General features: G+C 73.6%; 48 protein-coding genes. 20 read left to right on the top strand and 28 right to left on the bottom strand.

Translation table 11 applies throughout. The features are described 5' to 3' along the window. The coding region (locus VM242_06085; GenBank protein ID HVM04722.1) for a hypothetical protein at positions 1-286 on the top strand (286 nt) is incomplete at its 5' end. 57 nt (positions 287-343) lie between these two features. Here the strand turns inward: VM242_06085 and VM242_06080 are convergent. The 4 genes from VM242_06080 to VM242_06065 all read right to left on the bottom strand — a co-directional run bounded on the left by VM242_06080 (position 344) and on the right by VM242_06065 (position 6,128). Continuing rightward, a complete protein-coding gene (locus VM242_06080) occupies positions 344-1,144 on the bottom strand; it encodes an alpha/beta hydrolase (GenBank protein HVM04721.1) in 801 nt (266 codons plus the stop codon). A 52-nt stretch (positions 1,145-1,196) separates the two neighbouring features. Beyond that, positions 1,197-2,447, bottom strand: coding sequence for a threonine ammonia-lyase IlvA (ilvA, locus tag VM242_06075; protein HVM04720.1), 1,251 nt, complete (start codon positions 2,445-2,447; stop codon positions 1,197-1,199). A gap of 211 nt (positions 2,448-2,658) precedes the next feature. Beyond that, complete coding sequence (gene pruA / locus VM242_06070) at positions 2,659-5,646, bottom strand: L-glutamate gamma-semialdehyde dehydrogenase (protein ID HVM04719.1); 2,988 nt, start codon at positions 5,644-5,646, stop codon at positions 2,659-2,661. A gap of 44 nt (positions 5,647-5,690) precedes the next feature. Then, a complete protein-coding gene (locus VM242_06065) occupies positions 5,691-6,128 on the bottom strand; it encodes a DUF3151 family protein (GenBank protein ID HVM04718.1) in 438 nt (145 codons plus the stop codon). Positions 6,129-6,153: 25 nt separating this feature from the next. Here VM242_06065 and VM242_06060 point away from each other — a divergent pair, with 25 nt between their 5' ends. Next, complete coding sequence (locus tag VM242_06060; GenBank protein HVM04717.1) at positions 6,154-6,576, top strand: HIT family protein; 423 nt, start codon at positions 6,154-6,156, stop codon at positions 6,574-6,576. Positions 6,577-6,588: 12 nt separating this feature from the next. After that, a complete protein-coding gene (locus VM242_06055) occupies positions 6,589-7,227 on the top strand; it encodes a hypothetical protein (GenBank protein ID HVM04716.1) in 639 nt (212 codons plus the stop codon). Between the two features lie 194 nt (positions 7,228-7,421). On the opposite strand, the gene tyrS is transcribed toward VM242_06055, so the two are convergent. Continuing rightward, entirely contained in the window at positions 7,422-8,693 is a 1,272-nt protein-coding gene (gene tyrS, locus VM242_06050) for a tyrosine--tRNA ligase (GenBank protein ID HVM04715.1), read from the bottom strand. A 67-nt stretch (positions 8,694-8,760) separates the two neighbouring features. Between tyrS and VM242_06045 the strand changes: the two genes are divergently transcribed. Further along, on the top strand, positions 8,761-9,675 hold the full coding sequence (locus VM242_06045) for a hypothetical protein (protein HVM04714.1): 915 nt from the start codon (positions 8,761-8,763) through the stop codon (positions 9,673-9,675). Positions 9,676-9,722: 47 nt separating this feature from the next. Here VM242_06045 and VM242_06040 read toward each other — a convergent pair whose 3' ends face one another. Beyond that, a complete protein-coding gene (locus tag VM242_06040; protein HVM04713.1) occupies positions 9,723-10,151 on the bottom strand; it encodes a GNAT family N-acetyltransferase in 429 nt (142 codons plus the stop codon). Between the two features lie 23 nt (positions 10,152-10,174). Here VM242_06040 and VM242_06035 point away from each other — a divergent pair, with 23 nt between their 5' ends. Next, the gene (locus VM242_06035; GenBank protein HVM04712.1) at positions 10,175-11,605 is read left to right on the top strand and encodes an FAD-dependent oxidoreductase; all 1,431 of its coding nucleotides are present in this window, start codon (positions 10,175-10,177) and stop codon (positions 11,603-11,605) included. A gap of 21 nt (positions 11,606-11,626) precedes the next feature. Beyond that, on the top strand, positions 11,627-13,192 hold the full coding sequence (locus VM242_06030; protein ID HVM04711.1) for an AMP-binding protein: 1,566 nt from the start codon (positions 11,627-11,629) through the stop codon (positions 13,190-13,192). Between the two features lie 622 nt (positions 13,193-13,814). On the opposite strand, the gene VM242_06025 is transcribed toward VM242_06030, so the two are convergent. From VM242_06025 to VM242_05995, 7 genes are all read right to left on the bottom strand, one after another. Next, a complete protein-coding gene (locus VM242_06025; GenBank protein HVM04710.1) occupies positions 13,815-14,153 on the bottom strand; it encodes a P-II family nitrogen regulator in 339 nt (112 codons plus the stop codon). Then, positions 14,153-15,565, bottom strand: coding sequence for an ammonium transporter (locus tag VM242_06020; protein HVM04709.1), 1,413 nt, complete (start codon positions 15,563-15,565; stop codon positions 14,153-14,155). The genes VM242_06025 and VM242_06020 overlap by 1 nt, the downstream gene beginning before the upstream one ends. A gap of 250 nt (positions 15,566-15,815) precedes the next feature. Next, positions 15,816-16,601 carry a transglutaminase-like domain-containing protein gene (locus VM242_06015; protein ID HVM04708.1) on the bottom strand — a complete coding sequence of 262 codons (786 nt, stop codon included), beginning with the start codon at positions 16,599-16,601 and terminating at the stop codon, positions 15,816-15,818. Beyond that, complete coding sequence (locus tag VM242_06010) at positions 16,598-16,816, bottom strand: DUF2905 domain-containing protein (protein ID HVM04707.1); 219 nt, start codon at positions 16,814-16,816, stop codon at positions 16,598-16,600. The genes VM242_06015 and VM242_06010 overlap by 4 nt, the downstream gene beginning before the upstream one ends. Positions 16,817-16,847: 31 nt before the next feature. Further along, entirely contained in the window at positions 16,848-17,852 is a 1,005-nt protein-coding gene (locus tag VM242_06005) for a PHP domain-containing protein (GenBank protein ID HVM04706.1), read from the bottom strand. A 50-nt stretch (positions 17,853-17,902) separates the two neighbouring features. Next, positions 17,903-19,372, bottom strand: coding sequence for a serine/threonine-protein kinase (locus VM242_06000; GenBank protein ID HVM04705.1), 1,470 nt, complete (start codon positions 19,370-19,372; stop codon positions 17,903-17,905). A gap of 80 nt (positions 19,373-19,452) precedes the next feature. Then, the gene (locus tag VM242_05995; GenBank protein ID HVM04704.1) at positions 19,453-19,863 is read right to left on the bottom strand and encodes a PPOX class F420-dependent oxidoreductase; all 411 of its coding nucleotides are present in this window, start codon (positions 19,861-19,863) and stop codon (positions 19,453-19,455) included. A gap of 102 nt (positions 19,864-19,965) precedes the next feature. Here VM242_05995 and VM242_05990 point away from each other — a divergent pair, with 102 nt between their 5' ends. Next, on the top strand, positions 19,966-20,133 hold the full coding sequence (locus VM242_05990; protein HVM04703.1) for a hypothetical protein: 168 nt from the start codon (positions 19,966-19,968) through the stop codon (positions 20,131-20,133). Positions 20,134-20,140: 7 nt separating this feature from the next. On the opposite strand, the gene VM242_05985 is transcribed toward VM242_05990, so the two are convergent. From VM242_05985 to VM242_05975, 3 genes are read right to left on the bottom strand one after another with little or no spacing between them, the layout of a single operon-like run. Further along, positions 20,141-20,506: a hypothetical protein gene (locus VM242_05985; GenBank protein ID HVM04702.1), complete on the bottom strand. Its 366-nt coding sequence runs from the start codon at positions 20,504-20,506 to the stop codon at positions 20,141-20,143. A gap of 20 nt (positions 20,507-20,526) precedes the next feature. Next, positions 20,527-21,690, bottom strand: coding sequence for a glutamate--cysteine ligase (locus VM242_05980; GenBank protein HVM04701.1), 1,164 nt, complete (start codon positions 21,688-21,690; stop codon positions 20,527-20,529). Between the two features lie 56 nt (positions 21,691-21,746). After that, positions 21,747-23,108, bottom strand: coding sequence for a CAP domain-containing protein (locus VM242_05975; protein HVM04700.1), 1,362 nt, complete (start codon positions 23,106-23,108; stop codon positions 21,747-21,749). Between the two features lie 426 nt (positions 23,109-23,534). Between VM242_05975 and VM242_05970 the strand changes: the two genes are divergently transcribed. Further along, positions 23,535-24,020, top strand: a complete 486-nt coding sequence (locus tag VM242_05970; GenBank protein HVM04699.1) for a hypothetical protein — start codon at positions 23,535-23,537, stop codon at positions 24,018-24,020. 10 nt (positions 24,021-24,030) lie between these two features. Here the strand turns inward: VM242_05970 and VM242_05965 are convergent, their stop codons facing one another. Next, positions 24,031-25,794 carry a pilus assembly protein TadG-related protein gene (locus VM242_05965; protein HVM04698.1) on the bottom strand — a complete coding sequence of 588 codons (1,764 nt, stop codon included), beginning with the start codon at positions 25,792-25,794 and terminating at the stop codon, positions 24,031-24,033. A 13-nt stretch (positions 25,795-25,807) separates the two neighbouring features. Then, positions 25,808-26,200 (bottom strand): TadE/TadG family type IV pilus assembly protein, encoded by a 393-nt coding sequence (locus VM242_05960; protein ID HVM04697.1) that lies wholly within the window; start codon positions 26,198-26,200, stop codon positions 25,808-25,810. Positions 26,201-26,519: 319 nt separating this feature from the next. On the opposite strand from VM242_05960, the gene VM242_05955 reads away from it, so the two are divergent. The 7 genes from VM242_05955 to VM242_05925 all read left to right on the top strand — a co-directional run bounded on the left by VM242_05955 (position 26,520) and on the right by VM242_05925 (position 33,373). Beyond that, entirely contained in the window at positions 26,520-27,071 is a 552-nt protein-coding gene (locus VM242_05955) for an RcpC/CpaB family pilus assembly protein (GenBank protein HVM04696.1), read from the top strand. Beyond that, positions 27,068-28,363, top strand: a complete 1,296-nt coding sequence (locus tag VM242_05950) for an AAA family ATPase (protein HVM04695.1) — start codon at positions 27,068-27,070, stop codon at positions 28,361-28,363. The genes VM242_05955 and VM242_05950 overlap by 4 nt, the downstream gene beginning before the upstream one ends. A gap of 8 nt (positions 28,364-28,371) precedes the next feature. Beyond that, positions 28,372-29,853 (top strand): CpaF family protein, encoded by a 1,482-nt coding sequence (locus VM242_05945; protein ID HVM04694.1) that lies wholly within the window; start codon positions 28,372-28,374, stop codon positions 29,851-29,853. After that, the gene (locus VM242_05940; GenBank protein ID HVM04693.1) at positions 29,850-30,809 is read left to right on the top strand and encodes a type II secretion system F family protein; all 960 of its coding nucleotides are present in this window, start codon (positions 29,850-29,852) and stop codon (positions 30,807-30,809) included. The genes VM242_05945 and VM242_05940 overlap by 4 nt, the downstream gene beginning before the upstream one ends. A 1-nt stretch (position 30,810) precedes the next feature. Beyond that, positions 30,811-31,740 carry a type II secretion system F family protein gene (locus VM242_05935; GenBank protein ID HVM04692.1) on the top strand — a complete coding sequence of 310 codons (930 nt, stop codon included), beginning with the start codon at positions 30,811-30,813 and terminating at the stop codon, positions 31,738-31,740. A gap of 140 nt (positions 31,741-31,880) precedes the next feature. Continuing rightward, the gene (locus tag VM242_05930; protein ID HVM04691.1) at positions 31,881-32,468 is read left to right on the top strand and encodes a sigma-70 family RNA polymerase sigma factor; all 588 of its coding nucleotides are present in this window, start codon (positions 31,881-31,883) and stop codon (positions 32,466-32,468) included. Beyond that, positions 32,465-33,373, top strand: coding sequence for a hypothetical protein (locus VM242_05925; protein HVM04690.1), 909 nt, complete (start codon positions 32,465-32,467; stop codon positions 33,371-33,373). Before VM242_05930 ends, VM242_05925 begins: the two co-directional genes overlap by 4 nt. Positions 33,374-33,611: 238 nt before the next feature. On the opposite strand, the gene VM242_05920 is transcribed toward VM242_05925, so the two are convergent. Then, entirely contained in the window at positions 33,612-35,093 is a 1,482-nt protein-coding gene (locus tag VM242_05920; GenBank protein HVM04689.1) for a hypothetical protein, read from the bottom strand. A gap of 137 nt (positions 35,094-35,230) precedes the next feature. Here VM242_05920 and VM242_05915 point away from each other — a divergent pair, with 137 nt between their 5' ends. From VM242_05915 to VM242_05905, 3 genes are read left to right on the top strand one after another with little or no spacing between them, the layout of a single operon-like run. Next, on the top strand, positions 35,231-35,989 hold the full coding sequence (locus VM242_05915; protein ID HVM04688.1) for an ArsA-related P-loop ATPase: 759 nt from the start codon (positions 35,231-35,233) through the stop codon (positions 35,987-35,989). Beyond that, positions 35,986-36,297, top strand: coding sequence for an AAA family ATPase (locus tag VM242_05910; protein HVM04687.1), 312 nt, complete (start codon positions 35,986-35,988; stop codon positions 36,295-36,297). Before VM242_05915 ends, VM242_05910 begins: the two co-directional genes overlap by 4 nt. Before the next feature lie 60 nt (positions 36,298-36,357). Continuing rightward, a complete protein-coding gene (locus VM242_05905) occupies positions 36,358-36,723 on the top strand; it encodes a hypothetical protein (protein ID HVM04686.1) in 366 nt (121 codons plus the stop codon). Between the two features lie 210 nt (positions 36,724-36,933). On the opposite strand, the gene VM242_05900 is transcribed toward VM242_05905, so the two are convergent. Next, positions 36,934-37,899 (bottom strand): phosphoribulokinase, encoded by a 966-nt coding sequence (locus VM242_05900; GenBank protein ID HVM04685.1) that lies wholly within the window; start codon positions 37,897-37,899, stop codon positions 36,934-36,936. 56 nt (positions 37,900-37,955) lie between these two features. Further along, positions 37,956-38,663: a ribulose-phosphate 3-epimerase gene (rpe, locus tag VM242_05895; protein HVM04684.1), complete on the bottom strand. Its 708-nt coding sequence runs from the start codon at positions 38,661-38,663 to the stop codon at positions 37,956-37,958. Positions 38,664-38,797: 134 nt separating this feature from the next. On the opposite strand from rpe, the gene VM242_05890 reads away from it, so the two are divergent. Together VM242_05890 and VM242_05885 are read left to right on the top strand one after the other, a co-directional pair. Then, positions 38,798-39,442, top strand: coding sequence for a response regulator transcription factor (locus VM242_05890; protein ID HVM04683.1), 645 nt, complete (start codon positions 38,798-38,800; stop codon positions 39,440-39,442). Continuing rightward, positions 39,439-40,668 (top strand): GAF domain-containing protein, encoded by a 1,230-nt coding sequence (locus VM242_05885; protein ID HVM04682.1) that lies wholly within the window; start codon positions 39,439-39,441, stop codon positions 40,666-40,668. Before VM242_05890 ends, VM242_05885 begins: the two co-directional genes overlap by 4 nt. A gap of 64 nt (positions 40,669-40,732) precedes the next feature. On the opposite strand, the gene VM242_05880 is transcribed toward VM242_05885, so the two are convergent. From VM242_05880 to VM242_05850, 7 genes are all read right to left on the bottom strand, one after another. Continuing rightward, complete coding sequence (locus tag VM242_05880; protein HVM04681.1) at positions 40,733-41,713, bottom strand: class I fructose-bisphosphate aldolase; 981 nt, start codon at positions 41,711-41,713, stop codon at positions 40,733-40,735. A gap of 83 nt (positions 41,714-41,796) precedes the next feature. Then, on the bottom strand, positions 41,797-42,726 hold the full coding sequence (locus VM242_05875) for a LysR family transcriptional regulator (GenBank protein ID HVM04680.1): 930 nt from the start codon (positions 42,724-42,726) through the stop codon (positions 41,797-41,799). A gap of 149 nt (positions 42,727-42,875) precedes the next feature. Then, a complete protein-coding gene (locus VM242_05870) occupies positions 42,876-43,652 on the bottom strand; it encodes an HAD-IA family hydrolase (protein ID HVM04679.1) in 777 nt (258 codons plus the stop codon). 16 nt (positions 43,653-43,668) lie between these two features. Beyond that, positions 43,669-44,127 carry a hypothetical protein gene (locus VM242_05865; GenBank protein ID HVM04678.1) on the bottom strand — a complete coding sequence of 153 codons (459 nt, stop codon included), beginning with the start codon at positions 44,125-44,127 and terminating at the stop codon, positions 43,669-43,671. A gap of 10 nt (positions 44,128-44,137) precedes the next feature. Continuing rightward, positions 44,138-44,392 (bottom strand): hypothetical protein, encoded by a 255-nt coding sequence (locus VM242_05860; GenBank protein HVM04677.1) that lies wholly within the window; start codon positions 44,390-44,392, stop codon positions 44,138-44,140. A gap of 1 nt (position 44,393) precedes the next feature. Further along, positions 44,394-44,681 carry a hypothetical protein gene (locus tag VM242_05855; GenBank protein ID HVM04676.1) on the bottom strand — a complete coding sequence of 96 codons (288 nt, stop codon included), beginning with the start codon at positions 44,679-44,681 and terminating at the stop codon, positions 44,394-44,396. Further along, positions 44,678-44,944 (bottom strand): hypothetical protein, encoded by a 267-nt coding sequence (locus tag VM242_05850; protein ID HVM04675.1) that lies wholly within the window; start codon positions 44,942-44,944, stop codon positions 44,678-44,680. The genes VM242_05855 and VM242_05850 overlap by 4 nt, the downstream gene beginning before the upstream one ends. Positions 44,945-45,307 lie beyond the last annotated feature (363 nt).

Below are 45,307 nucleotides of genomic sequence, written 5' to 3'. Positions count from 1 at the left end.
CGTGGCGCTCCCCGCCGCCGCGGCCGCGGCCGTACCCGCCGCCGTGCCGGCGGCGCCGATCGAGCCGGCGACGCCGGCCGCCCCGGTGGCCGCTCCCGTCGAGCTTCTCGCTGTCGCCGCCGCCGAGCAGCCCGTGCTCGCCGCCCGCCCGGCATCCTCCGTGCGCCAGGCCGGCGCCCCCGTCACGCAGTTCCAGGTGGCACTCATCGGCACGGCGATGTTCCTCGCCGGCGCCCTGGCCCTGGGCCGCCGCCCGGTCCGCCGCCCGGCCCTGGCCTACCGCTGATCGCCCGGCCCGGTGCCGCAGCCGCCAGGGCACGGCCGCCCGGGCGCCCGGCCCGGATCAGCGGGTGAGGCCCTCCGCCCCCAACCACTCGGCGACGGCGCCCACGAAGGCGTCGCGCTCCTCGATCCACGGCAGGTGGCCGCTCTCCTCCAGCACCACCGAAGTCGCCCGGGGGGCGTTGCGGGCGATGCGGGCGGACTGGAACGGTCCGTTGAAGACGTCCGACCGCCCGGCCAGGACCAGGACGGGCACGGCCAGCGACTCCAGCCGGTCGACGGCGCTCCACCACGCCAGGGGCATGTAGGCGTCACGGGAGACGGCGGCCGAGAAGCTCGCCCGGGCGAAGATGCTGCCCGCCTCCGGCCGGCCGAGACGGTGGAAGAAGAACGGCTCGACGCCGCGCATCGTCGACTCCAGCTCCTCGTCCGAACCCGGCGGCACCCGCTGGAGCACCTCCACCTCGGGGGGTGTGGGTGGAGCCTCGAAGGCGTCGGCCAGGCTCTCGCTCGCCCCCAGCTCGCCGGGCGTGGCGCCCACCAGGATCAGCCCGGCTACCCGGTCCGGGTGCCGCAGCGCCGCCTCGACGGCGACGCTGGCCCCGGCGTGGTGGCCGAGGAGGAGCACCGGTCGGGGCCCGACGGCGGCCGCCAGCCCGGCGGCGTCGTCCGCCGCCCGCTCGACGGTGAACTCGCCCCGGTGGTCGTAGTAGACGAGGCGGAGGTGCGGGGCGAGGCAGTCGAGCCCGGGCCGCAGGTACTGGTGCCCCACCCCGATCCACCCGGGGAGGACCAGGCAGGTCGGCCCCGTGCCCGTCTCCTCGTACTCGAGGGTGGCTCCGTTGACGGCGGCGTTGGGCATGTCGCTCCGATGTACGGACGTGGCGGCGCCCTCGGACGGGCGTCCCCCGTTCCTACAGCAGGAACGAGAACAGCGGCGACCCGGGCGGGATGCGCTCGATGTGGAGCGGGCTGGCGTCCATGCGCCCGAGCAGTCCGGGCAGGTCCGCCGCCCGCTCCAGCTCGATGCCGACCAGGGCCGGCCCCGTCTCCCGGTTGTTCTTCTTCACGTACTCGAACACCACGATGTCCTCGCCCTGGACCAGTACCTCGTCCAGGAAGTGGCGGAGGGCACCGGGCTCCTGGGGGAAGGTCACCAGGAAGTAGTGGCGCAGCCCCTCGTACAGGAGCGATCGCTCGATGACCTCGGCATAGCGGCTCAGGTCGTTGTTGCCGCCCGACACCACGCATACCACCGGGCCCTCGGGCGCACGGGAGAGGAACGAGCGGGCGGCGGCGCTGGCCAGGGCGCCGGCCGGCTCGGCGATGATCCCCTCCGTCTGGTACAGGTCGATCATCTCGGTGCACACCGCGCCCTCGGGCACGGCCACGACCTCGTCGACGAGGTCCCGCACCACCGGGTAGGTGGTCGAGCCCACCAGGCCCACGGCCGCCCCGTCCACGAACGTGTCGACCTCGTCGAGGGTGACGGGGCCGCCCGCGTCGAGGGCGGCCCGCATGCTGGCCGCGCCGGCCGGCTCGGCGCCCACGATGTGGACGTTCGGCACGTGCCCGCGGATCCACGTGGCGATGCCGGCGATCAGCCCGCCGCCGCCGACGGGGACGACCACCGTGTCGAGCTCGCCGTCGGACTGCTCGGCGACCTCCACGCCCACGGTGCCCTGGCCGGCGATGGTGCGGGGATCGTCGAACGGGTGGACGTACACGGCGCCGCTCCGCTCGCTGTCCCGGTGGGCGGCGGCGCTGGCCTCGTCGTAGGAGTGGCCGACGACGACGGGCTGGACCCACCGGCCACCGATGGTCTGGATGCGCTGGCGCTTCTGGCGGGGCGTGTTGGTCGGCAGGAAGACGCGGCCCTTGATCCCGAGCTGGGCGCAGGCGTACGCCAGGCCCTGTCCGTGGTTGCCGGCGCTGGCGCACACCACCCCGCGCCCGCGCTCCTCGGGCCCGAGCGAGGCGATGAGGTTGTAGGCGCCGCGGGCCTTGTAGGACCGGCACACCTGCATGTCCTCCCGCTTCAACAGCACGGGCTGCCCCACCACCGCGCCCAGCCGGTCGCTCGCCTGCAACGGCGTGCGCCGGACCACCCCGGCCAGCCGCTTGGCCGCATGGGCGATCGCATCGGGAGTGAGGAGCTCCGCCATTTGAGCAGGATGCTAGGCCGTAAGGGCAAACACACCCTGAGCAGTTGAGAGGCCGGCCCCAGGCCGGCGGCCACGCCAGCCGCCGCAGGCGGCCCCCGATGGATGCCGGCCAAGGAGGGGTCAGGGCGGAGGCCCGGCGGCACAGGCCGGGCCGGAGCACCATCAAACTCGCCGAGCAACCTCCGGTTGCGACGGCGACCTGCGACGGCGACTACGAGGGTGCGAACCCCTGGCGCATGGTGTTCTCGGTGACGACGCGGGGGTCGAGGAACTGGAGGAGGTAGTCGGGGCCGCCCGCCTTCGAGCCCACGCCCGACATCCCGTACCCGCCGAAGGGCTGGCGACCGACGACGGCACCGGTGATGCCCCGGTTCACGTAGACGTTCCCCGCCCGCAGCTCGGCGGCGGCCCGGCGCACGTGTGCGGGCGAGCGGGAGAACACCCCGGCCGTGAGGGCGAAGTCGGTGTCGTCGGCGATCTCCAGGGCGTGGTCGAAGGTGCTGGCCCGGAAGACCGTGAGCACGGGGCCGAAGATCTCGTCGCGGGCCAGGGGCGAGGTGGTGGCGACGTCGGCCACGATGGTGGGGCCCACGAAGTACCCCTCGGAGGGGACGTCCTGGCGTGCCAGCAGCACCGTCCCCTCCCGCGGCGCCCGCTCCACGCATCCCCGGATGCGCTTCCACGCCTCGGCGTCGATGACCGGGCCGACTTTGACCGCCATCTCCCGGGGATGGCCCACGGGCAGCTCGCGCACGTGGCGCACCAAGCGGTCCACCGTCTCGTCGTACACCGCGTCGACGACGACCAGCCGGGACGCGGCGGAGCACTTCTGCCCGGCGTACCCGAAGGCCGACGCGGCCACGGCGGGAACGGCCTGGTCGAGGTCGGCGTCGGCGTCCACCACCAGGGCGTTCTTGCCGCCCAGCTCGGCCACCACCCGCTTGATGTGGCGCTGGCCGGGACGGAAGGCGGCCGCCGCCGCGTTGATGCGCAGGCCGACGTCCTTGGAACCGGTGAAGGTGACGAAGGCCACGCCCGGGTGCTCGACCAGGTGGGCGCCCACCTCCTCGCCCACGCCGGGAACGAAGCCGAGAACCCCCGGCGGCAGGCCCCCCGCCTCCAGCGCCTCCACCAGCCGGTAGGCGACGGCCGGCGTCTGCTCGGCCGGCTTGAAGACGACCGCGTTGCCGGCCACCAGCGCCGCCGTCACCATCCCGGTGGGGATGGCGAGGGGGAAGTTCCACGGGGCGATGACGACCCCCACTCCCTTGCCCTGGTAGCGCAGCACGTTCGACTCGCCCGGCGGCGACTCCACCACGCCGCCCTCGTCGAGGCGCAGCATCTCCCGCCCGTAGTACTCGCAGAAGTCGATGGCCTCGCACACGTCGCCGTCGGCGTCGCCCCAGGGCTTGCCCGCCTCGAACACCTGGAGGGCGGACAACTCGTCGCGGCGGGCGCGCATCCACTCGGCCGCCCGGAACAGCACGGACGCCCGCTCGTCCGCCGGCGTGCGCCGCCACCGCTCCCACGCCTTCTCGGCGGCGGCGACCGCCGCGTCGGCCTCGGCCGCCCCGCACGACGCCGACACGGCGACCACCGTCTCGGGGTCCCCCGGGTCGACGGACTGGATCGTGCGCTCCGTCGTCACCCGCCTGCCCTCGATGACGGCCGGGACCTCTGCGCCGAAGCCGGACGGCGCCGCCACCACGGCCGCAGCCATGCGGGCCCGGACGTCGGGGCGGCGCCACTCGGCCGGTGGCTCGTGGGCGTAGGGCCCCGGCTCGGCGGGGTCGGTGGCCGGGCGGCGGGCCGGGTCCTCGCGGTCGGGCAGGCGGTCGACGGCGGGGGCGGCGATGAGCTCGTCCAGCCCGCGCCCCTCGGCGAAGCGGTGGCGCACGAAGCTCTCGTTCGACGTGTTCTCCAGCAGGCGCCGCACCAGGTACGCCATGCCGGGGACCAGCTCCCCGACGGGGGCGTAGATGCGCAGGCGCAGGCCGAGCCGGCGGATGGCGGCCTGGATGGGCTCCGCCATGCCGTAGAGCATCTGGATCTCGTAGCCGGTGTCGGGGATGCCGTTGGCCTGGGCGTACCTCACCGCGTAGGCGAGGGACCGCAGGTTGTGCGACGCGAACGCCGCCCGCACCGTCGCGTGGTGGTCGTGCAGCAGGCGCACGCAGCGCTCGAAGTTGGCGTCGGTCTCCGCCTTGCGGGAGTACACCGGCGACGGCCAGCCCTCGGCCCGGGCCGTGATCGTCTCGGAGTCCCAGTAGGCGCCCTTCACCAGCCGGATGCCGACCGGGTGGGCCCGGCGGGCGCCGCCCGGCGCCGGCGAGGACGCCCAGGCGATGAGGTCGGCCAGGTCGTCGCGGGAGTCCTTGAGGTAGGCCTGGAGGACGACGCCGGCCTGCAGTTCGGCCAGCTCGGGCTCGTCCAGCAGGCCGCGGAACAGCTCGAGCGTCAGGTCCTTGACGTCGTAGTGCTCCATGTCGAACCACACGAACGCCCCGTGCTCGGCGGCCAGCCGCAGGAGGGGGAGCAGCCGGGCCCGGGCCTGGGCGAGGCCCTCGGCCCGGGTGAGGGGCGAGTAGAGCGACGCCAGGGCGGTGGGCTTGATGCTCAGGTTGGCCCGGGGCAGCGGGCCCAGGTCGTCGCGCTCGAGGTGGTCGTCCGGCGCCCACGACGCCGTTCCCCTCACCAGCGCCCGCAACAGCTCCTCCACCCGCGCCGCGTACCGGTCGGCGTCGGCCTCGGTGACGGTCTTCTCGCCGAGCAGGTCGACGGTGAACGCGCTCCCCTGCCGCCACAGGCGGTGGAGGACCGACACCGCCTCCGCCGGGGTCGGCCCGGCGATGAACTGCTGGGCCATGCGCTCGATGTTCCGGCGGGCGACGCCGGCGGAGATCCTGTCGCCCATGGGCATGCGCTCGGCCAGGTCGATCCCGAGCTCCATCACCCTGGGGGCGTCAGCGCCCTCGAAGTACTCGTCGATGTGGCGGAGCACGTCGGCGTCGTCGCCGGTGGCGGGGAACACGTCCACGAAGCGGAACAGCTGGGTCTTGAAGCTCGGGTGCGCCATGGCCCACCCGAGCATGCGCTCGCTCCACCACGACAGGTTGTAGACCCGCGCCTTCTCCCCCGCGCCCAGGTCGGCGATGCGACGGGCGAGGGCGGCGACCTCGGCGTCGGGGGGAGAGCCCACGGCATCGAGCGTACGGCCCGCCTGCGCCTACCGGGGCAGGACCGTCAGCCGGCCGACGGCCTCCACTCGGGGTCCAGCTGGCGGAGGAACTGGCGGCAGCGGTCCTCCTCGTCGGCCTCCCCGATGGCGCCGGCGGCCTGGCGCAGCCCGTCCAGCGACCGCAGGAACCCGTGGTTCGACTCGTGGCCCCAGCGCACGTAGCCCGAGCCGCGCCACCCGGCCTGGCGCAGGGCGTCCAGGCCCCGGTGGTAGCCGACGCGGAAGCAGGCGTAGGCCTCCACGTCGTCCCGGGCCAGCTCGCCCAGATGCGCCCAGGCGGCGAGGTACCGGGGGAAGGTGGCGGCGACGGCGCTCACCGCGTCCCGCCGCCGGTCGGGCGGCTCGGCCAGGGCCGCCTCCAGCCGCCGGGCCGCCTCGGCGGGCGCGGGCGGCAGGACGGTCTCGGGCAGGCCGGAGCCGAGGTTGACGGGCGACTGGGACATGGGGGAATCGTAGGCTCGCCCGTCCATGGGCGACGCCTGCACGTTCTGCCGCGTACGCGACGGCGACGTCCCCGCCGCCGTCGTGCTCGACGAGCCGGCCATCCTCGCCTTCCTCGACCACCGCCCCCTGTTCCCGGGGCACGTCCTGGTCCTGCCCCGGGAGCACCGCCCGACCCTCGTCGACGTGCCCGCCGGGGAGCTCGGGGCCCTCTTCGCCGCCGTCCAGCGGCTGGCCAGCGCCGTCCCGACCGCGATGGGCGCCCAGGGGACGTTCGTGGCCTTGAACAACGTCGTGAGCCAGAGCGTGCCCCACCTGCACGTCCACGTCGTGCCCCGGACGAAGGGCGACGGGCTCCGGGGCTTCTTCTGGCCGCGGCACCGCTACGCGAGCGACGGCGAGATGGCGGAGACCGCACGGCGGATCCGTACGGCGCTGGCGGCGGGATGACACGATAGGGGCGTGAACCTCTCCGGTCCCCGACGCACCCTCCTCTTCGTCGCCGTGATCGCCGTCGTGGCCCTCGGCGTCGCCGCCGTCGCCTTCGGCCTGGGCAACATCGGCGACGAGGACGACGGCGACCAGGCGGCCGTCACCACGACCACGACGTTCCCCTTCACCACCACCACGGCGCCGCCCGTCACCGGCGACACGACCACCACCACGGCGGCGGCCGCCACCACCACCACGAGGCCGGCGACCACCACCACCACGCGGGCGGCCACGACCACCAGCTCGACGTCGACCACGCTGTCGGCGTCGCCGTCGGCCTGCGGGACGGGCCAGGCGTCGGTGGCGTTCACGGCCAAGGACCTCGTCACCACCGCCATCAACTCGTCGTTCACGCCCGAGGCCACCGTCGACAACAAGGTGACCCAGGCCATCGAGGTCGAGGAGATCATCCTCGACGTCGTCTACCCGGGCAACGACGTCCGCACGGTGAGGTTCACCACCACCGGCACGGTGATCGCGCCGGGCACGAGTGCCAGCTTCACGGCCGACCGGCTCACGACCCCGCGGAAGTACGAGTCGGTGCGCTTCACCCGGTTCACCTACTTCACCCAGGGCCAGCAGGCCAACTGCCGGGTCACCACGCCGTAGTCTTCGACCTCATTCGTTCGCTTCGCTCGCTCCATTCGGTCGAGTTGGATCGTGCTCCGGCGGGCGAGCGGAGCTCGCCCGCCTCCGCACTGTCCTTTCTCGGTGGCCCGCAGCCGCAGAGGCCGCCTCCGGCGGCGAGTGCGGCCACCGGCCTTGCCACGCCATGGCGCCGTGGCGGTCGCGGCACGGCGCCGTCAGCCGACCCGGAGCAGGTGGTGGTCCCGCCGCCCGCGGCGGAGGACGACGTAGCGGTCGTGCAGGAGGTCGGCGCTGGTGAGCCGGTGGTCGAGCCCGCTGGCGCGCCGGTTGTTGACGTAGGCGCCGCCCTGCTCCACCGCCTTGCGGGCGGCCGACCGTGACGGGGTGAGCCCGCACTCCGCCAGCGCCTCGACGAGGGAGAGGCCCTCGCCCTCCAGCGCCGAGCGGGGCAAAACGGTCGACGGCGCCTCGGCGAACACGGCGAGCAGGCTGGCCTCGTCCAGCTCGGCGATCTCCTCGCCGAACAGGGCCCGCCCGGCCCGCTCGGCCGCGGCCGCCTCCGCCCCGCCGTGGACGAGGGTCACCACCTCGCGCGCCAGCGCCCGCTGGCCCTCCCGGCGCTCGGGGTGCCCGGCCGTCACCGCGTCCAGCTCCTCGACCCGCTCGCGGGGCAGCAGCGTGAGGGCTCGGAGGTAGGGGCCGACCCGGTCGTCGGGCGTGTTCAGCAGGTACTGGAACAGCTGGTACGGGCTGGTGCGGCCGGCGTCCAGCCAGACCGTGCCCGTCTCCGTCTTGCCCAGCTTGCGCCCCTGCTCGTCCACCAGCAGGGGCGTGGTCAGGCCGTAGGCCTGGCCGCCCCGCACCCGCCGGATGAGCTCGACGCCCGACACGATGTTCCCCCACTGGTCGCTCCCTCCGAGCTGGAGGCGGCAGCCGTGCCGGTCGAACAGGCGGAGGAAGTCGTAGGCCTGGAGGAGCATGTAGCTGAACTCGGTGTAGGAGATGCCCTGCTCGCGGCCCTCCAGGCGGGCCTTCACCGACTCCCGGGCGATCATGGCGTTGACGGTGAAGTGCTTGCCCACGTCGCGGAGGAACTCGAGCAGGCCGACGTCCCACAGCCACTCGCCGTTGTCGACCAGGAGGGCGCCGGCGTCGAAGTCGAGAAAGCGCTCCAGCTGGGCCCGGATGGCGGCGACGTTGGCCTCCAGCGCCTCGGCCTCCAGGAGGCTGCGCTCCTCGGTCTTGCCGCTGGGGTCGCCCACCATCCCGGTCCCCCCGCCGGCCAGGGCGATGGGGCGGTGCCCGGCCCGCTGGAGGCGCACCAGGTTGAGGACGCCGACCAGGTTCCCGAGCTGGAGGCTCGGCGCCGACGGGTCGAAGCCGGCGTAGGCGGTGAGCGGCTCGCCGTCCAGCCGCGCCGGCAGGGCCGGATCGGTCATCTGGTGGATCAGGCCACGGAACGCGAGGTCCTCGGACAGCGTCGGCATCGCCGCGCAGCCTGCCACGCCCCCGGCCCGCCCGACCGGCGCGTTTCCGCAGCCGTACCATGCGGCCGTGGCCCTCCTGGAGCGCTGCGTGGCGGTGGCGGGACCGCTGGACCTCCGCCGCACGCTGGCCCCGCTCCGCCACGGCGGGTTCGACCCCACGATGCGCATCGGGCCCGACGGCGTGTGGCGGGTCACCCGCATGGCCACGGGACCGGCGAGCGTCCACCTCACGCCCGGGCGCCACGGCGTGCGGGCCCGGGCCTGGGGCCCGGGCGGGGCGGAGGCGCTCGACGCCGTACCCGACCTGGTCGGCGCCGACGACGACCGGTCCGGCTTCGAGCCGCACCACCACCCCGTCGTGGCCGCCCTCGACCGCCGTCTCCCCGGCATCCGCATCCCGCGCTCGGGCTCGGTGCTGGAGGCGCTGGTGCCGATCGTGCTGGAGCAGAAGGTCACCGGCATCGAGGCCGAGCGCTCCTTGCGGGCGCTCGTCCGCAGCCTGGGCGAGCGGGCACCCGGGCCGGCGGGCGACGGCGGCCTCCTGGTGCCGCCGGCGCCGCAGCGGCTGGCGGCGACGCCGTCGTACGCCTTCCACCCCTTCGGGGTCGAGCGCAGGCGGGCCGACACCATCCGCCGGGCGGCCGCCGTCGCCCCCGCCCTCGAGCACCTCATCGCGCTCCCTCCGGCCGCCGCCCGCCGGCGCCTGTGCGCGCTCCCCGGGGTGGGGCCGTGGACGGCCGCCGAGGTGGCGCTGGTCGCCCTCGGGGACCGCGACGCCGTCCCGGTGGGCGACTACCACCTCCCCCACCAGGTCGCCTGGGCACTGGCGGGCGAGGCCCGGGGCGACGACGCCCGGATGCTCGAGCTGCTCGAGCCGTTCGCCGGCCACCGCGGCCGCGTCGTCCGCCTGGTCGTGGCCGCCGGCGTCACCGCGCCGCGTTTCGGCCCCCGTGCCGAGGTCCGATCGATCGCCGGGATCTGAGCCGATCCGACCCGCCGCCGGCGCGCCGCAGCGGCCCTCGCCGGTGCCTACAGGTCGAGCACGACCACGTGGTGCGGCAGGCCGATGGCCTCGAAGCCCTCACCCACCACCTCCCACCCGTGGCGGGCGTAGAACCCGAGGGCGACGTCACGGCCGTTGGCCCAGAGCACCTCGTAGCCGTCCCGGCGGGCCCGGTCGACCACCGCCTCCAGCAGCCGGGCGCCGACGCCGCGGCCCTGCCACAGCGGGTCGACGGCCATGCCCCGCAGCCGGGTCGCACGGGCGCCGGGCCGGTGCGGCGTGGCCTCCGGGAAGGTCGTGGCGATGGCGACGACCGCAGCGTCGGCGTCCTCGAGGGCCAGGTGGACGGTCCCGGGGCAGTCGTCGTCCGGGTACTCGACCGACGCGCCCGGGAGGTGCCCGCGCAGCACCCGCCGGCGCAGGTCGTGGGTCGCCCCTGCCTCCACCTGTCGCACGCGCACGGCCTACGTTGGCAGACGTGGCGGAGGTCGTCGTCGTCGGGGCGGGCGTCGCCGGCCTGGGCAGCGCCCTCGCCCTGGCCCGCGCCGGCCACCGGGTGACGGTCGTCGAGCGCGACGCCGTCCCTCCGGCCGACTCGCCCGACGCCGCCTTCGAGCACTGGCGCCGGCGGGGCGCGCCGCAGACCCGCCACTCGCACGCCTTCCTGGCCCGCCTGCGCAACGTTCTCCGCGACCGCTTCCCCGACGTCCTGGCCGACCTGCTGGACGCCGGCGTCACCGAGATCGACTTCACCCGCCACCCGCCGCCCGCCCTGCACCCCCTGGAGCGGGAGCCGGGCGACGAGGACCTGGTCGGCCTGGCCTGCCGGCGCACGACCTTCGAGTGGGTCCTGCGCCGGTCGGCCCTCGCCGCCGACGGGGTCACCTTCGTGCCCGGCGAGGTCACCGGGCTGGTGGCGGGCGACGTCGCCGGCGGCATTCCCCACGTCGCCGGCGTGGCCCTGGCCGGCGGGGCCGTGCTGCCGGCCGACCTCGTGGTGGACGCCGGCGGGCGCCGGTCGGCGCTCCCCCGATGGCTGACCGACATCGGCGCCGACCCCGTCCCCGAGTCCGAGGAGGACACGGGGATCGTCTACTCGTCCCGGTTCTATCGCGTGGAGGGTGGCTACGACGCCGCCGCCCACGGCCTCGTCGTGGGGGACCTCGGCTACCTCAAGTACGCCGTCTTCCCGGGCGACAACGGCACGTTGTCGATCACCTACGGCGTCCATGCCGACGACGCCGACGTGCGCCGGCTGCTCCGGCCCGGGCCGTTCACCGCCCTCGCCGCCGAGCTCCCCGCCACCCGTCCGTGGGTGGAGCCGGGCCGGTGCGAGCCCCTCACCGGCGTCGAGGTCATGGGTGGCCTGGTGAACCGCAGGCGGCGCTTCACGGTGGACGGGCGCCCGCTCGCCACCGGCGTCCACGCCGTCGGCGACGCGTCCATCTGCACCAACCCCCTCTACGGACGGGGCTGCGCCCTGGCGCTGGTGCACGCCGTCGCCCTGGCCGACACGCTGGCCGGCAGCGGCGATCCGGTGGAGGCGGCCGTCGCCTTCGCCGAGGCCACCCGGTCGACCATCGGGCCGTGGTACGGCGCGTCGGTGGCCCAGGACCGCCATGACCGGCGGGCCCGCAGCGACGACGGGGACGACGACGAGAGCGGCGGTGTCGGCGTCGGGTCGCTGATGCGCCACGGGCTGCTGCCCGCCGCCGGCACCGACCCGCTGGTGTGGCGGGCCTTCATCCGGACCTTCAACCTCCTCGACCCGCCCGACGCCCTCATGCGCGACCCCGAGGTGGTGATGCGGGTGATGGCCGCGTGGCAGTCGCGGGGCGACCGGCCGCCGCCGCCCCGCCTCGGTCCCGACCGGGCCGAGCTGCTCCAGCGCCTTGCCGGGGCGGCGTAGGCGCGGCCTACCCTTCCGCCCATGCACCCCGGAGCGCACGCCGCCACCGACCCCGCCAAGCCGGCGGTGATCATGGCCCGGTCGGGTGCCGTGGTCACCTACGGCGAGCTCGACGCCGGGGCCAACCGGCTGGGCAACCTCCTGCACGCCCGCGGGCTCGGGCCCGGCGGCTCCATGGCGCTGTGGATGGAGAACAACGCCACCTATCTGGAGGTGGCGTGGGCGCCCCAGCGGTCGGGCCTGTACTACACGCCCATGAGCTCCCGGCTGACGGCCGGCGAGGTCGCCTACATCCTCGACGACTGCGGCGCCCGGGCCCTGGTCACCTCGTACGAGTGCCGCCGGGTCGCCGCCGAGGTCGTCGACCGCCTCCCCGGGCTGCACACCCGCCTCATGGTGGGCGGCGTCGTCGACGGCTTCGAGCCCTACGAGGAGGTGGTGGGCGCCCAGTCGGCCGACCCGCCGGCCGAGCCCCTAGAGGGGCGCAGCATGCTCTACTCGTCGGGGACGACCGGTCGCCCCAAGGGCGTGAAGAAGGAGCTGGGGCGGGTTCCCCTCGGCACCAAGGGCTTCGACTCGGTGCTCGGCCTCGGCACCATGCTCTACGGCTACGACCCCGACATGGTGTTCCTGTCGCCGGCGCCGCTGTACCACGCCGCCCCGCTGTGGTTCACCATGGCCGTCCATCGAATCGGCGGTACGGCGGTGGTCATGGAGCACTTCGACCCCGTCGAGTTCCTCGCCCTGGTCGAGCGCCACCGGGTGACCCACACCCTCGTCGTGCCCACCATGCTCGTCCGGCTGGTGAAGCTGGCCGACGAGGACCGGGCCCGCTTCGACGTGTCCAGCCTGCGCTGCTGCGTCCACGGCGCCGCCCCCTGCCCGGTGGCGGTGAAGGAGGCGGTGATCGACTGGTGGGGGCCGATCGTCCACGAGTACTACGCCGGAACCGAGGCCAACGGGTTCGTCGCCTGCAACTCCGAGGAGTGGCTGGCCCACCGGGGGACGGTCGGGCGCTCGTTGGGCGGCCCCACCCTGCACATCCTCGGCCCCGACGGCGAGGAGCTTCCGCCCGGCCAGGTGGGCCGCGTGTACTTCGCCGGTGGTCCCGACTTCGAGTACCACAACGACCCCGCCAAGACGGCCGCCGCCCACGACGCCCGGGGCCGCACGACCCTGGGCGACATCGGCTACGTCGACGAGGACGGCTACCTGTACCTCACCGACCGGGCCGCCTACACCATCATCAGCGGCGGCGTGAACGTGTACCCCCAGGAGGCCGAGGACGTCCTGGTCACCCATCCCCGGGTGCTGGACGCCGCCGTGTTCGGCATCCCCGACGACGACCTGGGCGAGCAGGTGAAGGCGGTGGTCCAGCCGGCCGACCCGGGCGACGCCGGCCCCGAGCTGGAGGCCGAGCTCATCGCCTGGTGCCGCCGGCACCTGGCGGCCTACAAGTGCCCCCGGTCGGTCGACTTCGAAGCCGAGCTGCCCCGCCACCCGACGGGCAAGCTCTACAAGCGCCTGCTGCGCGACCGGTACTGGGCGGCCGCCGGCAGGGAGGCGCCGAGCGCCGCCGTCGGCTGAACCGGCTGCGGCGGGCGGGACATCTCGCTGGCTGCGGAGGACCGCAGCAGAGCACACCGGGACGACCGATAGGCGTGATTTGGCGCGCCAATGGAGCGCCGGAATAGCAGAGTCGACGACTTCGGGGGAGAAACTCGATCACAAAATGCGAGGTCCGCGCTTGAAAAGCCGGTTCGCACCTTTCATTCTCCTTTACAAGGCTACGTTGGGAGGTTCGATGGATCGACTGGTACGCAAGGTCGCTGCAGCTCTCATCGCCGGGGTCTTGACCGCTGGGTTTGCCACACCGGCCATGGCCGAAAAGCCCGGTACCAACGATCGCCCATGTCACGGCAACTCGAAGCATGCGGGCCCGCAGGGCGGTGGCGCCTGCCCGCATCCCTGAGCACGACGTAGTCGGCGGCACCGACCGACACCTGGCGTGTGAAGTCCGGCGAAATGCCCCGGGTGCCGCGAGAGAGGCCACGGGAAATCCATTGGTCCGGCGCTGACCCGTCGCCGACCAGGCTTTCCGGAACAGACCACCGTAGGTGGCCCGCTCATTTGGTCAGACGGCCCGCCTTGCGGCGTGCCGGGCGAGATGCCGCAGGGAGGCCGCCCGGCGCCAGATGGGATGGATGGGCTAGATCGCCTCCTCGCCCATCTCCCCGGTACGGACCCGCATGAGGCGCTCGACGTCGACGATCCACACCTTGCCGTCGCCGATCTTGCCGGTGTGGGCCGTCTTGCGGATGACGTCCATCACCCGCTCGGCGTCGTCGATGGAGCACACGACCTCGACCTTGAGCTTGGGGATGAGGTCCACGGTGTACTCGGCGCCGCGGTAGGTCTCGGTGTGGCCGCCCTGGCGGCCGAAACCCTTCACCTCGGTGACGGTGAGGCCCTGCACGCCGGTGCTCTTCAGGCCGTCCTTCACCGACTCGAGCATGTGGGGCTTGATGATGGCGGTGACGAGCTTGATCACGGGGTCGCTCCCGCCGTCGGCACGGACGCCGCCGCCCGGTCGCCGACCAGGGGCGTCGGCCTGAGCACTGGGGTGATGTCGGGACCGTAACCGGGGACGCCGTGCTCGGGCACGTCGAGCCCGGCCAGCTCCTCTTCCTCCGAGACCCGCAGCCCGACGGTGGCCTTGATGACGGCGAAGAGGATGCCGGCGGTGACCGCCACGAAGGCGCCCACGGCGACGACGCCGATGACCTGGCTGACCAGCTGGTCGGTGCCACCGCCGTAGAGCAGGCCCTGCTTCCAGAAGTCGGAGTCCTCGGTGGCGAACAGGCCCACGGCGATGGTGCCGAAGGCGCCGCACACGCCGTGCACCGAGATGGCGCCGACCGGGTCGTCGACGCGGACCCGGTCGAAGAAGAACACGGCGGCGACGACGAGGACGCCGGCCACCGCACCGATGACGATGGCACCCACGTTGCTGACCGCGGCGCACCCGGCGGTGACGCCCACCAGCCCGGCCAGCATGCCGTTGGCCGTCATGGCCACGTCGGGCTTCCCGGTCTTGGCCCAGATGGTGAGCATGGCCATGATGGCGCCCGACACGGCGGCCAGGGTGGTGGTGACGGCGATGCCGCCGATGGCGCCGTCGGCCGCCAGCTCCGAGCCGGGGTTGAAGCCGTACCAGCCGACGAGCAGCACGAACGTGCCGAGGACGGCGAAGGGGATGCTGTGGCCGGGGATGGCCCGGGGCTTGCCGTCGGGACCGTACTTGCCGATGCGGGGCCCGAGGAAGATGGCCCCCATGAGGGCGGCGACGCCGCCGGTCTGGTGGACCATGGTGGACCCGGCGAAGTCGTGGAACGGCGTGGACAGCTGGGCCAGCCACCCGCCGCCCCAGTTCCAGTGCACGACCACCGGGTAGATCAGGGCGGAAAGGACGATCGAGTAGATGAAGTAGCTCTTGAACCTGGTCCGCTCCGCCATGGCGCCGGACACGATGGTGGCGGCCGTCGCCGCGAAGGCCACCTGGAAGAGGAACGTCACCGGCACCGTCAGCGTGCCGTACTGGAACGCCCCGTCGCCGAGGAACCAGCCCCCGGCGCCGAAGAAGTCGTTGCCGTCGGCGCCGAAGGCGATGGCGTAGCCGACGGCGAAGAAGGCGACGGCGCCGGCGCTGAAGTCCATCAGGTTCTTCATCATGATGTTGGCCACGCTCTTGGCCCTGGTGAGGCCCGCCTCCACCAGGGCGAAGCCGGCCTGCATCAGGATCACCAGCACGGCGGCCACCAGGACGAAGACGTTGTCCAGGTTCGTCTGCACGTCCTCGGCCGAGATGGTCGCCTCCTGGGCCCAGGCCGCCTCGCTGCTGAGCAGGAGGAGGCCGGTCGTGAGCGCCCCGCCGAGGGCCCACCTTCTCGTTCGCTTCACCGCTGCCGTCCTTTCGTCGTGCTCCGCTTCGCCGCCGGCGAGATGCCACGGGGCCACGGGGAGACGGTCGGGAGCACGGGCGCAGGGAGGCCGAGGCCCACGGGTGGCATCGGGCCCCTCGCGCCGTGTGACACCGCCGACCAGCCCTCGGGGCTCACTGCCGGCGACCGTACGACGGCTGTGTGTCGACGCCGTCTCTGTCCCGTGAACACGCTGTTTCGAGTTCCCCGGCCCGGGGAGACGACGTGGACTAGTTCAGCAGTGCGCGGAGGGAGACGGCGCGGGCGCGGGCCTGGCCGGTGCCGTCGCCCGAGATCTGGTCGGCCAGCTCGTCGAGCGTCTCGGCCGCCTCGACGAAGCGCCCGATGGACGCGAGGGCGCGGGCGACGTCGGCCCGGTCGGCGGCCGTCTCGGGGGGGACGGCCGCCCGGAGGCGGTACACCCAACCCGACGACGGCGCGTCGCCGGCGGACAGGTAGAGGTGCCGCAGGTTGGTGAGCATCCGCACGAGGATGGCCCGCGGGCCGGCGGTGGCGAGCATCTGGGGCCCGAAGGCCGGCCCCGGGCCGTGGACGTTGCGGAACAGCCGCTGGCAGTCGTCGGGGTCGAGGGTGCGCCCGCCGCCGAACGGGTCGAGGATCTCGCCGCCGTCCTCGTGGCGCACCAGGAAGTGACCGGGCATGCCCACCCCGACCAGGGTGAGGCCGAGCCGCCGGCCGACTTCGATGGTGAGCACCGACAGCGAGATCGGGATGCCCACCTTGCGGTCCATGACGTCGTTGAGGAACGAGTTGCGCGGGTCGCCGTAGCGGCGGGCCTCGCCGCGGAAGCCGAGTTCGTCGAAGAGATGGCGGCGCAGCGCCTCGACCGTCGGCTCGGCGCAGCCGGTGGCGAGGCCGTCGAGGCGGCCCACCTGGGCTCCCACGTCGAGGTCCGGGTAGGCGTGGGCGGCGATGAGCAGCGCCGCCTCGTCGAGGGGGATGTCCGCCTCGGGGCGGCGCACGACCTCGGCGAAGCGCTCGGTGGCGTCGATCATCGGCGGAACAGCAGGTTGAGGACCACCGTGGCGACGACCGAGACCAGGATGCTCGTGGCCAGCGGAACGTAGACACGCACGTTGCCCTTGCCGAACGACACGTCACCGGGGAGGCGACGGAGGCCGAGGGCGGAGGCGGCGACCAGCAGCCCGCCGGCGACGCCGGCGACGAGCGCCACGATCAGGAGCGCGCGTCCGATCCGAGAAGCGTCCATCGTCGGGATCGTACCCACCGCGACCCGGTGGTCATTCGTGCGACGCCGTCCACGCCACCAGCGCGTCCGCTCCCGCGGTGTTGACGACGCGTGTCGCGTCGACGCCGCACTCGGCGGCCCGGGCGCAGCCGTAGGGCTGCCAGTGGAGCTGGCCGGGCGCGTGGGCGTCGGTGTCCACCGCGAAACGGCACCCGGCCTCCACCGCCTGGCGCAGCAGGCGCCGGGGCGGGTCGAGCCGCTCCGGTCGGCTGTTGATCTCCACGGCCTTGTCGTGCTCCACGGCGGCGGCGAACACGGCGGCGGCGTCGAACGTCGACTCGGGGCGGCCGCGTCCGACGACGATCCGGCCCGTGCAGTGGCCGAGGACGTCGAGGTGGGGGTTCGCCAGCGCCCGCACCATCCGCGCCGTCATCAGGGGCGCCTCCATCCGCAGCTTGGAGTGGACGCTCCCCACCACCACGTCGAGGCGGGCCAGCAGCTCCGGCTCCTGGTCGAGGGAGCCGTCCTCGTTGATGTCGACCTCGATGCCGGTGAGGATCCGGAACGGCGCCAGGTCCTCGTTGAGCTCGGCGACGACGTCGAGCTGGCGGCGGAGCCGCTCGGGCGAGAGCCCGTTGGCGACGGTGAGGCGGGGCGAGTGGTCGGTCAGGGCGACGTACTCGTGCCCGAGGTCGCGGGCGGCCCGGGCCATCTCGTCGATCGGGCTGCCACCGTCCGACCAGTCGGAGTGGGTGTGGCAGTCGCCCCGAAGGGCCGCCCGCAGCTCGGCTCCGGGGCCGGTGGTCGTGTCGGGCAGCTCCCCCTCCAACCGGGCGAGGTAGGACGGCACCTCGCCGGCCAGCGCCTGGAGGACGACCCGCTCGGTCTTCTCCCCCACGCCGGCCAGGTTGCGCAGGCGGCCGGTGGCGGCGAGGCCGGCCAGCTCGTCGCGCCCCAGGGCCTTCACCGAGGCGGCGGCCGTGCGGAAGGCGCGCACGCGGTAGGTCGGCTCGCGCATGCGCTCGAGCAGCTCGGCGATCCGCTCGAGGGCCTCCACCGGACCGAGCGGCCGTGGGCCCGGCGCCGTCGGGGGCGTGTCCTCCCGGCTCAGTCCCTGCCCCTGCCCTTCTTCTTGCCGCGGTCGTCGTCGTCGTCCCCGCCGCCGCCGTCGTCGTCGTCCGTCGCCGGGGGCGGTGCAGTGGTCGTGGTCGTGGTCGTGGTGGTCGTCGCCGCCGTGGTGGTGGTCGCCTGCGACGGGTCGACGCCGTCGATGCGGCCGAGCAACGCGCTCATGGCGCGGAAGGCGGCGTCGGACAGGCGGCCCTCGGCCCTCCACTGGGCCGCGTCGCGCAGCAGGGCGTTGGCCTCCCCCGCTCCGCCACCGGCCTCCACCTGGTCGGCGACCTTCTCCAGCCGGTCGCCCGCCTCCGGCCCCATCGGCCCGTCGCCGGTGCGGACACGACCGGCCAGGTCCCGCAAGGCGGTGACCACGGCGTCGCCCGCCGAGGCGTCGTCCGAGCCCCGCCCGGCGGCGAGGGCGACGACGAGGAACACGCCGAGCAACAACACGGCGAGGACGGCGAGGCGTCTGGGCGCGAACGGCCGGCGGCCGGCGCCCACCTGCCGCGCCGGGGCAGGCGGCGGGGCGGCGAAGCCGGGGTCTCCGACCAGGGTGGCGTCGCCCGGCCCGCCGGCGCCGGACGGATCGGGGCTCGCGGTGGGCACCAGGGCAACGGTGTCGTCGCCCGCCGGGTCGTCGCCGGCCGGGTCGTCGCCCGCGAGCAGGCGCGCCATCTCCCGCGCCGACGCCGGGCGGGACGACGGGTCCCGTGCCATCGACCGCTCGGCGGCGGCGGCGAGGTCGGGTTCGACGTCGGGTCGCAGGTCGACCAGCCGGGGCGGGACGTCGTGGAGGACGGCCTGCGCCATCGCCACCGGCGTGTCGGCGACGAACGGCTTGGTGCCCGCCAGCGCCTCGTAGAGGACGACACCCAGGGCGTACAGGTCCGACCGCTCGGTGGCCGGTCGGCCCTCCAGGCGCTCGGGGGCGAGGTAGGCGGGCGTCCCGACCAAAAGCCCCGTGCCGGTGAGGTCGCCGGCCAGCTCCAGGCTCTTGGCGATGCCGAAGTCGGCCACCTTGGCGGACCCGTCGGCGGCGAGAAGGATGTTGCCGGGTTTCACGTCGCGGTGCACCAGCCCGGCCGCGTGGGCGGCACCGAGCGCGCCGAGGACGTCGCCCGCCACCCGCCGGAGCCACGCCTGGTCCACCGGGCCGGCGGCCATGCGGTCGGCCAGCGTCTCCCCGGGCAGGCGCTCCATGACCAGGTACGGCGTCCCCTCGTCCTCGCCGGTGTCGAAGACCGCCACCACGTTGGGATGGGAGAGGCGGGCGGCCGAGCGGGCCTCGGCCTCGAACCGCTCGCGGACGCCTGTGTCCGCCGCCATCTCGGGCCGCAGCACCTTGACGGCCACGGCCCGGTCGAGCCGCTCGTCGTGGCCTTCGTAGACCTCCGCCATGCCGCCTCGGCCCAACCGCGGCCCCAGGCGGTAGCGCCCGCCCAGAAGGCGGGCCCTCACCGGTACCTCCGCCGATCCCATTGCGGCTACCCGTACCCCGGGGCGCTCGCCGCGATGCGCCTCGGATGCGCCGGGGACGCTCACCCGCTGCGCTCCGGACCGGCCCGCTCGATATCGATGCGGAGGAGCACCCGGCGTTCCCGGTCCATGGCGGCACGGAAGTCGTCCCAGTCGGGGTGCTCGCCGGCCGCCCGGCGGTAGAGGTCGATCAACCCCTGCATGGCCTCGGGGAGCGGGACGATCTCGGCCCTCCCGTCGACCTGGACCCACGGACCGACGAACCCGTCGGAGAGGGCGCACAGCGACACGCGCGGGTCGCGGCGGGCGTTCCTCGTCTTCATCGCCGTCTCCCTGGTGCTGATCGCCACCTTGCCGTCGGCGTCGACGGCGGCCATCACGGGAGAGGCCTGGGGCCGCCCGTCGGTGCGCAGGGTGATCAGCACGGCGCGGTGGTGGTCAGCGAGGAACGCCCGTGCCTGCTCGATGTCCATCGGGCCAGCCTGCCACCCGCCGGCGCCCGCCGACCAGCGCCGGCGCCGCGGCCCACCCGGGGTCGCCCCCCGGTGCGGTCGGCTGCGCCAGACTCGGCGGCCATGGACCCCGCCGTCGAGTTCCTGCTCTACCTGGCCGCCGCCGGCTGCTTCCTCCTCGCCGCCCTGGGCGGCGCCAGGAAGGGCGCCAACCCGGCCGCCCTGTTGCCCGTCGGCCTCCTGCTGTGGCTCGCTCCCACCTTGTGGGAGGCGGGCGAACGGGCCCTGTAGCGAGCGGCTAACCGCCGGCCGGCGGCGGTCCGCCGCCGGGGCGGGGCCGGCCCCGCAGGCCCAGGTCGGCGGCCAGGCGCCGGCCGGCCTCGCCGGCACGGCGACCGAGCGAGTGCGAGGTCTCGTCCGCGTGCGCCTGCAGCGTCACGCGCAGCTCGTCGAGCGTCCGCTGGAGGGCGGCGGCCCGCGCCTCGATGGCCGCCAGCCGCTCGGTCGTCTCGCCGGGGCCCGCCCGGAGCGCCACCTCGATGGCGGCCAGGCGGTGGTCGAAGCCGTCGAGGGCCTCGGAGAACGACGCCAACATGCCGTGGAGCACGGCGATCACCCCGTCGCCCCCCTGGCCCTCGTTGCTCGGCACGCCGCTCTCGTCCACCCCGACGAGGGTAGAGGCCCTCAATGCTGGTGGTGGGGACCGCCCGGCGGCGTCCACGGGTGGTCGCTGCGGAGCTCGGCGACCAGGCTGTCGACCACGTCGACCAGCGTCCCCCCGTTCGACACGACCTCCCGCTGGCGCACGTAGCTCGGGCGCTCGACCATCACCAGCAGGTCGCCCAGCTCGGCCTCGCAGCCGAGGCGGGCCGCCACCGGCCCCAGTCGAACGACGAGGTCGGCGACGGCGTCGCGCAGGGGGACGAGGTGGCCCTCGTCGTCGACGATGATCTGCGCGTCCACGCCATGGCGGGCGGCCCGCCACTTGTTCTCGCGGACGATCCACGCCGCCGACACGGGAAGGGAGCCCTCGCGGTCGTAGACCCCGTTCATCCACTCGACCAGGCACTGGCTGGTGGCGGCCACCGCCGCCACCTCGGACATGGTCGGCGTCCCGTCGCAGATCCGCAGCTCCACCGTCCCGAAGTCGGGGTGCGGGCGGATGTCCCACCACACCTCGCGGATCGAGCTGATGGCGCGGGCCGAGATCAGTGTCGTCATGAAGCGCTCGAACTCCGCCCATCCGTCCATCTGGTACGGGATCCCCGCCGTCGGCAGCGCCTCGAACACCTTGGAGCGGGTGGACGCCAGCCCGGTGTCGCCGCCCATCCAGAAAGGGCTCGAGGCCGACACGGCCAGGAAGTGCGGGATGTACGACGCCAGGGCGTTGGCGATGGCGACGGCCCGCTCCCCCGACCGCACGCCGACGTGGACGTGGATGCCGAAGATCTGCAGTCGCCGGGCCGGCCACTGCATCTCCTCGATGAGCCGGTGGTAGCGGGGGTCGGGGCTGATCTTCTGCTCGTCCCACGTGGAGAACGGGTGGGTGCCCGAGCACAGCAGCTCCAGGCCGCGGCGGTCCGTCTCCGCCCGCAGCTCGGCCAGGGTCACCTCCAGGTCGGCGCGCGCCTCCGCCACCGTCGAGCAGATGCCGGTGATGATCTCGACCGTCGACTCCAGCAGCTCGTGCTTCGCCTTGGGGTGGGCGCCGCCGGGGCGGCCCCGGCCCAGCACGTCGAGGATCTCCGACGCCGCCCCGTGGAGCTGGCGGGTCCGCCCGTCGACCACCTCCAGCTCCATCTCGACGCCCAGGGTGGCGCCTTGCGACGGCTGGAACGGGATGTGCACCGCCGGAGTCTGCTACAGCCCGCCGGGGGCTCCGGACCGCCCACCGGGCCGTTCTGTCAGTGGCGCGGCAGCCAGGGGTTGAGCGGGAGGCCGGCGACGGCGCCGGCGAAGCGGGCGTCCCCGAAGGCGAAGACCCCGCCGTCGGCGGACACGAGTCGATAGCCGCGGCCGCTCGCCGTGAGGTCGACGGCCGTGACCGGCGCGTTCATCGCCTGGCCCGCCATGGAGCCGGCGAAGTGGGCGTCGCCGAAGGCGAAGACCCCGCCGTCGGCCGACACCAGCAGGTAGCCGTCCCCGGTACGGGTGGGCTCGAGGCCGACGACGCGACCGGAGCCCGACCGGCCGGTCAGCCCGCCCAGGTACGGCGCGTCGCCGAAGGCGTACACGGCGCCGTCCGACGCCACCAGCCAGTACCCCTGTCCCGACGGGGTGGGCGCCAGGGCGACGATCGGCGCGGCGCCCGTCCCGGCGCCGCCCAGGCCGCCGTGGTACGGAGCGGAGCCGAAGGCGTAGACCCCCCCGTCCGCCCCGGCCAGCCAGTAGCCGTTCTCGTCTGCCGCGCCCGCCATGGCGACGATGGGGGCGTTCAGCGGGCGACCGGCCAGCGAGTCGAGGTAGGGCGCGGCGCCGAAGGCGAACACGCCGCCGTCGGCCGACGCCAGCCAGTACCCGTTGGCGCCCTTGAGCGGGACCAGGGCCACGACCGGCGCGTTGAGGGCGGCGTCGGCGAGCGACGGGAAAACGGGCACCCGGCCGTAGGCGAACACGCCGCCGTCGGCGCTGGCCAGCCAGTACCCGCCGCGCGTGGGCAGGCCCCAGCGCCGGACGCGGGCCGAGGCGGCGGCCACGATCCCGCGCGTGGTGACGGGAGCGACGGGCGCCGCCTCGGGGGGCCGGACGGGCGCCGGCCGCGGCGCAGGCGGCGTGCGCGGCGCCGACCGGGACGCCCTCGGTACAGCCGGAGCAGCCGCCGGAGCGGGCGCCACCGCCGCCGGCGCCGCGGTCGCCGCGGCCGCCGTCTTGGCGAACATCTGGGCCACCCACACCCGCCCGTCGGCGCTGGTGACCGCCCCCGTGCCGACCAGGGTGAAGTCCCCGAGGATGTTGGCCCGGTGCGGGGCCGACGCCAGCAGACCGGCCTCGACCTCGCCGATCGACGCGCCGACGCCCACGTTCTGGCCGACTCGGGTCCAGTCGGGCACCACCGCCCCGATGGCGTCGGCCAGGCCGGGCAGGTGGTAGAGCGACGCCCTGGCCGCCATGGTGGCGGCGTGGCTGGCCGCCACGGAGTCGAGACCGTCGTGCTCGGCGACGGCCGGCAGCCCGGCGTCGGCCCGGGCGCTGAGCACCACGCCGGCGGCCGGTCCGGCGGTCGCCAGCTCGGGCAGCGTGAAGGCCAGCACCAGGACCGCGGCCAACGCCCCCGCCGCCACCCGGGGTCGCCACTCGGCGGCTGTGCGTCGGCGTTCTCGTCCTCCCGGCGGCATCGGCGCGTGCGGCTCCCCTCTGTGGCGACCCGGAGCAGCCCGCGGACCGACGCGCCGATCGAGCCTGTCGCCGGCGGTCCGCCTCGGGTGCTCCCCTTTCCCTGGCCCGAGAACGTAGTCGCGACGACCGCAAAAGGAAAGGACACGACGAAAGCCCCTACAAGGGGCCCGGGGCCGGGGCGGCCACCCCCCGGAGCGCTCCTATCATGGCCCATCGCCGACCTCTACTCGCCGGACCCGGCCGAGCGACGCGAGGCGGCTCTGCGCCTCGGTCGGCTCGGCCGTCGGGCGCTGCGGCACCGGGCCGGGGGATGGCCGGACCACAGCCCGGGGGCGCTCAACGCCTGGCTCCTCCTGGTGACGACCAAGCCCCCGACCTGGCGGGACACGCTCGTGCTCTGGCCCGACGACCCGCCCGCCCTCGGCCAGCCCCACCACGGCTTCTTCTACCCCGACCCCCTCGGCTTCTGGGCCGAGGTCCGCCGGTGGGCGACCGTGGTCGTGCGCACCCGCCGGCCCGAGTGGTCCACCTCCGACGCCCTAGCCGTCACGACGCTCCTGCACGTCGGCGACGACGCCGGGCGGCTGGGTTGGGCCCGGTCACTCATGCGCCCGCACGTCGTGCTGTTCCTCGACGAGCCGTCCTGGGTGGCGGCGGGCATGGACGTCGACCGGGACCCGCACCACGTCCCCGACCCCCACCGGCCGCAGCAGGTGTACGAGGGCTTCTGGGGCGCCACCGCCGACGGGACGGTCGTCGGCAAGGCCCCCCAGCACCCCGCCATGCACAACCTCTACCGGGCCGAGGACATGGACCGCTTCCTGGCGTCGGCCCCTCGCTGAGGACCGGCGCTCACCCCACCAGCTTGGGCGGCGCCATGGTCGTGGTCGTGGTCGGCCCCGTGGTGGTCACCGTGGTGGTCGCGGTCGTGGTCGGGACGATCGGGTTGGCGCAGCCGTAGTCGAAGTCCTTCTTCAGGGCAGCCAGGTCGGCCACGCCGATGCTCACGCCCAGGTTCTTGTGCAGGTGCGCCATCATGTGCTCGTCCAGGAGCCCGGCCACCTCCTTGAGGTCGTTCTCGATCGTCACGTCCAGGTCGGCGGCAAGCGCGACCACGCCGAGCGAGGTCACCGTGGCGTCGAACGACGACCCGGTGGACAGCCCGAGGGGCGACGAGCCCACCCGCTTGCCGGTGGAGCTGGGCGTGAACTGACCGGGGTAGGCGAACTCGACGTTCTCCGACGTCGGGTCGGTGAGCGCCACTCCACCGCTGGTGGCCACCGTCGCCACCGGCACGCTGGCGAGCAGCACCGTCGCGTTCACGCCGAGGGTGGCCGACGTCGACGCCGAGAAGGCCTTCAGGTCGGTGGTGACCCCGATGCCCGGGCTCGTCCCCGAGCAGGTGATCGCCGACAGGGTGCCCGTGGCGCCCGCGCTCTGGAGCGTGAAGGGGAACGAGCCGACGAGACGGGCGTCGGTCAGGCCGGTGACCACCAGGGGCCGGTCGAGGGTCGGGGTGATCGTCATCTCGACCTGGGCCGTGCTGACGCCGCTGCCGGCGGGGCCGATGTAGGTGCGCTTGGCCTCGATGACCTTGAGGCTCAGGCTGGTGGTCCCCAGCCCCGGGATGCTGATCCCGATGTCTGGGATGCTGACCAGGTTGGTCCCGTTGGCGACCATGGCGCTGCCGACCAGGAGCTCCCAGGCGTTGAGCTCGGTGGCCAGGGCGGCGTCCCCCGAGCCCGCGGCGACCGTGATGAGGTCGTCCAGCTGGAACGTGGCCGTGCTCGTGGCCTGCGCCGTGATCCCGAGGGGCCCCGCGTACAGGGCGGCTTGCGACGGCTCGCCGGCGGCGTTCAGGGCGTTGGCGGTGGCCTTCGCCAGGTCGGCGAGCTTCAGGTCGGCGGCCAGCAGCTCGTCGACGGTGCCGAACTGCACGCCTGACTCGAGGAGCTCGAGCTGGCTCTGCAGGTCCGCCAGGGTGATTCTTGCGTCCACCAGCCCCTGCCAGCCGACGACGTCGGCGGTGCCTCCGCCCGAGGCGGTGCCCTTCATCCACGCCCCCAGCACCTTGTTCAGCAGCGACGCCTTGGTGGTGTCGACGGACGCCAGGGTGGACCCGATGGTGAACCCGGCGGTCGGGACCGGCGTCGCTGTCGACGTGGTGGTGGTGGGCGTGGTCGGCGGCGGTGTCGGGGCCTCCCGCTGGCCCACGGCCGTGGCCGTCACGCTCCTGGAGCCGGGGGCGAAGATGTAGTCGATCCTCGCCGTGAGGGTGACGCGCACCGAGTCGCCGGCCGGGTCGACCGTGAAGGCGCGGGAGGAGTCGATGGCGCCCCGCTCGGCCACGAGGGAAGCGCCCTCCTCGGTGGGGTCGAATCCGTTGCGGTCGGCCGACGCCTCCGCCGCCGTCTGTGCGTTGTCGACGTCCCGGGCGGCGTCGAGGGCGGCGAGGTCGGCGATCTTCTGGAGATCGCGCTTCTCCAGCACCTGGCGGCCGATGTCGACGGACAGGGCCATGGAGGCCAGAGCGAGGACGAGGGCGGGAACGGCCAGAACCAGGACGACGCCCCGCTGGTCGCGCCGCGCCCGGTTGAGGAACAGCGACCTTCTCACGTCTGCTCGTCTCCTAGTCGGTGAGCTCGACGACCGCCGTCGAGGTGAGGTTGGAAGGGATGACGAGCCCGAGGCCGGGGGCAGGCGGCACGATGGGCCGGGTGGAGTAGGGGTAGACGATCTTCACGGTGATGCACTCGGCCGCCCCGCACGGCGCGATGGACGCCGTCGTGTCGCCCGGCTCGTACTTGGTGCCGAACCAGTCGAGCGCCTGGTCGACCTTCTCCCTCGCCCGCACGACCCGCTCGTCGTCGGCCGTCATGGGGTCGTCGACCACGGCCACGGCGGCCCGGGCGCCCTCGGCGGCGGCGTGGGTCAGGCTGTTCTTCGCCGCCAGGATCACGCCGAAGCTGATGAGGGCGTAGATCACCAGGACGAACAGGGCGAACACCAGCGAGAACTCCACGAGGACGCTGCCCCGTTCCGCCCGCTTCGTGCGCCTTCCGGCGCCCCTCGCACCTCGACCCCTCACACCGGCCCTCCGATCCGCCTCGTCCTTCGGGGGGACTATCGGCACGTCACCGACCGGTTCTGCATAGCCCGATCGGCTCATTTGCCGGCGCCGTCGTGGGCCCCCGTGGCCCGACCGGGGGGTAGGTGGCCCGGCCGTGACCAGCCCGATCGGGCCACGCGGAAAGGGCCCGCCAGCGCCATCCAGACCGCCGTTTGCCCTGCCGAAGAACCCTTTGGCCGATCCCTGGCTCCCGAACCGCAACGGAGGACGCATGGCCCGCAACCGTTCCACCGCTCTCATCGCCGTCGGCGCCGCCGTGTTCGTCGTCGGTGCCGCCCTCACCTTCCTGCTGGTGCGGGACGACGGCGGCCAGAGCGAGGGCAAGGTGACCGCCGCCGCCCCCTCGGGCGGCGTGGCCACGGTGCCCGCCGCCTCGACCGGCTCGGCGCCCACCGTCGCCGTGCCGAACGGCAAGGAGGGGGTCGCCGTCCAGGTCCCCGCCATCGCCGGGCTCGCCGGCTACGCCAAGGCCGGCGACCGGGTCAACGTCTACGGGACCTTCAAGGACCGCCAGCCCAACTCGGCGGCCAAGGGCGTGCCCGCCACCAAGCTGATCATCGCCGACGCCGAGGTGCTGGCCGTCACCGGGCCGGCCGCCGGCGCCGAGGGTGGCAACACGACCTACCTCCTGGCCGTGAACCCGGGTGCCGCCGAGCAGGTCATCTACCTCGCCTCGTTCGAGGGCCTCTGGCTGTCGCTGACGCCGGAGAACGCTCCCGGCCTCCCGGCCACCCCCGGTCGCACCACGCAGAACATCGCGTGAGCGGGCAGGGGCAGATGCGCAACCCCAAGATCCTCGTCCTCGACCGCAGCGGGGCCCTCGCCGAGCAGCTGGAGCGGGTGCTCGGCGACCTCCGCCCCCGGCCGGAGATCACGACGGCCACCCGGGTCGGCGTGGTCGCCGAGGTGCTGAGCGCCGACGGGCCGTTCGACGTGCTGGTGGCCGGGCCGAGCCTGGCCACCCGTACGGGGCTGGCCCGCCTCGAGGTGATCCACGACGAGCTCCCGGACATGGAGCTGCTGCTGGCGTTCGGCCGCCGGCCCGACGCCGCCCTGCGCGACATCGTCCGCACGGGCGCCGTGGACCTGGTCCAGCTGCCGGCCGACGACGAGGCGCTCAAGGACAGCCTCAACCGCATCCTCGACATGGTGAGGAAGAAGTCCGCGGCGACGGCGCCGGCGCCCGTCCCGGGGGTCGCCAACGGCACCCGGGACCACCTGGGCAAGGTCTTCACGATGTCGTCGGCGACGGGTGGCTGCGGCAAGACCTTCATCGCCACCAACCTGGCCTTCCTGCTCGGCCACTACACCGGCAAGCGGGCCTGCATCATCGACCTCGACCTCCAGTTCGGGGAGGTCTCGACCGCCCTGCGGCTGCGGCCCAGGTTCACCATCTCCGACGCCCTCCAGCGCGAAGACGCCGACGAGGCCGACCTGGAGGCGCACCTCGAGGAGTACATGGTCACCCACGAGTCCGGGATCGCCGTGCTGGCGGCGCCCAAGGACCCCGCCGAGGCCGACCGGATCGACCCTCTGGACGTGGGCAGGATCATCACCGCCGCCCGCAAGCGCTTCGACTACGTCGTCGTGGACACGCCCTCGGCGCTGAACGAGATCGTGCTGGCCGCCTTCGACCTGTCGGACACGCTCTTCACCATGGCGACCTTGGACCTGCCCAGCGTCCGCAACATGGGCGTCTTCCTGAGCGCCCTGGAGCGCCTGAAGATCCCGAGCGACAACATCAAGCTCCTGCTGAACAAGGCGGAGACCGACGTCGGCATCGATGTCGCCCAGATCACCCGGCTCTTCCCCCAGGGGTTCACGGCCGTCCTCCCGTACTCCAAGGAGGTCAGCCGCTCCATCAACCTGGGCGTGCCGGTGCTCGCGTCGTCGCCCGGCGCCCCCATCAGCAAGCTGATCCTGCAGGGCTTCGGCACGTTCCTCCCGGCCGGCGACCGGCCGCCCGCCATGGCCACCGCCGCCGAGCCCCCCGCCGACAACGGGCGTCGCGGTCGACGCCTGTTCCGCCGCCAGCCCGCCGCTCAGGTCCACTAGGAGGCCCCGTGAAGCTCTCGGAAAGGCTCGCCGCGCTCGAGGAGCAGGAGCGCAAGGAGGAGGCCAAGGCCGACATCAACACCCGCCCCGCCCGCCGCCGGGGCTCGGCCGGCGCGAACGGTGCCAAACCCAAACCCAAGCGGGACAACTCCTCGTGGGAGGAGTCGAAGCGCAAGGTGCGCACCCTGGTGCTGGCCGAGGTCGCTCCCAAGATGGGCAAGCTGAAGGGCGACGCCCTCACGGCCGAGCTCAAGGCCGCCCTGGACCGCATCCTGCAGCGCCAGGAGGTCCAGGTGTCGCCCCTGGAACGCCGCAAGTTCGTCCAGGAGGTGATCCAGGACACGCTTGGCTACGGGCCCCTGGACCCGCTCCTCCAGGACGTCACCGTGACCGAGATCATGTGCAACGCCTTCGACGAGATCTGGGTCGAGCGCGACGGGCGCATCGAGCCCACCGAGCTGGCGTTCACCGACGACGTCCAGTACCGCCAGGTGATCGAGAAGATCGTCTCGGCCGTGGGCCGGCGCATCGACGAGAGCTCGCCCATGGTGGACGCCCGCCTCCCCGACGGCAGCCGCGTCAACGCCATCATCCCGCCGCTCGCCATCCACGGCTCGGTCCTGACCATCCGGAAGTTCGCCGCCGACCCGTACACCGTCAAGGACCTCATCAACTTCGGGGCCTACACACTCGACCTCGCCGTGCTGCTGGAGGCGTGCGTCCGGGGCAAGCTCAACATCCTCGTCTCGGGCGGCACGGGTACCGGCAAGACGACCAACCTCAACGTGCTCTCGTCCTTCGTCCCCGAAGGCGAGCGCATCGTCACCATCGAGGACTCGGCCGAGCTCCAGCTCCAGCAGCCCCACGTCATCAACCTGGAGTCCCGCCCGCCCAACGCCGAGGGCGTGGGTGAGGTGCGCATCCGGGACCTGGTGAAGAACTCGCTGCGCATGCGGCCCGACCGCATCATCGTCGGCGAGGTCCGCGGCGCCGAGGCCCTCGACATGCTCCAAGCCATGAACACCGGCCACGAGGGGTCGATGACGACCGTCCACGCCAACAGCCCGCGGGACGCCCTCAGCCGCCTCGAGACCATGGTCCTGATGTCGGGCTTCGAGCTTCCCATGCGGGCGATCCGCGAGCAGGTCAACGCCGCCCTGGACGTCATCATGCAGGTCGACCGCCGGCCCGACGGGCGCCGCGTCGTGACGGCCGTCACCGAGGTCCAGGGCATGGAGGGCGACATCATCCTCCTCCAGGACATCTTCCGCTGGCAGCCGGGCGTCGGCGCCAACGGCAGACCGGGCGGCGAGCTGGTGCCCACCGGCCTGCGGCCCAAGTTCATCGACAAGCTGGCGGCCGCCGGCATCGAGATCCCGGCCAAGGTGTTCCAGTCGAAGTCGGGCCGCGTCGCCTCCGCCGGCGAGCGCCCCGGGCGGATGCGGGTCCCCCGGGCCCGCGAGCTGGCAGAGCTGGAGCGGGCCCGATGAGCGCCGCCGTCGTCGCCATCCTCGTCGGCTTCGGCATCGCCTTCGTGGTCGTCGGCGTGCTCCTGCGCACCCGCGAGCGCGACCAGGCGCTGGCCGACATCCTCGACCTGCCCTACGGCGAGCGCGACGTGCCCGTCGACGCCGTGACCGAGAGCCACAGCCTGTTCCACACCGGGGCGGTCAGCGTCGCCGGCCGCGTGGTCGGACAGTTCGACGCCAAGGGCTCCCTCGCCCGCACCCTCGAGCGGGCCCGCATCCCGCTGAAGCCCGGCGAGTACGTGATCGTCGTGGGCGCAGGGGCCATCGTGGCCGGCGCCCTGCTGGGCGTGATCACCGCCTCGATCGTCCTCGGCGTGGTCGGCGCCCTGGGCGCCGTGGGCGCCGGCGCTGGCGTGCCCCGCGTCAAGATCACCAAGCGGCGCCAGGCATTCGAGGCCCAGCTCCCCGAGGCCCTGTCCCTGATCGCCTCGTCGCTGTCCGCCGGCCACACCTTCCTGCGAGCCATCCAGATGATGACGCAGGAGGCCGAGGACCCCATCGCCGAGGAGTTCGGGCGGGTGATCTCGGAGACCCGCCTGGGCGACCCGGTGGTCGACGCCCTGGAGCGCATGGCCGTGCGGCTGGAGGTGGAGGACCTCAAGTGGGTGGTCCAGGCCATCCGCGTCCAGCAGACGGTCGGCGGCAAGCTGGCCGACATCCTCCACACCCTGGCGGACTTCATCCGCAGCCGGGAAGAGGTGCGGCGGGAGGTCAAGGTCCTCACCGCCGAGGGTCGCATCTCGGCCTGGGTCCTCGGGGCGCTGCCCGTCGGCCTGCTCCTGGCCATCCAGCTGATGAACCCCGGCTACGCGGCGCCCTTCTACCGCGGGTGGGGGCTGGCCGTCCTCGCCGGTACCGGCCTGTCCATCGCAGCCGGCGTTGCAGTCATCCTCCGCATGGTCAAGATCGAGGTGTGACGTGACCCTTCCTGTGCTCCTCGCCGTCGGCCTCGCCTTGGGCGGCATCGCCGCCGTCCTGGCCGGGGTGTCCCAGCGGCGCCTGGCATCCGATCCGTCGGCCTATCTCGCCGAGCTGGACAACGACGTGTTCGACGAGAGCGACGCCGACACGTTCACCCGGCGCATGCACCTGCCGTTCCTGGCCCGGGTGATGCGCCCACTGGGTAGCGGTGTCCTCGACCGGGTCACACGCCTCACGCCCCGCAACCACGTCCTGAAGGTCCACCGCCAGCTGCTGCAGAGCGGTCTCAGCACGTCGATCAAAGCCGAGGAGTTCGTCACCGGTCAGGTCGTCGCCACCGCCCTGGGGCTCGTCGCGGCGATGGTGACCCTGTCGTTCTTCACCCTTTCGACGGGCAAGGCGGTGCTGGTGATGGTGCTGCTGCCGGGCATCGGCGCCCTCCTGCCGTCCAGCTGGCTGGCCCGCAAGGTCCAGGAGCGCAAGGACGCCATCCTCAACGAGCTCCCCGACGTCGTCGACCTCCTCGCCATCTCGGTGGAGGCCGGCGTCGGCTTCGAGGGGGCGCTCGAGATCGTGTGCCAGCACTTCGACTCACCGCTGGCCCAGGAGCTGTCCCGCACGCTCAAGGAGATGGAGCTCGGCCTGCCCCGGCGGGAGGCGCTCCAGAACCTGAAGCGCCGCACCGAGGTCCCCGACCTGTCGAACTTCGTCCTGGCCCTCACCCAGGCGGACGCCCTGGGGATGCCGATCGGGCGCATCCTGCACACCCAGGCCGGCGAGATGCGCAACAAGCGGCGGGCCCGGGCCCGGGAGAAGGCGGCCCGCCTGCCGGTGAAGATCCTCTTCCCGCTGGTGGTGTTCATCTTCCCGGCCGTGCTCGTCGTGATCCTGGGGCCGGCCATGCAGTCGGTAGCCCAGTCGCTCTGATGACCTGAAGCCCGGGTTCGATTCACGGTGGGCGGCGGGCGGAACGAGGACCTCGCCGGAGTGCCCTGCACCCTGCGCGTGCGCGACCGATGCCGCGGGAATCGCTCAGGTCTCGGCCCAATCTGCCGATATGCACCCACGTGAGCGAGGACGACCGCCGCCCGCCGGGACGGCTGGGCCAGCAGTTCGATCCCGTCCTCACCGCAGCCCGCTCGGGCGCCGGCTGGGCGGCGGGACGACTGTGGGCCTCCGTCGGCGCCCAGGTGGCCGGCTACCTGCGCGCCCAGGGGGCGCCCGAGCCCGACGACCTGGCCAGCGAGGTGTTCATCGGGGTCCTGCGCAGCCTGGGGTCGTTCTCCGGCGACGAGGAGCGGTTCCGCTCCTGGGTCTTCACCATCGCCCACCGCCGCCTCGTCGACGAGCGCCGCCGGCTGGCCCGGCGCCCGCCCGCTTCCCCGCTCGACGACGACGAACGTGGCGGAGCGTCGCCCTCCGCCAGCGCCGAAGACGAGGCGCTCCGGCGCCTGAGCGAGGAACGGGTCCGGCGGGTGTGCGAGCGGCTGGTGCCCGACCAGCGCGACGTGTTGCTGCTGCGCCTCGTCGGCGGGCTCACCTCGGAGGAAGTGGCCGCCGCCCTGGGCAAGTCGCCGGGCGCCGTACGGGCCCTCCAGCGCCGGGGCGTGGCCAGCCTGCGGAGGATTTTCGAGCAGGAGGGCGTACCACGGTGAGCGACGCCGTCGATTACGACCCCGAGATGATCCGACGCACCCACATCGACGACGCCGCCTTCGAGGCGCACCTCACCGGCAACGACGCCGGAGAGCTGCCCGCGCTGGCGGCGTTCGCCGAGGACCTGCGCACCATGACGAGCGGGCCGGGTCCGGCCCCCTCGGCGCAGCTGGCGGCGATGATTGCCGAGGGCTTCTCCACCGAACAAGGCGACCTGCCGGCGACGGCAGCGAGCAACGTCCCCGGGCCTGCGCCGCAGGCGGCCGGACTACCGAAGTGGAGGAAGAGGAAGATGATTGAGTTCATTGCAGGGCTGAGCGTGGCCGCCAAGGCGGCCTTCGGCATTTCCATGGCGGCGGCCAGCGTGACGGCCGCCGGGGCGGCGGGCGCGCTGCCCGAGCCGGCCCAGAACGCGGTGTCCGCCGCCGTCGAGGCGGTGACCCCGTTCTCGTTCCCCGACAAGGCCTCCGACAAGGCGGACTTCGGCGGGCGCGTGAGCACCGACGCCACCGACGGGGGCGTCGACGGCAGGACGGTGGCCGAGGACGCCAAGAACAACGGCGAAGATGACGGCGACGGCGACGGCAGCCGCCCGGCGGCCCCGGGTCAGAACGGCCTCGACCAGGCCAACACCACCCCGGCCGCCGGCCACGTCCCCTCGTCGGTCCCCGCCGGCAAGCCGGCCACCGCCGGCACCCAGGGCTCCACCGGCACCGACACCGCCGCCGGCACCCCCGCCGCCGGGCACCTGCCCGAGGCCGTCCCCGCCGGCCCGCCGAGCGAGACGCCGCCCTCCGACGCCGGCTCCGAGAGCTCCACGGGAACCGACACGGCCACGCAGACCCCGGCCGCCGACTACGTGCCGAGCTCCATCCCCGCCGGGCCTCCCGCCGGCCGCCCGTAGTCCGAGCGCTTCAGCGAGCGAGGCCCGCAGCGGTCGCTGCGGGCCTCGCCGCGTCTTCACTCCCGGCGCGGCCGAGGAGACTGGTGTCAAACGGGTCGGCCGCTGACGCGGCCGAACGGCTCGGGTGGCCTGAGCAGCGGTTTCTCGGCCGCCCCGTCACCGTCCGGCAGGAGGAGCCGGGTTCGACACCAGTCTCCGACTCCCCTGGCGGCGCCGGTCACCCGGCGCCCCCGAAGCGTCAGAGCCCCTGGCGCTCGACCACCATCTCGGCCACCTTGCGGCCGAGGTCGAGGCTGACGGAGTCGAAGTCCCAGTGGATGCCGGCCATCTGGCGTGACCGCGCCTGCTCCTCGGCCCGGGCCCGGAACCGGGCCGCGTCCGACGGGAAGAGCGCCGACATCACCCCCTCGACGGCCCCCGCGTACCCGGCGCTGCCGGACGGGTACGCCGGGAACCGGGGCGTGGGCAGGGGCGGCGTCCACCCGGGGACGATCCCGGCGTCGCTGATCGCCGGCTCCGGCCGGGGGTACCAGTAGACGTACTTGGCGTCCCACACGCCGCCGCCGGCGTCGGCCATGGCGATGTTGACCAGCGCGAACACGCGCGCCGTCTCCGGTACGCCCAGACGGAGCTTGCGCACGTCCTCGAGCACCACCTGGTTCAGGATGCCCGCCGGCAGCGGCGTGCCCTCGGCACCCTCCCAGAACTTGGCGATGCGTCGTTGCTCGTCGGTGAGCGACCCGGTGATGGCGAGCAGGCTGTCCACCGACTTCCGGAACCCCTCCGAGCCGAACGGCGGTGGCGGCGGGCTCATCGACCGCAGCTGGCTGCCCGACGTGAGGACCCACGTCTTCCAGGTGCCCGCCAACGGCTGGATCGGCGGAGAGACCGTCCCCGGCGGCGGCTCCCAGTACTGCGGGCCTCGGCCGATGCCGGGCGGGCGCCGGCCGTCCCACACGACGTCCGAGCCGTCGGCGTCGGCCTTGGCGATCACCGCGTCGGCGACGGCCAGGCCCAGGGCCAGGCCGGCGTCGACGTCGCTGCGGGTGTTGACGCCCGCCTCCACCCTCGACTGGGCGGCCTCGTCGGCCATCTCCTCCAGCCGGAGCGCCGGCTTGTCCGGGTACAGGTGGGCGAGCACCCTCGACGCCGCCGCGGCTATGGCGGCGTGCTCCGACGGGTACGACGGCACGTCGCCGGCGTCGACCAGCGGCTCGGCGCCCTCGGGCGCCGGCCGCTCGTACCGGGCCTTCCAGTGGTACGCCGCCACCAGCGCGTCGTACATGGCCACGTGGGTGTAGGCGAGGTTCCGCGACGACATGGGCGGGTCCTTGGCCCGTGACGCGATGTACTCGTTGTTGACGACCGTCCACGGCTCGGTGGCGACCGGCCCGTTCCACCGCGCCACCCGGGCCATCACCTCGGGCGTCCGCCTGGTGGCCAGGTCCTCCACCTCCCGCAGCTCCGCCTCCCGCTCGGGGGACCCCTCGGCCGGGGGCGGCGGCACCTCGATGCGGTCGGGACCGGTCAGCACCCAGGTGGGCCACCCGGCGACCTCGTCCACCGACGCCGCCGAGGTGGCGGTGGCCGCCGTGGTCGACGTGGCCGACTCGTCGCCGCCGCCGCACCCGGCTGCCACGCCGGCCAGGGCGAGCACGACGACCAGCGCGCCGACGCGCCGCGCGCCGCGCACGACGGCGCTCCCGCGGTCCGCTCCCATCTCGTCCCCCTGCCCCTGCTCGCTCGGTCCCGCCCGGACGTTATACGCCGCCGACCACATAGTGACAATGGTCGTCCACGCGGCGGGCGGCCCGTACGGGCGTTGCTAGAGTCGCCGTCACCGGCAAGGAGCGTGGTGTGCGTATCGCATTCGTGGGCAAGGGCGGCGTGGGGAAGTCGGCCATCGCCGGCACGTTCTGCCGGGCGCTGGCCCGGCGCGGGGACCCGGTCCTCGCCATCGACTCCGACCCCCTGCCCGGCCTCGCCTTCTCGCTGGGCCTGGAGATCTCCGACGCCCCCCTCCCCGACGAGGCGATCGAGGAGCGGCCAGAGGGGGAGCGCCCCCGCTGGCAGCTGGCCACCGGGCTCACCGCCGCCGACGCCATCGACCGCTACGCGGCGGTCGCCCCCGACGGCGTCCGCTTCCTCCAGTTCGGGAAGCACCGCGGCGACACGCGCTCGCTGTTCAAGTCCCAGGTCGCCTTCCGCCAGATCCTCCGCGAGCTGCCCGACGACCGCTGGAACGTGGTGGGCGACCTGCCCGGCGGCACCCGCCAGGCCTTCACCGGCTGGGGCGACTACGCCCGCACCGTCCTGATCGTGGTGGAGCCCACGGCCAAGTCGCTGCTCACCGCCCGCCGGCTGTCGCGGCTCTCGCTGGACGAGGAGCACCCCCGCCGGGTCGTGGCCGTCGCCAACAAGGTCCGGGAGGAAGGCGACGTCGAGCTGATCGCCCGGCGGACCGGCCTCGAGGTCGTCGGCGCCGTGCCGTGGGACGAGGCGCTGGCGGAGGCGGAGGAGAAGATGGCGGCGCCCATCGACCTGGCGCCCGATTCAGCCGCCGTACAGGCGGTAGAATCCCTGGTCGACCAGATGAGCGAGGAGCGCATCGCATGAGGGTTGCCGTCGTCGGAAAGGGCGGGTCGGGGAAGACCACCACCTCCGCCGTGGTCGCCCGCACGCTGGCCCGTCACGGGCTGTCGGTCGTCGCGCTGGACTGCGACTCGAACCCCAACCTGGGCATCTCCCTCGGTGTGGGCGACTTCGAGACCGAGCGGCTGGTCGGCATGCGGGAGGGGCTGGACGAGGGCGGCGAGGAGCACGCGCCCGGCTGGGACGACCTCATCTCCCGCTTCGGCTCGGACGCCCCCGACGGCGTGCGCCTGGCGGTGGTCACCCGCATCGACAACCCCGAACCAGGCTGACTCTGATGCGGGCTGTCTCCCGAGCAGTTGCTCGGGTCCGTTGATTTCCAGGACGTCACCGTGATCGCCGATCTGGAGGCGGGCATCGGCACGCTCACCCGCCTGGGCGACCAGCGGGTCGACGCCGTGCTGGTCGTGGTCGAGCCGACCCCGAAGTCGATCGAGGTGGGCCAGCGGGCCGTGGTGCTGGCCAAGGAGAAGCAGCTGGGCCGCATCGTGGTCGTGGCCAGCCGCATCCGCGGCGACGCCGACCTGGCCACCATGGAGGAGCACTTCCCGGACGTCGAGATCGTCGCGATCCCCGACGACCCCGCCATCGTCGAGGCCGACCGCAAGGGCGTCGCCCCCCTCGACCTCGCCCCCGAGGCCCCCGCCGTCCAAGCCCTCTGCAACCTGGCCAGAAGCCTCCTCCCCGTCCCCGCGTAGAGCGAGGCGAGCCGAGCGAAGCAAAGGCAAGGGCAGAGCAGTCGCCAACGCGACCGAACGGGCCAGGAGGCCGGCGGCCGCCGGACGCCGCCGCAGGCGGCCCCCCGGCTGCCGGCCGAGAACGAGGTGACAGCGAGAAGGGCGCCGGCTCCGCCGGCGCCCTTCTCCCCACCGGACTCGCCGAGCAGCCTCCGGCTGCGACGGCGAAACCTACGCGGTCGAGTTCCGCGCCTGGATGAGGTGGAAGAGGAGGAGCAGCTGGGTGAGCGCCAGCGGCTCGCTGCGGGGGCCGCCCGGCTCGAGCTCGCCCAGGGTGTCGGGCAGCGGCTCCGCCACGCCGAGCTGGTCCCAGATGGCCTGCTTCACCTTCTCGGTGACCTCGGGGTCCGCGTAGGCGTGGATGTGGACGGCGTCGACCGGCTTGCCGTCGTCGTCGCGGGTCAGCTTCATGTGGATGGCCTTGCTCACGTCCTCGGTGAGGATGCTGGCCAGGTCGGGGTGCGGCGCCGTGGGCCGGAGCAGCAGGGTGGCGCTGAGCGGGTCGTCCGCCGACTCGCCGCGCTCCTCGATCGGCGCGAAGCGAACGACGATGTCGGCGTGGGCCCGCTGGGGACGGATGAACTCGGCCGACTCGGGCTCCCGCTTCTCCAGGTCGGCCCGCACCTGCTCCTCGGTGTAGCCCCGCTTGGACGTGTCCCGCTTGATCTTCCAGTCGTAGCGGATCTCCTCGGGCGGGTCCAGGTACACGCCGATGTCGAAGCACGCCCGCGACAGCTTGGAGTGCAGAGGGAGCAGGCCCTCGATGATCACGTAGTCCCGGGGCTCGATCAGGATCGGGCGGGTCAGCGTGCCGTTGCTGTGGTCGTACACCGGCTGGAGGATGGGCTGGCCCAGGGCGATCAGCTGGAGGTGCTGCTCCATCACCTCGACGTAGTTGCAGTCGGGGTGGAGCGGCGTGAACGGCTTGTCCTTGCGCTCCTCGCGGTCGAAGCGGTGGTAGTGGTCGGTGCAGATCGACGTGCAGTGCAAGACGCCCAACGCGGCGACCAGGCCCTGGGTGAGGGTGGTCTTGCCGGCGGCGCTGTCGCCGGCGATGGCCAGCATGGCCGGCCGGCTGCGGCTGTTGCCGTTGTCACGCTGCCAGGCTCGTTGGATGGCGATCTGCTTGTCGGGCATCGGGTCGACCTCGGGGGTTGGGTACGGGCGGGGACGGGACGGGAAAGGAAAGGGCGTTACTCGACGCCGGGGCAGGCCTGGCGAGCGCGCTCGCGAATCTCCGACACGGCGTGCTCCAGGCCTTCGGGGTCCTTGTAGAGGGCGCTGCCGGCGATGAGGGCGCGGGCACCGGCCCTGGCCGCGCCGGCCACCGTCTTGGCGCTGATCCCGCCGTCGACCTCCAGCTCCACGTAGTGGTCGGCGTTGCGCAGGAGGGCGGCCGCCTCGGCGATCTTGGGCTCCATCGTGGCGATGTAGTCCTGGCCGCCGAAGCCCGGGTTGACGGTCATCACCAGGAGGAGGTCCAGCAGGTCGACGACGTGCCTGACCGCCTCGATGGGCGTCGCCGGGTTCAGGGCGACGGCCGCCTTCGCCCCCATCTCGCGGATCGAGGCCAGGGTCCGGTGCAGGTGGGTGGCCGCCTCGGCGTGGACGATGACCAGCTCGCAGCCCGCCTCCACCCACGTCGAGAGCATCCGGTCGGGCTCGACGATCATGAGGTGGGCCTCGAAGGGGACCTCCACCCACGACCGGACCGACTTGATGACGTCCGGCCCGAACGTCAGGTTGGGCACGAACACCCCGTCCATGACGTCGAACTGAACGCGGTCGACGCCCGCCTTCTCGAGGGCGACGAGCTCCTCGCCCAGCCGGGCGAAGTCGGACGGCAGGACCGACGGGATGATGCTGAATCGCTCGTTCGCAGACGCGGAGGGTGAAGACATGATCACTCGATCCTAGGCAAGGGACCCGTCGCCGGTCCTCCCCCGCGGCGGGGAACCGCAGAGGGAGACCGGCCCACGCCACGCGTAGGCTTGGACCGATGGTGGACGCGGCGGCTGTCGGGAGGACCGCCCCGATGCGCGTCGTGCTGGTGGACGACCACCAGATGGTCCTCGACGGTCTGGCCGCCATGCTGCGGCCCCATGCCGCCCGCATCGAGATCGTCGGCCAGACGACCACGGCCGCCGCCGCCGCCGACCTGGTGGCATCGCTGCAGCCCGACCTCGTCCTCCTCGACGTGCGCCTGAAGGGGGCCAGCGGCCTCGACCTGTGCCAGGACCTGCTCACCCGCCTTCCCGACGTGCGGGTGGTGTTCCTCACGGTCTACGACGACGAGCAGTACCTGTTCCAGGCCCTGCGGGCCGGGGCATCGGGGTTCCTCCTCAAACGCGTCACCGGCCAGGAGCTGGTCGGCCACCTGGAGCGGGTGATGGACGGCGAGATCGCCATCGACCCGGCGCTGATGGGCCGGGTCGCCCTGTCCGCCGCCAAGCTGCACAGCGGGGAGTACTGGCCCGGCGCCCACCTCGGCCTCACCCACCGGGAGAGCGAGGTGCTCGAGCAGATGGTGCGGGGGCTCTCGCATCGCGCCGTGGCGCGCACGCTCCTGATGGGCGAGGAGACGGTGAAGACGCACGCCCGCGCCATCTACCGCAAGCTCGGCGTGGCCGACCGCGCCCAGGCCATCGCCGCCGCCCTCCGCGAGGGGCTGTTCCACTGACGGCCGGCGGAGCGGCCGAGGCCCAGGCGGGTGAGGCGGCCGCCGTCCACCCGGCGGACGACCACCAGCGGCTGGCCTGGGTCGGGCTCCTGCGGCGCATCATCGAGATCACCGCCGAGGACCTCGACCTCCGGGAGGTCGTGCGCCGGGTCGCCGCCCTCATCGTGGAGGCGACGGCGGCGGACGTGTGCTTCGTGCACCTGGTCGACGAGGAGCGGACCTGCCTGGTCCTCACCGGCGCCACCCCGCCGTTCGACGAGCTGGCCGGCACCATCGAGCTCGCCATCGGGGAAGGGGTGGCCGGCTGGGTGGCCGAGCACGGCCAGCCCCTGGTCGTCGAGGACAAGTGGCAGGACCCCCGCTACAAGTACATCCCGGCCCTGCGGGGCGAGGACTACGCGTCGCTGGTGTCGTTGCCCATGGTGCGCCGCGGCCGCCACGTCGTGGGCGTGGTGAACGTCCACTCCAAGGAGCGCCGCCACGTCTCGGCCGAGGAGCTGGCCGTGCTGAGCGACGTCGCCGGCCTCCTCGCCGGCATCGTCGACAACGCCCGCCTGTACTCCCGGCTGGCGGAGCGGGAGGCCGAGCTGGAGCGCTTCGCCGCCGGCACGATCGAGCTCCAGGAGCTCGAGCGGCGGCGGGTGGCGGCCGACGTCCACGACGGGATCAGCCAGCGCCTGGTCAGCCTCTGGTACCACCTCTCCGCCGCCGAGGAAAACCTGGCGTCGAACCCCTCCCAGGTCGCCGCCGAGCTCGCCTCGGCCAAGGAGCTCACCACCGCCGCCCTCGAGGAGGCGCGGCGCACGATCGTGGGGCTGCGCCCCGCCGTGCTCGACGACCTCGGCCTCGGGCCCGGCCTGGAGAGCCTGGCCGCCACCCTCCCCGGGGTGAGCGCGGTGGTCGAGGTCGAGGCGTGCGACGTCCCCGCCCACGTGGAGACGGCGCTGTTCCGGATCGCCCAGGAGGCGCTCCAGAACGTGGCCAAGCACTCGGCCGCCACCTCGGTCCACGTGGCGCTCACGGCCACCGCCTCGGGCGCCCGCCTGGTGGTGGCGGACGACGGCCGCGGCTTCGACGTCGAGCGCGAGGCGCGCCGCGCCGACGCCTACGGCCTGGCCGGGATGTCCGAGCGCGCCGCGCTGGTGGGTGCGCGCGTCACCGTCGCCTCGACGCCCGGCGAGGGGACCACCGTGACCGTCGACGTGCCCCGCGGCAACGGCTCGTGACCGGTGGTGCGACGGAGCCCCCGCCTCGGCGGGGGCTCCGGGTGCTCGTACGCGTGCCGGTCGCCTAGGCGGCGGCGAAGCTGCCCGACGTCGCCTGGCTGTTGTCCTTCGACCGCTGGTACAGCGCCGTCTGGCCGGCCTCGTTGTTGGACGCCTCGCCCTTCCACGCCTTGAGGGCGTCGTCCTGGAGGGCACGGCCGTAGGAGAAGCTCAGCTGCCAGGGATGGGGGCCGAGCTTGTTCATGGCGTTGAGGTGGAGGGTCGCCACGTCGGCGCTCTGGCCACCCGACAGGAAGGCGATGCCGGGCACCGCCGCCGGGACGGTCTCCCGGAGGAGCTTGACGGTCTTCTCGGCGACCTCCTCGACGCCCGCCTGGGTCGGGCACTTCTTGCCCGAGATGGCCATGTTGGGCTTGAGGATCATGCCGTCGAGCCGGACGCGGTGGAGCCGCAGGGCGTTGAACACCGCCACGTGCGCCGCCTTGGTGACCTCGTAGCAGGTGTCGATGTCGTTCTCCCAGTCCATGAGGACCTCGGGCTCGACGATCGGCACCAGGCCGCCCTCCTGGCAGATGGACGCGTACCGGGCCAGCGCGTGGGCGTTGGCCTCGATGCAGTAGTCGGTGGGGATGCCGTCGCCGATGGTGATGACGGCCCGCCACTTGGCGAACTTGGCGCCGAGCGACACGTACTCCTTCACCCGGTCGGGAAGGCCGTCGAGCCCCTCGGTGATCTTCTCCTCCGGTGAGAACGGCAACGGCTTGGCGCCCGTGTCGACCTTGATGCCCGGGAGGATGCCGAGGCCCTCGAGGAGCTTGGGGAACGGCACGCCGTCGGTGCTGGACTGACGGAGCGTCTCGTCGTAGAGGATCACGCCGCTCACGAACTCCTCGAGTCCGGGGGTCGTGAGGAGCATCTGTCGGTAGTCGCGGCGGCTGTCGAAGGTGGAGTCGACACCGATGGCCTCGAAGCGCTTGGTGATGGTCCCGGAGCTCTCGTCCGCGGCAAGAATGCCCTTGCCGGGCGCCACCATGGCCCGGGCCACGGCGTTCAGATCGTTCGCACTGATGGTCGTCGTCCTCCTCGTGTGTCTCCTGCGCGGAATCCTACGAGCCGGTCCCGTCCGTGTCACCTTCTCGGCGACAGCGGCTGGCGGAGGGTGAATCGCTCGGCCCCGTCGCCTGCTATACCGATGTGCTCGAGCATGAGCCTCGCCGTCGGGTCCAGCTCCCCCCCCGCCCGGCCGACGAGGTGCCACTCGCGGCGCAGCGGGAGGCGCCCGTGGCGCCACTCCTGGAGCGTTCCCGCCTCGAGCTCGCCGGCCGCGGCGTCCCGCGAGATCAGCGTGATGCCGAGCCCGACGGCGACGCTCTCGAGGATGGCGCCGTTGGAGCCGACGGTGAGGACGCGGGGGTCGAGCTCCAGTTCGCGGAGGAGCTCCTCGGTCGTCCCCCGGGTCCCCGATCCCTGCTCGCGGAGCAGCCAGGTGGCGCGGGCGAGCTCGTCCAGGGAGACGTGGCGGACGGGCTCCCCCGCGCCGGGCTCGGCGGGCGCCACGACGACGAGGTGGTTCGGCCGGGTGGCGAGGGTGGCGAAGGGCTCGCCGGCCGGCGGGCGGCCGCCGATGGCGAGGTCGACCTGGCGGGCGGCCAGCAGGCCCCACACCCGGCGCCGGTTCCCGACCTCCAGCACCACGCCGGCCTCGGGGTACCGGCGCCGGAAGGAGGCGAGGAGGCGGGGCACGATGCGCTCGCCGGCGGTGGTGACGGCCGCCAGGCGGACCCGCCCCCGTTCGGGGTGGTCGTGCCCGGCGGCGGCGTTGACGGCCTCGTCGAGGAGGCCGAGGGCCTGGCGGGCGTAGCGGGCGAACGCCAGCCCGGCCGGGGTGAGCCGCAGGCCGCGCCCCTCGCGGGCGACCAACGGGACCCCGATCTCGGCGGCGAGCGAGGCCAGGGCCGACGACACGGCCGGCTGCGTCACCACCAGCCGCTCGGCGGCGCCCCGGACGGACCCGGCGTCGGCCACGGCCAGGAAGGTTCGCAGCTGCCCCAGGGTCATGCCCGGATATATATCAGGCTTTCATATCGGCCACGGGCCAATCGTGAACGGACCGATGATGAAACCAGTGGGCCTGCCCCGATCGCCGGGAACCGTCTCACGGCACGGCCTGAAGCCCGCGCCCGCCCGCGTGCGCGCCGCCGCCGACGTCAGCGGAGCAGGCGGGCGAGCGTGGCGTGGTCGAGCACGCCGGTGCAGCCGGTGTCACGGCGGTCGGCCACCACGGTGGCCGGACGCCCCGGCTCGCCGAAGCCGTCGAGCACGAGGTCGGCGGCACCGAGGTCGTGGTCGGCCGTGTACGCGTTCACGACCACGGCGCACCGCAGGCCGGCGCCGGTCGCCGACTCCAGGCCTTCCGCCGAGTCCTCGACGGCGACGACCGACGCCGGGGCGACGCCCAGCAGCTCGACGGCCCGCGAGAACGCCTCGGGGTCCGGCTTGCGGGCGGACACCTCGTCCCCGGCGACGGTCACCGCGAACTCCACGCCCGGCGCGCACTTCTCGAGCACGTTGCCCACCCATCCCCGGCTGCCCGTGGTGGCGACGGCCAGGGCCACGCCGGCCCCCGCCAGCTCGCCCAGCAGTCGGGTGGCACCCGGGCGCGCCTGCACCCGCCCCTCGGCGATCAGCTCCTTCATGACCGCCGTCTTGCGATCGTGGAGCTCCGCCGCCAGGTCCGCCCGCTCCGCCTCCCCCACCCCGTGGCGGGCCAGGTACTGCTCGATGCGGCGGCGGCCCCCGGTGGTGCGCAGGAGCTGCCCGTACTCCTCCTCGTCCCACCGGTAGGGCAGGCCGAACTCCTCGAAGGCCAGGTTGAACGCCACCCGGTGCCCGTGGCGCTCGCTGTCCACCAGCGTGCCGTCCACGTCGAACACCACGGCCTCGAGGCGCGCCGGGGCGGCGCCACCGGCCGACGTCGGGCTCAATCGGCGATCGCCGATGTCAAGACGGCGGGCCCCCGACCGGCGGTGGCCCGCCCGGGAACAGGTCGTCCCAGTCGCCGGCGGCGGCGGCACGGAGGTCGGCGAACGCCTCGTCGATGTCGGCACCCCACAGGTCCCACAGCGACGTGCGCAACCCGAGCACCTGGATGGCGACGGGGGCGGCGAGCAGGGTCTCCCCGTCGAGGAACCCGATGCCCTCGGCGGTCAGGGCGTCCTGGAACGCCTGGCGGGCCGGCACCAGCTCGCCGGGCAGGTCGACCCGCACGAGGAAGGAGCGGCGACCGATCCGCAGGCCGAGAGCCCGGTCGCCCCCCGCCACCAGAGCGGTCCCCTCCATGTGGAACTGGGGAGACCAGACCGCCGCCGGCTCGTCCCGCAGGAACGCGGCGAGCACGGCGGCGTCGTCGACCCGGTCGCCGGCGGGCTCCCCGTACGGAGGGAGGAGCCCGCCGGTCACCGGTTCGGTGCTAACGGCCCAGGCGCTCCGCCCGGGCGGCCGCGTCCTCGAGGCCGGCGGCCACGGACGCGAGGTTGGAGTTGAGGCGGTCGGCCGCCGGGCCGATCACGTGGCACTGCGTCTCGACGGCGCGGACGCCGAAGGTGATCTTGGCCAGCGTCCGGTTGACGCTCACCAGCTGACCGGTGATCCGGTTGAGGAAGAACCCGAGGACGGCCACGAACAGCACGATCTCGAGGACGGTGAGGAAGATGCGCAGGGTCATGTCAACGCCCGCCCTTCGCCGCCAGGAGGTCGGAATGTCGACGGACCTCGTTGCCCAGCTCCTCGGCGCGAACCGCCGTCTGCTGGAGCATCCAGGTGGTCGCCGTGTTGGCGGCCAGACGGGTGGCGGTGTCCCACACGTCCTTCAGGTTGCGGTCGATGTCGTCGACGAAGCTCACGAGGAGCGACAGGAGGACGATGACGGCGACGATCACGACGGCACCCATGCCGAGGGTGATCCACCAGAACGTCACGTGCTCCGACTGGAGCGCCAGCAGTGCGCCGATCACCGTCCACCTCCGAGCACAGCCCGAGCCGCCTCCGCATCACGGATGATGAGGTTGAGCTCCTCGTTGACCTTGTCGACCTCCCACAGCGGCAGCGTGTTCACCCGGCCCTCGTCCAGCGCGGCCGTGATCTGCTCGGCCTGGACGCCGATCCGCCGGGCCAGGCCCAGGATCATGCCAGCGAGGATGACCACGACCGTGATGACCACCAGTGCGATCACGAAGCCGATGTACCAGCCGGTGAGTACGGCTTCTCCGCCGTCCATGCGATCCCCCTTCTGTTTGGGTGCTGATTCACCATAGTCTTTTTACAGCTAGGTGGTCAATGCACATGTGCGGCGGAAATCGGGCCGGACGGGGGCGGGCGCCGGGCGGAGCGGCGCGCTGGTCACGGGCGCCAGCATCCCACGACGGCGCCGCCGCGTCGAGGCCTCCGACGGGACCCGCGGCGAACGCGACGGCCCGCGCCGAGCAGGGTACGGTGGCAGGGTGATCGCCCGTGTCTGAGCTCCGTCCGCCCGGCTCCCGCAGCGACGCCGACGCCTCCGCCCCGGAGGCTGCCGGATCGCCGCCCGACGGCGCGGGCGAAGCCGGAGCCGCTCCTCCGCCCCCCGACGCTGCGCCTCCTC

Source organism: Acidimicrobiales bacterium (assembly GCA_035540975.1).
In the GTDB taxonomy this organism is placed as follows: domain Bacteria; phylum Actinomycetota; class Acidimicrobiia; order Acidimicrobiales.
Note: the sequence above shows the minus strand (reverse complement) of the source record. Positions and strands in the feature narration are given on the sequence as shown.

Excerpts from the sequence above, each read along its gene's own strand:
- VM242_06080 (HVM04721.1), bottom strand. The coding sequence starts at position 1,144 with ATGCCCAACGCCGCCGTCAACGGAGCCACCCTCGAGTACGAGGAGACG.
- VM242_05990 (HVM04703.1), top strand. The coding sequence starts at position 19,966 with ATGGACCCCGCCGTCGAGTTCCTGCTCTACCTGGCCGCCGCCGGCTGC.
- VM242_06010 (HVM04707.1), bottom strand. The coding sequence starts at position 16,816 with ATGGACGCTTCTCGGATCGGACGCGCGCTCCTGATCGTGGCGCTCGTC.
- VM242_06030 (HVM04711.1), top strand. The coding sequence starts at position 11,627 with ATGCACCCCGGAGCGCACGCCGCCACCGACCCCGCCAAGCCGGCGGTG.
- tyrS (HVM04715.1), bottom strand. The coding sequence starts at position 8,693 with ATGCCGACGCTGTCCGAGGACCTCGCGTTCCGTGGCCTGATCCACCAG.
- VM242_05890 (HVM04683.1), top strand. The coding sequence starts at position 38,798 with ATGCGCGTCGTGCTGGTGGACGACCACCAGATGGTCCTCGACGGTCTG.
- VM242_05995 (HVM04704.1), bottom strand. The coding sequence starts at position 19,863 with ATGGACATCGAGCAGGCACGGGCGTTCCTCGCTGACCACCACCGCGCC.
- VM242_06065 (HVM04718.1), bottom strand. The coding sequence starts at position 6,128 with ATGTCCCAGTCGCCCGTCAACCTCGGCTCCGGCCTGCCCGAGACCGTC.
- VM242_05940 (HVM04693.1), top strand. The coding sequence starts at position 29,850 with ATGAGCGCCGCCGTCGTCGCCATCCTCGTCGGCTTCGGCATCGCCTTC.
- VM242_05875 (HVM04680.1), bottom strand. The coding sequence starts at position 42,726 with ATGACCCTGGGGCAGCTGCGAACCTTCCTGGCCGTGGCCGACGCCGGG.
- VM242_05910 (HVM04687.1), top strand. The coding sequence starts at position 35,986 with ATGAGGGTTGCCGTCGTCGGAAAGGGCGGGTCGGGGAAGACCACCACC.
- VM242_05920 (HVM04689.1), bottom strand. The coding sequence starts at position 35,093 with ATGGGAGCGGACCGCGGGAGCGCCGTCGTGCGCGGCGCGCGGCGCGTC.
- ilvA (HVM04720.1), bottom strand. The coding sequence starts at position 2,447 with ATGGCGGAGCTCCTCACTCCCGATGCGATCGCCCATGCGGCCAAGCGG.
- rpe (HVM04684.1), bottom strand. The coding sequence starts at position 38,663 with ATGTCTTCACCCTCCGCGTCTGCGAACGAGCGATTCAGCATCATCCCG.
- VM242_05860 (HVM04677.1), bottom strand. The coding sequence starts at position 44,392 with ATGACCCTGCGCATCTTCCTCACCGTCCTCGAGATCGTGCTGTTCGTG.
- VM242_05900 (HVM04685.1), bottom strand. The coding sequence starts at position 37,899 with ATGCCCGACAAGCAGATCGCCATCCAACGAGCCTGGCAGCGTGACAAC.
- VM242_05850 (HVM04675.1), bottom strand. The coding sequence starts at position 44,944 with ATGGACGGCGGAGAAGCCGTACTCACCGGCTGGTACATCGGCTTCGTG.
- VM242_06060 (HVM04717.1), top strand. The coding sequence starts at position 6,154 with ATGGGCGACGCCTGCACGTTCTGCCGCGTACGCGACGGCGACGTCCCC.
- VM242_05955 (HVM04696.1), top strand. The coding sequence starts at position 26,520 with ATGGCCCGCAACCGTTCCACCGCTCTCATCGCCGTCGGCGCCGCCGTG.
- VM242_06015 (HVM04708.1), bottom strand. The coding sequence starts at position 16,601 with ATGATCGACGCCACCGAGCGCTTCGCCGAGGTCGTGCGCCGCCCCGAG.